Source organism: Falsigemmobacter intermedius (genome assembly GCF_004054105.1).
Lineage (GTDB): Bacteria > Pseudomonadota > Alphaproteobacteria > Rhodobacterales > Rhodobacteraceae > Wagnerdoeblera > Wagnerdoeblera intermedia.
The window spans coordinates 1-56,049 of sequence record NZ_SBLC01000015.1 but is presented as its reverse complement, the minus strand read 5'-3'; the positions used below and the strand labels follow the sequence as shown (position 1 = coordinate 56,049).

Annotated in this window: 50 protein-coding genes and 1 tRNA gene (1 of these 51 only partly in view); 27 read left to right on the top strand and 24 right to left on the bottom strand. The window is 63.3% G+C overall.

What is annotated here, in order from left to right; genetic code table 11:
- Both EP867_RS11870 and EP867_RS11865 read left to right on the top strand, forming a co-directional pair.
- On the top strand, nt 1-2,661 hold the 3' portion of the coding sequence (locus EP867_RS11870; RefSeq protein WP_128489471.1) for a DNA translocase FtsK. The gene continues 699 nt to the left of window position 1, outside the view; 2,661 of the gene's 3,360 nt are visible here — the last part of the coding sequence; the start codon falls outside the window, past its left edge; the stop codon is at nt 2,659-2,661.
- A 276-nt stretch (nt 2,662-2,937) separates the two neighbouring features.
- Nucleotides 2,938-3,168, top strand: a complete 231-nt coding sequence (locus EP867_RS11865) for a VPEID-CTERM sorting domain-containing protein (protein ID WP_128489469.1) — start codon at nt 2,938-2,940, stop codon at nt 3,166-3,168.
- A 53-nt stretch (nt 3,169-3,221) separates the two neighbouring features.
- Here the strand turns inward: EP867_RS11865 and xrtE are convergent, their stop codons facing one another.
- Together xrtE and EP867_RS11855 are read right to left on the bottom strand one after the other, a co-directional pair.
- Nucleotides 3,222-4,820: an exosortase E/protease, VPEID-CTERM system gene (gene xrtE / locus EP867_RS11860; protein WP_128489466.1), complete on the bottom strand. Its 1,599-nt coding sequence runs from the start codon at nt 4,818-4,820 to the stop codon at nt 3,222-3,224.
- 168 nt (nt 4,821-4,988) lie between these two features.
- Nucleotides 4,989-5,450, bottom strand: a complete 462-nt coding sequence (locus EP867_RS11855; protein ID WP_164888845.1) for a lytic transglycosylase domain-containing protein — start codon at nt 5,448-5,450, stop codon at nt 4,989-4,991.
- Nucleotides 5,451-5,614: 164 nt separating this feature from the next.
- Here EP867_RS11855 and EP867_RS11850 point away from each other — a divergent pair, with 164 nt between their 5' ends.
- Genes EP867_RS11850 through EP867_RS11835 form a run of 4 tightly spaced genes read left to right on the top strand, consistent with a single transcriptional unit; the run spans nt 5,615 to nt 10,401 of the window.
- Nucleotides 5,615-6,562, top strand: a complete 948-nt coding sequence (locus EP867_RS11850) for an ABC transporter permease (RefSeq protein WP_128489464.1) — start codon at nt 5,615-5,617, stop codon at nt 6,560-6,562.
- Nucleotides 6,559-7,380, top strand: a complete 822-nt coding sequence (locus tag EP867_RS11845; RefSeq protein ID WP_128489462.1) for an ABC transporter permease — start codon at nt 6,559-6,561, stop codon at nt 7,378-7,380. Before EP867_RS11850 ends, EP867_RS11845 begins: the two co-directional genes overlap by 4 nt.
- The gene (locus EP867_RS11840; protein ID WP_128489460.1) at nt 7,377-8,978 is read left to right on the top strand and encodes an ABC transporter ATP-binding protein; all 1,602 of its coding nucleotides are present in this window, start codon (nt 7,377-7,379) and stop codon (nt 8,976-8,978) included. The genes EP867_RS11845 and EP867_RS11840 overlap by 4 nt, the downstream gene beginning before the upstream one ends.
- A complete protein-coding gene (locus EP867_RS11835; protein ID WP_128489458.1) occupies nt 8,962-10,401 on the top strand; it encodes an aldehyde dehydrogenase family protein in 1,440 nt (479 codons plus the stop codon). The genes EP867_RS11840 and EP867_RS11835 overlap by 17 nt, the downstream gene beginning before the upstream one ends.
- 30 nt (nt 10,402-10,431) lie before the next feature.
- Here EP867_RS11835 and EP867_RS11830 read toward each other — a convergent pair whose 3' ends face one another.
- Together EP867_RS11830 and hspQ are read right to left on the bottom strand one after the other, a co-directional pair.
- Nucleotides 10,432-11,181 carry a DUF599 domain-containing protein gene (locus EP867_RS11830; protein ID WP_128489456.1) on the bottom strand — a complete coding sequence of 250 codons (750 nt, stop codon included), beginning with the start codon at nt 11,179-11,181 and terminating at the stop codon, nt 10,432-10,434.
- 51 nt (nt 11,182-11,232) lie between these two features.
- A complete protein-coding gene (hspQ, locus tag EP867_RS11825) occupies nt 11,233-11,559 on the bottom strand; it encodes a heat shock protein HspQ (RefSeq protein ID WP_128489454.1) in 327 nt (108 codons plus the stop codon).
- A 201-nt stretch (nt 11,560-11,760) separates the two neighbouring features.
- On the opposite strand from hspQ, the gene EP867_RS11820 reads away from it, so the two are divergent.
- Entirely contained in the window at nt 11,761-12,342 is a 582-nt protein-coding gene (locus EP867_RS11820) for a transglycosylase SLT domain-containing protein (protein ID WP_128489451.1), read from the top strand.
- Between the two features lie 129 nt (nt 12,343-12,471).
- Here EP867_RS11820 and EP867_RS11815 read toward each other — a convergent pair whose 3' ends face one another.
- Together EP867_RS11815 and EP867_RS11810 are read right to left on the bottom strand one after the other, a co-directional pair.
- Nucleotides 12,472-13,095 (bottom strand): LolA family protein, encoded by a 624-nt coding sequence (locus EP867_RS11815; RefSeq protein ID WP_380049749.1) that lies wholly within the window; start codon nt 13,093-13,095, stop codon nt 12,472-12,474.
- 76 nt (nt 13,096-13,171) lie between these two features.
- Nucleotides 13,172-13,624 carry a MerR family transcriptional regulator gene (locus EP867_RS11810; protein ID WP_128489446.1) on the bottom strand — a complete coding sequence of 151 codons (453 nt, stop codon included), beginning with the start codon at nt 13,622-13,624 and terminating at the stop codon, nt 13,172-13,174.
- Between the two features lie 82 nt (nt 13,625-13,706).
- Here EP867_RS11810 and EP867_RS11805 point away from each other — a divergent pair, with 82 nt between their 5' ends.
- The 4 genes from EP867_RS11805 (at nt 13,707) to EP867_RS11790 (ending at nt 19,593) form a co-directional block, all read left to right on the top strand.
- Nucleotides 13,707-14,723: a cation diffusion facilitator family transporter gene (locus EP867_RS11805; RefSeq protein WP_128489444.1), complete on the top strand. Its 1,017-nt coding sequence runs from the start codon at nt 13,707-13,709 to the stop codon at nt 14,721-14,723.
- 272 nt (nt 14,724-14,995) lie between these two features.
- Nucleotides 14,996-16,555, top strand: coding sequence for a TerC family protein (locus tag EP867_RS11800; protein WP_128489441.1), 1,560 nt, complete (start codon nt 14,996-14,998; stop codon nt 16,553-16,555).
- A 142-nt stretch (nt 16,556-16,697) separates the two neighbouring features.
- The gene (locus EP867_RS11795) at nt 16,698-17,216 is read left to right on the top strand and encodes a hypothetical protein (RefSeq protein WP_128489439.1); all 519 of its coding nucleotides are present in this window, start codon (nt 16,698-16,700) and stop codon (nt 17,214-17,216) included.
- 106 nt (nt 17,217-17,322) lie between these two features.
- On the top strand, nt 17,323-19,593 hold the full coding sequence (locus EP867_RS11790) for a xanthine dehydrogenase family protein molybdopterin-binding subunit (protein ID WP_128489437.1): 2,271 nt from the start codon (nt 17,323-17,325) through the stop codon (nt 19,591-19,593).
- A 60-nt stretch (nt 19,594-19,653) separates the two neighbouring features.
- On the opposite strand, the gene bfr is transcribed toward EP867_RS11790, so the two are convergent.
- The 3 genes from bfr to hemP form a co-directional block, all read right to left on the bottom strand.
- Complete coding sequence (gene bfr, locus EP867_RS11785; protein WP_128489435.1) at nt 19,654-20,139, bottom strand: bacterioferritin; 486 nt, start codon at nt 20,137-20,139, stop codon at nt 19,654-19,656.
- A 212-nt stretch (nt 20,140-20,351) separates the two neighbouring features.
- Entirely contained in the window at nt 20,352-20,609 is a 258-nt protein-coding gene (locus EP867_RS11780; protein WP_128489433.1) for a (2Fe-2S)-binding protein, read from the bottom strand.
- Between the two features lie 20 nt (nt 20,610-20,629).
- Nucleotides 20,630-20,824, bottom strand: coding sequence for a hemin uptake protein HemP (gene hemP, locus EP867_RS11775; RefSeq protein WP_128489431.1), 195 nt, complete (start codon nt 20,822-20,824; stop codon nt 20,630-20,632).
- 158 nt (nt 20,825-20,982) lie between these two features.
- Here hemP and glpK point away from each other — a divergent pair, with 158 nt between their 5' ends.
- From glpK to nrdF, 8 genes are all read left to right on the top strand, one after another.
- A complete protein-coding gene (gene glpK / locus EP867_RS11770) occupies nt 20,983-22,458 on the top strand; it encodes a glycerol kinase GlpK (RefSeq protein WP_128489429.1) in 1,476 nt (491 codons plus the stop codon).
- Nucleotides 22,459-22,684: 226 nt separating this feature from the next.
- Nucleotides 22,685-22,760 (top strand) — tRNA-Trp (locus tag EP867_RS11765).
- Nucleotides 22,761-22,896: 136 nt separating this feature from the next.
- Nucleotides 22,897-24,072: a DSD1 family PLP-dependent enzyme gene (locus tag EP867_RS11760; protein WP_128489427.1), complete on the top strand. Its 1,176-nt coding sequence runs from the start codon at nt 22,897-22,899 to the stop codon at nt 24,070-24,072.
- A 97-nt stretch (nt 24,073-24,169) separates the two neighbouring features.
- Nucleotides 24,170-25,150: a type I glyceraldehyde-3-phosphate dehydrogenase gene (locus EP867_RS11755; protein ID WP_128489425.1), complete on the top strand. Its 981-nt coding sequence runs from the start codon at nt 24,170-24,172 to the stop codon at nt 25,148-25,150.
- A gap of 417 nt (nt 25,151-25,567) precedes the next feature.
- Nucleotides 25,568-25,789 (top strand): glutaredoxin-like protein NrdH, encoded by a 222-nt coding sequence (gene nrdH / locus EP867_RS11750; protein WP_128489423.1) that lies wholly within the window; start codon nt 25,568-25,570, stop codon nt 25,787-25,789.
- Between the two features lie 16 nt (nt 25,790-25,805).
- Nucleotides 25,806-26,222, top strand: a complete 417-nt coding sequence (nrdI, locus tag EP867_RS11745; RefSeq protein WP_128489421.1) for a class Ib ribonucleoside-diphosphate reductase assembly flavoprotein NrdI — start codon at nt 25,806-25,808, stop codon at nt 26,220-26,222.
- The gene (nrdE, locus tag EP867_RS11740) at nt 26,204-28,330 is read left to right on the top strand and encodes a class 1b ribonucleoside-diphosphate reductase subunit alpha (RefSeq protein WP_128489419.1); all 2,127 of its coding nucleotides are present in this window, start codon (nt 26,204-26,206) and stop codon (nt 28,328-28,330) included. The genes nrdI and nrdE overlap by 19 nt, the downstream gene beginning before the upstream one ends.
- 123 nt (nt 28,331-28,453) lie before the next feature.
- On the top strand, nt 28,454-29,425 hold the full coding sequence (gene nrdF / locus EP867_RS11735; RefSeq protein ID WP_128489417.1) for a class 1b ribonucleoside-diphosphate reductase subunit beta: 972 nt from the start codon (nt 28,454-28,456) through the stop codon (nt 29,423-29,425).
- A 219-nt stretch (nt 29,426-29,644) separates the two neighbouring features.
- Here nrdF and EP867_RS11730 read toward each other — a convergent pair whose 3' ends face one another.
- The 4 genes from EP867_RS11730 to fnrL all read right to left on the bottom strand — a co-directional run bounded on the left by EP867_RS11730 (nt 29,645) and on the right by fnrL (nt 33,943).
- Nucleotides 29,645-30,385, bottom strand: a complete 741-nt coding sequence (locus EP867_RS11730; RefSeq protein WP_128489415.1) for a YebC/PmpR family DNA-binding transcriptional regulator — start codon at nt 30,383-30,385, stop codon at nt 29,645-29,647.
- A gap of 77 nt (nt 30,386-30,462) precedes the next feature.
- Nucleotides 30,463-32,241, bottom strand: a complete 1,779-nt coding sequence (locus tag EP867_RS11725) for an SLC13 family permease (protein ID WP_128489413.1) — start codon at nt 32,239-32,241, stop codon at nt 30,463-30,465.
- Between the two features lie 106 nt (nt 32,242-32,347).
- Nucleotides 32,348-33,166, bottom strand: coding sequence for a TIGR00282 family metallophosphoesterase (locus EP867_RS11720; RefSeq protein WP_128489411.1), 819 nt, complete (start codon nt 33,164-33,166; stop codon nt 32,348-32,350).
- 24 nt (nt 33,167-33,190) lie between these two features.
- On the bottom strand, nt 33,191-33,943 hold the full coding sequence (gene fnrL / locus EP867_RS11715; RefSeq protein WP_128489409.1) for a transcriptional regulator FnrL: 753 nt from the start codon (nt 33,941-33,943) through the stop codon (nt 33,191-33,193).
- 78 nt (nt 33,944-34,021) lie between these two features.
- Here fnrL and hemN point away from each other — a divergent pair, with 78 nt between their 5' ends.
- A complete protein-coding gene (gene hemN / locus EP867_RS11710; RefSeq protein ID WP_128489407.1) occupies nt 34,022-35,377 on the top strand; it encodes an oxygen-independent coproporphyrinogen III oxidase in 1,356 nt (451 codons plus the stop codon).
- Nucleotides 35,378-35,476: 99 nt separating this feature from the next.
- On the opposite strand, the gene EP867_RS11705 is transcribed toward hemN, so the two are convergent.
- A complete protein-coding gene (locus EP867_RS11705; protein WP_128489405.1) occupies nt 35,477-37,114 on the bottom strand; it encodes an AMP-binding protein in 1,638 nt (545 codons plus the stop codon).
- A 188-nt stretch (nt 37,115-37,302) separates the two neighbouring features.
- Here EP867_RS11705 and EP867_RS11700 point away from each other — a divergent pair, with 188 nt between their 5' ends.
- Nucleotides 37,303-37,920: a Hint domain-containing protein gene (locus tag EP867_RS11700; RefSeq protein ID WP_128489403.1), complete on the top strand. Its 618-nt coding sequence runs from the start codon at nt 37,303-37,305 to the stop codon at nt 37,918-37,920.
- On the opposite strand, the gene EP867_RS11695 is transcribed toward EP867_RS11700, so the two are convergent.
- The 8 genes from EP867_RS11695 to EP867_RS11660 all read right to left on the bottom strand — a co-directional run bounded on the left by EP867_RS11695 (nt 37,890) and on the right by EP867_RS11660 (nt 46,779).
- A complete protein-coding gene (locus tag EP867_RS11695; RefSeq protein WP_128489401.1) occupies nt 37,890-40,085 on the bottom strand; it encodes a 3-hydroxyacyl-CoA dehydrogenase NAD-binding domain-containing protein in 2,196 nt (731 codons plus the stop codon). The two genes, EP867_RS11700 and EP867_RS11695, sit on opposite strands and share 31 nt — an antisense overlap.
- Before the next feature lie 7 nt (nt 40,086-40,092).
- A complete protein-coding gene (locus tag EP867_RS11690; protein WP_128489399.1) occupies nt 40,093-41,304 on the bottom strand; it encodes an acetyl-CoA C-acetyltransferase in 1,212 nt (403 codons plus the stop codon).
- 415 nt (nt 41,305-41,719) lie between these two features.
- Entirely contained in the window at nt 41,720-42,874 is a 1,155-nt protein-coding gene (locus tag EP867_RS11685) for an acyl-CoA dehydrogenase family protein (protein WP_380049752.1), read from the bottom strand.
- A gap of 25 nt (nt 42,875-42,899) precedes the next feature.
- Complete coding sequence (locus EP867_RS11680) at nt 42,900-43,112, bottom strand: hypothetical protein (protein WP_128489397.1); 213 nt, start codon at nt 43,110-43,112, stop codon at nt 42,900-42,902.
- A gap of 50 nt (nt 43,113-43,162) precedes the next feature.
- Nucleotides 43,163-44,938: an acyl-CoA dehydrogenase C-terminal domain-containing protein gene (locus tag EP867_RS11675; RefSeq protein ID WP_128489395.1), complete on the bottom strand. Its 1,776-nt coding sequence runs from the start codon at nt 44,936-44,938 to the stop codon at nt 43,163-43,165.
- Nucleotides 44,939-44,972: 34 nt separating this feature from the next.
- Nucleotides 44,973-45,353 carry a MerR family transcriptional regulator gene (locus EP867_RS11670; RefSeq protein WP_164888846.1) on the bottom strand — a complete coding sequence of 127 codons (381 nt, stop codon included), beginning with the start codon at nt 45,351-45,353 and terminating at the stop codon, nt 44,973-44,975.
- Between the two features lie 212 nt (nt 45,354-45,565).
- Nucleotides 45,566-46,378 (bottom strand): alpha/beta fold hydrolase, encoded by an 813-nt coding sequence (locus EP867_RS11665; protein WP_164888844.1) that lies wholly within the window; start codon nt 46,376-46,378, stop codon nt 45,566-45,568.
- A gap of 113 nt (nt 46,379-46,491) precedes the next feature.
- Nucleotides 46,492-46,779 (bottom strand): SCP2 sterol-binding domain-containing protein, encoded by a 288-nt coding sequence (locus EP867_RS11660; protein WP_128489391.1) that lies wholly within the window; start codon nt 46,777-46,779, stop codon nt 46,492-46,494.
- Nucleotides 46,780-46,843: 64 nt separating this feature from the next.
- Between EP867_RS11660 and EP867_RS11655 the strand changes: the two genes are divergently transcribed.
- From EP867_RS11655 to EP867_RS11635, 5 genes are all read left to right on the top strand, one after another.
- Complete coding sequence (locus EP867_RS11655) at nt 46,844-47,395, top strand: tetratricopeptide repeat protein (protein ID WP_128489389.1); 552 nt, start codon at nt 46,844-46,846, stop codon at nt 47,393-47,395.
- Nucleotides 47,396-47,407: 12 nt separating this feature from the next.
- The gene (locus EP867_RS11650; protein ID WP_128489387.1) at nt 47,408-50,314 is read left to right on the top strand and encodes a helicase-related protein; all 2,907 of its coding nucleotides are present in this window, start codon (nt 47,408-47,410) and stop codon (nt 50,312-50,314) included.
- 7 nt (nt 50,315-50,321) lie between these two features.
- Nucleotides 50,322-50,630 carry an RNA-binding S4 domain-containing protein gene (locus tag EP867_RS11645; RefSeq protein WP_128489385.1) on the top strand — a complete coding sequence of 103 codons (309 nt, stop codon included), beginning with the start codon at nt 50,322-50,324 and terminating at the stop codon, nt 50,628-50,630.
- A 53-nt stretch (nt 50,631-50,683) separates the two neighbouring features.
- On the top strand, nt 50,684-51,022 hold the full coding sequence (gene fdxA, locus EP867_RS11640) for a ferredoxin FdxA (protein WP_128489383.1): 339 nt from the start codon (nt 50,684-50,686) through the stop codon (nt 51,020-51,022).
- Nucleotides 51,023-51,269: 247 nt separating this feature from the next.
- Nucleotides 51,270-51,779 carry a CarD family transcriptional regulator gene (locus tag EP867_RS11635; protein WP_128489381.1) on the top strand — a complete coding sequence of 170 codons (510 nt, stop codon included), beginning with the start codon at nt 51,270-51,272 and terminating at the stop codon, nt 51,777-51,779.
- A 67-nt stretch (nt 51,780-51,846) separates the two neighbouring features.
- Here the strand turns inward: EP867_RS11635 and EP867_RS11630 are convergent, their stop codons facing one another.
- Together EP867_RS11630 and pheT are read right to left on the bottom strand one after the other, a co-directional pair.
- The gene (locus EP867_RS11630) at nt 51,847-52,965 is read right to left on the bottom strand and encodes a polysaccharide biosynthesis/export family protein (RefSeq protein WP_194085562.1); all 1,119 of its coding nucleotides are present in this window, start codon (nt 52,963-52,965) and stop codon (nt 51,847-51,849) included.
- Nucleotides 52,966-53,125: 160 nt separating this feature from the next.
- Nucleotides 53,126-55,543 carry a phenylalanine--tRNA ligase subunit beta gene (gene pheT, locus EP867_RS11625; RefSeq protein ID WP_128489377.1) on the bottom strand — a complete coding sequence of 806 codons (2,418 nt, stop codon included), beginning with the start codon at nt 55,541-55,543 and terminating at the stop codon, nt 53,126-53,128.
- Between the two features lie 202 nt (nt 55,544-55,745).
- Between pheT and EP867_RS11620 the strand changes: the two genes are divergently transcribed.
- Entirely contained in the window at nt 55,746-56,009 is a 264-nt protein-coding gene (locus EP867_RS11620; RefSeq protein WP_128489375.1) for a baeRF12 domain-containing protein, read from the top strand.
- The last annotated feature ends 40 nt before the right edge of the window (nt 56,010-56,049 follow it).

Sequence of the window (56,049 nt, the reverse complement as noted above, 5' to 3'; positions counted from 1 at the left end):
AAATACGCCGCCCGCCGTGCGCAGCGTGATGCAGTGGTGGATGATGAGGATTTTGACATCCCCGTCGCCCCTGCGCCGCGTCTGCGTGGCGCGGCGCCACGTCTGACCGCTGAGCCGCGCATGGAAAGCCGTGCACCCGCGGGCTACGCCCCCCAACACGCGCCCCAGAGCGGGGCAGGGGAGGCCGTGCGCTCGCTGCGGGCCCGGGTTGAGGGCCTGATCCGTCGCGCGCCCGAGCCGGAGCTGGTAGAACCCGCCGCGCATGCCAGCGCGGTTGAGGCGCCGACACCAGACCGGATCCGTGAGCGCATCAATGACGCCATCCGCGCCAAATCCCGTGCGGCAGCAGCGCCCGCAGTCGCCCCCGGCGGCCGGATTGAGCCGCCGGTTCAGCGCGGACGGGGCGATGTGCCGGTTCATCCGGCGGTCTCGCGCGCGGTGGCTGCGGCCCAGGCGCGGCAGATCTCGGCCCGCGATGCGGTTGCCGGCGCGGCTGCGGCTGTCGCGGGCAGCGCGGCTGCGGCTCAGACGGCTGCGGCCATGGTGCCCGAAGCGCCGATGCGCCTTGCGGTCAGCCCTGGTCCCGCGCCTGCACCTTCTTATGCTGCCCAACCGGCTCAGCCCATGGCAGCGGCCCAGCGCGCCCCACAGTATGAAGACGCCTTTGAGCTGGAAGCCCCTGATGAGACCGGCAGCTATGATGCCGTGATTGAGGCGGGGGAAGATCTGTCCTGGACCGGCTATGACGGAGACGGCAGTGAATTTGAGGACGAAGATCTGCGCGCCCCGGTGATCGCGCGCAGCGAAGAGCCGCCGATGACGGCCGCTCCGGGCCGCCGCATTGATCTGCGCCGTGAGCCGGTTCTCAGCGCCGCCGGGCCGGCAGATGATTTTGACTATGACGAAGAGGCGGATGAAGACGCTGCCTGGGAAGCCGCTTCCGCCCCTGCGCTGCGCGCGCCCGCAGCCGTTCAGGCCGCGCCCATGGTCGCCCCCGACATCCGTCGCGGTGCCGCGCCTGCGGCCCCGGTTCTGCGCCGCCCGACCGCAGCGGCGCCCGCCGCCCCGGTCGCAGCCCCCCGCCCCGTCGCCGCAGCGCCTGCCGCTCCGCCGATGCGCGCGCCGGTCACCTTTGAGGATCGCGTGACGGCTGCCTATGAGGCCCCGCCGCTGTCGCTTCTGACCAATCCGGCCAGCATTGAGCGTCATCACCTCTCTGATGAGCAGTTGGAAGACAATGCCCGCATGCTGGAATCGGTGCTGGAGGACTATGGCGTCAAAGGCGAGATCGTCTCGGTCCGCCCCGGCCCCGTGGTCACCATGTATGAGCTGGAGCCCGCGCCGGGTCTGAAAGCCAGCCGCGTGATCGGCCTGTCGGATGACATCGCACGGTCCATGTCGGCGCTCTCGGCCCGTGTTTCGACGGTTCCGGGCCGCTCCGTGATCGGGATCGAACTGCCGAATGTGCACCGTGAAAAGGTCGTGCTGCGCGAGATCCTGACCGCGCGTGATTTTGGCGACAGCAATATGCGCCTGCCGCTGGCGCTCGGCAAAGACATCGGTGGTGAGCCGATCATCGCCAACCTTGCCAAGATGCCCCACCTGCTGATCGCAGGGACCACGGGCTCGGGTAAATCGGTGGCGATCAACACCATGATCCTGTCGCTGCTTTATAAGCTGACGCCGGAAGAATGCCGCCTCATCATGATCGACCCCAAGATGCTGGAACTGTCGGTCTATGACGGCATCCCGCATCTGCTCTCTCCCGTGGTGACCGACCCGAAAAAGGCGGTCGTCGCCCTGAAATGGGTCGTGGGCGAGATGGAAGAGCGCTACCGCAAAATGTCCAAAATGGGCGTGCGCAACATCGAAGGCTATAATGGCCGCGTCCGTGAGGCGCTGGCCAAGGGCGAGATGTTCAAGCGCACGATCCAGACCGGCTTTGATGATGAGACGGGCGATCCGGTCTTTGAGACCGATGAATTTGCCCCGCAGCCCTTCCCCTACATCGTCGTCATCGTGGATGAGATGGCCGACCTGATGATGGTGGCGGGCAAAGAGATCGAAGCCTGCATCCAGCGCCTGGCGCAGATGGCGCGGGCCTCGGGGATCCACCTCATCATGGCGACGCAGCGTCCTTCGGTGGACGTCATCACCGGGACGATCAAGGCGAACTTCCCGACCCGGATTTCCTTCCAGGTTACATCGAAGATCGACTCGCGGACCATCCTGGGTGAGATGGGCGCTGAGCAGCTTCTGGGCATGGGGGATATGCTTTACATGGCCGGTGGCGGCCGCATCAGCCGGATCCACGGTCCCTTCGTCTCGGATGAAGAGGTTGAAGAGATCGTCAACCATCTCAAGAGCTTCGGCCCGCCGACCTATATGTCGGGCGTGGTGGATGGCCCCGACGACGAGAAGGCCGATGACATCGACCAGATTCTTGGTCTGGGCGGTGGCGAGAACTCAGAGGATGCGCTTTACGATCAGGCCGTGGCCATCGTGGCCCGCGATCGCAAGTGCTCGACCTCTTACATTCAGCGCAAACTGGGCATCGGCTATCAGAAAGCCGCCCGCCTTGTGGAGCAGATGGAAGACAATGGCGTCGTCTCTTCTGCCAACCACGTGGGCAAGCGCGAGATCCTGCTGCCGGAACACTGAGCGGCCCCGATCACCAGCAAAACAAGGCGCAGCGAGTGATTCGCTGCGCTTTTTTAGTTGCGGAGAGGGGTGGTTAACGCAACCCAGGGCTGATCTGATTGTTTCTTATTTGGAAGGGATTAACCACGCATCCGCGTGATTACATCAGCCGCCGCATCAGAGGTCCGGTTGAGGGTGTGGTATTCCCCGGGGGGCAGTAAAATCTCTTGATTTTAAGCCCGGGCGGGCGCGTAGCGTTTACGGCGGATGTGATTACGCCTTTGTGGAGTATTTAAGATGCCTTTCGTGAAAAGTCTGACTGCGGCCGGCGTTTTGCTGGCCACCGCAGTTCCGGCGATGGCTCAAACCTGGAGCTGGAGCTGGAACTGGGGATGGATCTTCGGCAACGGGAACCATCCGCCGGCGACCACCGTGCCGGAAATTGATGTCACCAGCTCGGCACTGGCCGTTGCCGCGGTTCTCGCAGCGCTGGCTTTTGCCTGGGAACGCTCGCGCCGCCGCGCCTGAGCGGATTTTCCCTGAAGATCAGAACCGCAGCCCGCCGGGCTGCGGTTTTTTCGTCAGATCAGCCCGACATCGCGGGTGATCAGCGCGATCACGGCGATCAGCCCGTTCGCGGCGATATGCGCCCAGACCGGATCGGCAATCCGTCCGCGCCAGAGCATCAGCGCGCCGAAAACCAGGCCCGACAGAAAGCCCGCCAGAATCCTTCCGTGCAGCAGCCCGAAGAGAAGCGAGGTCGCCATCAGTCCGATGACTGCCCCCGCAGGCCCTGGCAGGCTCAGACGGCTTTGCAGATAGCCGCGGAAGAACAGCTCTTCGATCACCGGCACGAGCAGCGTGGTCCCGGCGGCGCGGCACAAAACCCAAAGCCCGAGGATCGGTGCCGGCAGCAGGGTCAGCTGCGCCAGAAGTGTCTCTCCGGCGGCCTCATCGCGGGTGTTGCCCAGCCACCAGCCGAGCCCCACCACCAGACCCGCAAAGATGGGCAGCAGCGCGGGGTGCCAGTCATGCCGGCGCAGCGCGGGCAGGAAGAAGAGCAAAGCCCCCGCCATGACCAGGGCTTTCAGCGGATATCCCAGTTCCGGATGCGGAAAGGCCGCCATGACCAGGGCTGAGATGACCATAAAGGCGATGAAGGGCAGCATCCGCGCGGCCAGCCAGTCGCTGCGCATCCCCTCGCCCCGCTCTCGCGGGAGGGGGTTTTTGCGCAGCCAGGGCAGCGATTGCGCGGCCCAGATCAGCAAAAGCGCCAGCAGGGTGAAAAACAGCCAGCCCGCATAGGAGTGAAACCCCTCCACCGCGAGATGCGGATTGCCGTTGATCCCGATCAGCACCAGACCCGCGATCCGCAGAATATTCAGCACAAAGCTGGCCAGAAGTGCCAGCGGCACCACGATCAGCCAATAGGGCAGCGGCCGGATCTGATGACGAAAGAGCGCGGCATAAAGCAGAAGAAAGCCCCCCACCAGGGCCAGCCCCTCAACCCCGGAGCATTCGGGCGCGATGCGGACGAAGAACTCTCCCGCGCCGATCACCAGAGACGAGGGATCGCTGAGCACCGTGCCGTTCACGATCTGCAAAAGCCCGCTGACCAGATAAAAGGTCACCAGCGTCAGCGTGGCATCCCCGGTCCAGAGCTTTTGAAAGACCTGGGTGATCTCAGGGGCAAAAAAGGCCGGAATGCTGATCAGCACCAGCGCGGGCAGGACCGGGCGCAGCGCCGCGCTCCAGGCCCGGGCGGGGGCAATCCAGCGCAGGCCACCCAGACTGGCCAGCAAAGCCCCCGTCAGCCAGACGGCCGCCAGGGCGCGGAACCAGGGCGAGAGATCCTGCCCCAGGCCGATGAAAAGAGGCAGCAGCAGCAGCGCTACCCCGGCGAAATGCATCCATTTGGCCCGGCGGTCGGGCGGATCTGAGGCAAATTCGAAATAGCGCGTCAGGATGCCGGGCCGGGCGAGCAGAATCACCCCCCAGACCGCCAGCAGCGCCAGCGCCCTTGCAGGCAGGCTGCGCAGGAAAAAGCAAAAGCCCTGAGCGCCGGTCAGCTGGCATTCAAAATTGGCAAGCCCCTGCCAGAGAACCGCCACAATGATGATTTCGAACAGAAAAAATGCAATGAGCTTTGCCATGCGGCGGAGGGCGGGGCGGCGGTTCATTACATCTCTCCGGCTTCACTGATCACAGGTCACAGGGCCACGAAGCGATCGGGCACTCGGGCTGCGCTCAGACTGCCACGGAGATTTGTTGCAGAGTAGAGTCAGATTAAGGCGAAAGTGTTTCCGAAACCGGAACGGCCGCAGCCCGGCTCTGCAAGGGCTGCCGGCTCAGCTCCGCAAACCGGTCTCGCGCAGCAGGCCCCGGCGTTTGGCCTCATAATAGTAGCCCCGTGCATACCAGGAGACCGCGCGGTCATGGCTGCCATCCGCGACCATCCAGGCCCCGCGCAGATATTTCACCGCATATTTCAGGTTGGTTTCCGCATCCAGAAGCCCCTCCGGGCTGCCGCGATAGCCCATGGTGCGGGCGGTCTGCGGCATGATCTGCATCAGCCCGTAATAGCTGCCATTGCGGGCGCGGGGGTTGTATTTGCTTTCGCGCTGAACCACGCGGTGCACCAGGGCGCGGGGCACCTCATAATGATCGGCATAGTGATGGATCAGCCGGTTCAGTTCGGGGTTCGGGCCGATGCCGTAATCGCGCCCCTCGTCTGCCTTACGCCCCGCGCAGGCGGTCAGGCCAGTGGTCAGCAGACCGGCAAGCAGCATACGGCGTGAAAGCGGGGGCATCGGGCATCTCCTGTTGATCCCCTTCGCAATAACGCCCCCGCAGCACAGAGCAAGACGGAATTTTCCGCGTTGTGCCAGCGGCGTTTTCATCGGCAAAGCCATGCGCATTCTGCTGGACCCGCAATCTCTGTCTCGCTAGCCTCAGCCGCAACGAAGGGGAATTCATGCTACGCTATGCGGCTTCGCGGCTTGTCTCACTGATCCTGAGCCTCGTTGTGGCGAGTCTCGTGATTTTTGCCGTGCTCGAGATCATTCCCGGCGATGCAGCCAGTTTCATGCTGGGGATGAATGCCGCCCCCGACACGCTTGAGGCGCTGCGCGAGCAGCTTGGGCTGAACGGCTCTCTGCTGTCGCGTTATCTCGGATGGGTCACCGGCATGCTGCAGGGCGATTTTGGCACCTCTTATACCTACCGCACCCCGGTTGCAGAGCTGATCTCCGCCCGGATGGAGGTCTCAGTACCGCTGACGCTTTATGCGCTGGTGCTCTCGACCGCCATCGCGCTGCCGGTGGGCCTGCTGGCCGCAGCGCGTCAGGGGAAGGCCACGGATCTGGCGGTGATGGGCACGACGCAGCTGGGCGTGGCGGTGCCGAATTTCTGGTTCGCGATGATCCTTGTGCTGATCTTCGCGGTCAATCTGCGCTGGCTGCCCTCGGGTGGTTTTCCGGGTTGGGAGAAGGGGATCTGGGTCAATGTCAAAGCCCTTACCCTTCCGGCGGTGGCGCTGGCGCTGCCTCAGGCGTCGATCCTTGCGCGGGTGATGCGCTCTTCGGTGCTGGAGACGCTGACCCAGGACTATGTGCGCACTGCGCGTGCCAAGGGGCTGAACCGCACCCAGGCCGTGCTGCGCCATGCCTTTCGCAATGCGCTGATCCCGGTGCTGACCATCCTGGGGCTGCAGTTCAGCTTTCTGCTGGCGGGTGCGATCATCATTGAGAATGTCTTTTTCCTGCCCGGACTGGGCCGGCTGATTTTCCAGGGTATCACGCAGCGTGATCTGATCGTGGTGAAATCGGTGGTGATGATCCTGGTGGGCGCGGTGATCCTGGTGAACTTTCTGGTCGATCTGGCCTATGCCCTGGTCGACCCCCGACTGCGGAGGCGCGCATGAAGGGCCGCTGGACCCTGATCCTTGGCGCGGTGCTGGCCGGGGTCTTCGCACTGGCGGCGCTGATCTCGCTGGTTTGGGTGCCGGTGCCGGTTGAGCAGCTGGCGATCGCCAATAAGATGAAGCCGGTGGGCACGCCGGGGTTTCCCTTAGGCACCGATCACTTTGGCCGCGATATCCTGTCGATGCTGATGGTGGGGGCACGCACCTCGATTGCGGTGGCGATCCTGGCGGTGGGCATCGGCATCGCCTTTGGCGTGCCGCTGGGCCTTCTGGCGGCAGCGCGGCGCGGCGGGCTGGTGGATGAGCTGGTTATGCGCGGCAATGATCTGGTCTTTGCCTTCCCCTCGCTGGTCATCGCCATTCTGATCACCGCCGTCTTTGGCCCCTCAGCCACCAATGCCATCATCGCCATCGGGATTTTCAACATTCCGGTCTTTGCGCGGGTGACGCGCGGGGGGGCCTTGTCGCTCTGGACGCTGGATTACATCCGTGCGGCAGAGGTGGCGGGGAAGGGCCAGGCCCGCATCTCGGCCGAGCATATCCTGCCCAATATCGCCAATCTGCTGATCGTGCAGGGCACCATTCAGTTTTCGCTGGGGATCCTCGCAGAGGCGGGCCTCTCTTATGTGGGTCTTGGTGCGCAGCCGCCGATCCCCTCCTGGGGGCGGATGCTGGCGGAAAGCCAGACGATGATTTCCATGGCCCCGCATCTGGCGGTGCTGCCGGGTCTGGCCATTGTGCTGACGGTGCTGGGGCTGAACCTGATGGGGGACGGGCTGCGTGATCTTCTCGACCCGCGGTTGAGGCGCGCAAGATGAGCCTTTTGTCGGTTGAAAATCTCTCGCTCTCGATCCACGGGACGCAGATCCTTGAGGATGTCTCCTTCACCATGAAGGCGGGTCAGGTCTTTGGCCTGGTGGGGGAAAGCGGCTCGGGCAAATCGCTGACGTCCTTTTCCGTCATGGGGCTTTTGCCGGAGGGGGCAAAGGTCTCAGGCGCGGCGAAGCTGCAGGGCCATGACCTTTTGTCCCTGACAGAAGCGCAGATGTGCCATGTGCGCGGGCGCGAGATCGGCATGATCTTCCAGGAGCCGATGACCGCGCTGAACCCGGTGCAAAGCATCGGCGATCAGGTGGCTGAGACCCTGGTGATCCATGGCGCGGCCAGCCGGGCGGATGCGCTGAAAGTAGCGCGGGAAAAGCTGAACCGTGTGGGGCTGACGGAAGATCGCTTTCCGCTGACCCGCTTTCCGCATGAACTCTCGGGCGGGCAGCGCCAGCGCGTCTGCATTGCCATGGCCATCGCGCTGCGCCCGAAACTGCTGATCGCAGATGAGCCGACCACGGCGCTGGATGTGACCACCCAGGCGCAGATCCTCGATCTTCTGAAAGAGCTCGTCGCCGAAGAGGGCATGGGGCTTTTGCTCATCACCCATGATCTCGCGGTGGTGGCGGGCGTGGCCGATGAAGTGGCCGTCATGCAGCAGGGCCGGATTGTTGAGCAGGGGCCGACCGAGGCGCTGTTTCGCACCCGCACCCATGAGTACACCCGCCGTCTTTTTGCGGCCTCAGCCCATCAGCCCGACCGCGCCGCCACCGCCGGAACAGAGCCTTTGCTGAGCGTTGAGGGTGTGCGGCGCAGCTATGCCCTGCCGCGGGCGTCGTTCTTCGGTCCGCCGCCGCGCCTTGAGGCGGTAAAGGGCGTCAGCTTCACCCTGCATCGGGGCGAAAGCCTGGGGCTGGTCGGGGAATCGGGTTGCGGGAAATCCACCCTCACCCGCGCCATTCTGGGGCTGGAGCCGATCCAGGGCGGCAGCATCACCCTTTGCGGCGAGAAAATTCACGCAGGGGCAGTCACCCCGGCGCAGCGCGCCCGGATGCAGGTGGTCTTCCAGGACCCCTATGGCAGCTTTAACCCGCGCCACAAGGTCGGTCGCCTGGTGGCAGAGCCTTTCCACCTCGCCCCGGCCCCGCAGGCCGAGCAGCGCGACCGTGTGGCAGCGGCGCTCACGGAAGTGGGTCTGAAACCCGGAGATGCTGAGAAATACATCCACGAATTCTCCGGCGGCCAGCGCCAGCGGATCGCCATTGCCCGCGCGCTGATCGTGCGGCCTGAGCTGATCATTCTCGATGAGGCGGTCTCTGCGCTTGATGTGCGGGTGCGGGCGCAGATCCTTGATCTGCTGGCCGATCTGCAGGGACGGCTGGGGCTGTCTTATCTCTTTATCAGCCACGATCTGCATGTGGTGCGTGCCATTACCGACCGGGTTATGGTGATGAAATCCGGTGAAATTGTCGAGCAGGGGCTGACGGGGGCGGTGTTTTCCGCGCCGCGCCACCCCTATACCTGCCAACTGATTGCCGCCACGCCGGTGATCCCGTCTGACTGGACTGTTTCAAATGACGCTTTGGTATGAGCCGCGCGAAATTCTGATCGGCGGCACCTGGCGCCGCACCGCTGAGGTGCTCGGCGTCGAAGACCCCTCCACCGGTGAGATCTGGTCTGAGATTGCCGCCGGGGGCGCGGCTGAGATCGATGAGGCCGTGGCGGCGGCTGAGGCAGCCTTGCAGGGCGACTGGGGCCGCATGCCCGCCTTTGAGCGCGGCCGCGTGCTGATGGCGATCAGCCGTAAAATTCTTGAGCACACCGAAGAACTGGCCTTCATCGAGGCCCGCGATGTCGGCAAGCCGCTGAAACAGGCCCGCGCCGATGCCATCGCCATGGCGCGTTATTTTGAGTTTTACGCCGGGGCCTGCGATAAATTCCACGGCGAGACGATCCCCTTTCTCGACGGCTATACCGTCTACACCCTGCGCGAGCCGCATGGCGTGACCGGCCATATCATCCCCTGGAATTACCCCATGCAGATCCTTGGCCGCTCGGTGGGGGCGGCGCTGGCCATGGGCAATGCAGCGGTGCTGAAACCCGCTGAGGAGGCCAGCCTCACGGCGCTGGCCTTTGGTCGTATCGCCATGGCGGCGGGTCTTCCTGCGGGGGCGCTGAACATCGTCACCGGGCTTGGCGAGGCGGCGGGGGCGGCGCTCTCGGGGCATCGCGGGATCCACCATATCTCCTTCACCGGCTCGGTCCCTGTGGGGCAGCTGATCCAGGCAGCGGCGGCGCGCAATGTGATCCCCGTCACGCTGGAGCTTGGCGGCAAGTCTCCGCAACTGGTCTTTGAAGACGCCGATCTGGAGAAGGCGCTGCCCTTCCTCGTAAATGCCGGGATCCAGAATGCGGGCCAGACCTGTTCGGCCTCCTCGCGCATTCTGGTGCACCGCGCGCGCTATGATGAGGTGGTGGAGAAAATGGCCGCCCGTTACGCTCAGCTTCGGGTCGGCGCGGCGCTTGCGGACCTTGATGTCGGTCCGGTGATTTCCGGCAAACAATGCAACATGATCAACGGCATGCTCGACCTGGGCAAAGACCTGACCCTGGCAGGCCAGGGGGTGATTGCCGATGATGCGCCGAAAGGCGGCCATTATGTCCGCCCGACCCTGCTGGCCCGGGTGAACCCCGATCACCGCCTGGCCCAGGAAGAGATTTTCGGCCCAGTGCAGGTTGTCATCCCCTTCAGCGATGAGGATGAGGCCGTGAAAATCGCCAATGGCACCGACTTCGGCCTTGTGGCCGGGGTCTGGTCAGAAAACGGCGGCCGTCAGATGCGGATGGCGAAACGGCTGCGCGCGGGTCAGGTGTTTCTGAACAACTATGGCGCGGCAGGCGGGGTGGAACTGCCCTTCGGCGGGATCGGCAAATCCGGCCATGGCCGCGAGAAGGGGTTTGAAGCGCTTTACGGCTTCTCGGTCCTGAAAACGGTTGCCGCGCACCACGGGTGAGACGGGATTTTTAAGGGGGCGGGAGCCCCCTTAAAGCCGGGGTGCGGGGGCGGCAGCCCCCGCTTCCTCTTTCTCGCGGGGCGCTTCGCGCACCGCCACCCAGATCGCGCGGCGCGAGGCTGAGGCAAATTCCCGCCGCCACATCATGGCCAGCGTCACCACCACCGCCAGAACCAGCGCCGCGGCCCCGGCGAGCCAGGCGAGGGCGGCAATGGCGAAATAGACCGACTGCAGGCCGCGGTTGAAAGACCGCGCCGCGGTGATATTGATCTCAGCCGCCTGCAGCGCGCGCCGGTAAGCCCCGGGGGTGTCCGGATCATTCGGCACCGAGGCGATCATGATCGAGCAATAGCCAAAGACCCGGTTCGCCCAGACGAATTTCAGGAAGGCATTGGCGACCAGCAGAATCACCAGCACCAGCTTGGCCTCAATCACCGAGCGGCTGGTCTCCAGGGTCAGATCATTGGCAAAGCCCGCCAGCCGCTCCGCATCCCCCAGAAGCGCCACGCCCCCGCCAATCGCAATCATTGAGGTTGAGGCAAAAAAAGAGGTCGACTGCCGCAGGCTGTCGATCACATTCGAATCCACAATGCGTGGCGAACGGGTGACCATGGCCTTCATCCAGTCGCGCCGGATCCGCGCCATCAGCACGGTCACTGACGGATTATGCTTCGGCGGATGCTCGATATAGCGCACCAGCGCCGTCCAGCCGATGAAAAGAAAGGCCAGTGCTGCTGCATCGGCCGGGGTGAACTGGCTGAGAAGGGAAGTCAGGGTCATGGGTCCAAGATGACCAAAGCGGCCAGGCGCGGCAAGAGCCCGCGCCGCAGGTCAGTTCATCTGAAACTGCAGATCGTAGCGACCGCCCTGAAATTCACCAAAAAGATCGCCGAGATCCGGGTGATCCACCGGCTCGCCGGTGTCATCGGGTATCAGGTTCTGCTCTGAGACATAGGCCACGTAATAGCTTTGCTCATTCTCTGCGAGCAGATGATAGAAGGGCTGATCGCGGCGGGGCCGGGCCTCTTCGGGGATGGCGGAATACCACTCCTCGGTATTGGCGAATTTGGGGTCCACGTCGAATACGACCCCGCGGAAGGGGTGCTTGCGATGGCGCACCACCTGACCAAGATGATATTTGGCCTGCGATTTCAGCATCGATAGACCCTCCGTTCCCTGCTTTTACGCCCGCTCCGAGCGCTTGTCCAGGACAGCGGCATCCCGGATGCGAAACGCAGTGTTGCGCAGGCTTCCGCCACCTGCCGCCTGCGGGGCCTCTGAAACACGCCATTCTTACCGGCAGAGGATTTTCAGGCCGTCCCCTTTGGGCTATGATGGGAAAAAAATGACAGGCAGATCATGAAGAGCAGAATTCCCGGACTGGCGGCGCTTTTGCTGGTGCTTGCTTCCTGTGGTGGCGGCAATTTCTCTGCGCCGAGAAATCTTGATAATGCCTGCGCGCTGATGCAGGAGCGGCCGAAATATGCCCGCGCCATGAAGGCGACGGAGCGTCGCTGGGGCGTGCCGCTGCATGTGCAGATGGCGGTGATCCACCAGGAATCGCGCTTTGTGGGCAATGCGAGGACTCCCTTCCGCTATACGCTTGGTGTGATTCCCATGGGGCGGCAAAGCTCTGCCTACGGCTACAGCCAGGCGCTCGATGACACCTGGAGCGAATATCAGCGCGAAGAAGGCGGCCGCGGTGCCAAGCGCGACCGTATCCATGATGCCACCGATTTCATGGGCTGGTATTTCCACAAGTCGCAGGAGCGGCTTGGCCTGTCCAAACATGACGCGCGCAACCAGTATCTCGCCTATCATGAGGGGCGCAGCGGCTATGCCCGTGGCAGCTATAACGCCAAGCCCTGGCTTCTCAGCGTCGCAGGCCGGGTTGAGGCGCGGGCGGAACGCTACCGCACTCAGTTGCAGAACTGCCGCTGAGCAGAGCAGAGATCCCGCACGCCGCCCCTGTCACAGCGGGCGGCGTTTTGCTGTCCTGCACCAAGTGGGCAAAAAGAAACCGCCCCCCCGGCGTAAGGGGGCGGTGTCATTTCGCACCGGCGGGCTGCCTCAGCGGTTGGCCGCGCCGCTGGGGTTGCCACGCCGCTCAGTCGCCTCATTGATGTCGAACTGGCGGGAGGAGAGGCGGACGCCCTTGTTCAGCTCGCCCAGGATCATCGTGGTCTGCGAGCCGCTGTCATCGGTGATCACCCACTGACGCAGCTCAGTCGGATTGGCGGTGAAGACCATTTCGATCTTCCCATATTCCGGGTGCTGCGGATCCTGCGCCGTAACTTTGGTCGTCGCGCCGTCTTCGCGATGCGCCACAACCATCCGCGCCTGGCCCAGGTTGACGTTCGGAGCCAGAATCACGCTCAGCGGTGTGCGGTTGAGCGGATAGACCTCAGGGGGCTGGTTGGATTTCGGATCAAAGATCGCAACCTGCTGACCATCGGCCAGAACCAGCGATTTATCCGGCGGCGCATATTCGAAGCGCACCTTGCCGGGGCGCGAGATCTTGATGGTGCCGGTGGCAATGGTGCCATCGGCATTCACCTGCGTGAACTCCGCCTGGGCGGTGGTCAGGCTGTTGAGATAGCGCGACAGCTCAGACAGAGGCAGCTTTTCGGCCTGGGCCGGCAGAGCCATCATCAGAGCGGCGATCGGGGCGAGAAGAGGGGCTATACGCATCATATCCTCAATATAAGGGGTGTTGCGGCGGCAACCATCCCCCTTCGCGAAGGCGTGACGGGCTGTAACAGAAGCCCGCTCAGATCGGGTGGCGAAGATCGGTGTCGGGGCGGCTTTCATGGCTTTCGCACAGCGCGTGATCAGAGAGAACCTCCAGCACGCGGCATTCCCCGGCGCTGCCGTGACGACCCTCCAACATAAGGGTTAATTCTGCCTCAAGCGCCTTCAGCCGCGCGATGCGGCTGCGGATGTCTGCCAGCTGCGCTCTCGCCAGGGCATCGGCCGGGCCGCAGTCGGTGGTCTTTTCCCCCGCGCGGTCTGACAGGGCGAGCAGCTGTCGGATGGCCTCGGGCGCGAAGCCCAGCTCCCGCGCATGGCGGATAAAGCGCAGCCGCGCGATGACCTGCGCGCCATAGCGGCGGCGTCCGTTTGCGCCCCGCTCAGGCTCGGGCAGAAGTCCGGTTTCTTCATACCAGCGGATCGTCGGGATCTTCACGCCGCTGGCTGCACTCAGATCGCCGATGCTGAGCATGATTTCCTCCTTGCTCCTCCAGTGACCCGAGACGTTACATCAGGTGCCGACAGAGACCAGATTGATTCGAAAGTGAGGACAGATGGCTGACACCGAGCAACGTCCCGGACGGCAGACCGCAGAGCACGCGGGGCAGCCGCATACCCACAGTCACCTCCATTCTGCGGCGGGGCATGATCATGGGGACGATCATCACGGTCACGCCCACAGCCACGCACCCAAGGTCAGCAGCAGCAATGAACGGCGGATCTTTGCCGTTCTGGTGCTGACGGCGGGATATGCGCTGATCCAGGCGGCGGGGGGCTGGTTCTCCGGCTCGCTCGCGCTGGTGGCGGATTCGGGGCACATGCTGTCGGATGCGGCGGCGCTGGCGCTGGCGCTGGTGGCCTATCGCGTGGCGCGCCGCGCGGCAGATCAGCGGGCAAGCTATGGCTATCACCGTGTGCGGGTTCTGGCGGCCCTGGCCAATGGCGCGGCGCTTTTGCTGTTGGTGGCCTGGATCACCTGGGAGGCCGTGTCGCGGTTGCGCGCCCCGGTTGAGGTGCTGGCCGGTCCCATGCTGGTGGTGGCGGTGATCGGGCTTCTGGTCAATCTGATCGGGGCATGGGTGCTCCTGCGCGGTGAAAAGGGCGATCAGAACCTCAGGGGCGCTCTTTTGCATGTGATCGGCGATCTTCTGGGCTCGGTCGGGGCGATCGGGGCCTCTGTTGGCATTATGCTCACGGGATGGACCGTGCTTGATCCGATTCTCTCGGTTCTGGTGGCCGTTCTGGTGCTGCGCTCTGCCTGGGGGCTTGTGAGGGCCTCTTTGCATGTGCTGCTGCAGGGCACCCCCGAGGGGCTGGCCCCTGAGGTGATCTGCGCGGACCTGGCCGGCCTGCCTGAGGTGGCTGAGGCGGGACATGCCCATGTCTGGACCCTGACGGATGAGCGCTATGTGGCCACCGTTCATGTCACCCCGGCTCCGGGCAGCGACCCGCTGGATCTGCCCGATCTTGTCCGGCACCGTCTGGCGCAGCGCTTTGGCATTGAACATGCCACGGTCGAGGTGAACCGGGCCGGAGAGATGCCGCGGGATCATGGCGCAGAGGGGCTGTAATTTCCGCTTTGCAGAGGGCGGGGATAGATCATAAACTGACCCGATGCAGAGTTCTGACAGCTCATCCGCGGCTCCGGCCGTCCCTGCGGGATCTTCCCCCGCCGCTGAAAGCCCCGACGGGGAGCGAAGCAGCGCGCCCCGATCGCGGGGCGCAATCGCGGTTTTCAGGATGAGCGGAACGCAGGCACGACTTCGTGTCTGGTGCAGCAAGCCGGCCTCTGATCCCTGCTTTGCAGGCAGCGGGCTGCATACCTCCTTCGGAGAAAACTTCCATGTTATTTGAGTGGATGTCGGATCCTGCCGCCTGGGCAGGACTGGCCACACTGATCATTCTTGAGATCGTGCTGGGCATCGACAACATTGTCTTTATAGCGGTTCTGGCAGAAAAACTGCCGCCGCATCAACGCGACAAAGCCCGGCTGCTTGGCCTTGGGCTTGCGCTCTGTATGCGCCTTATCCTGCTGGCCTCGATCGCCTGGATCGTGACGCTGCAGGCGGATCTGTTCTCAATTGCGGGCTTTGGCTTCTCAGGCCGCGATCTGATTTTGATCTTCGGCGGCGTCTTCCTGCTGTTCAAAGGCACGATGGAGCTGCACGAGCGGCTTGAGGGCCATGTTGAGCAGAAAGAGACCGGCGTTGTTCAGGTCGCCTTCTGGCAGGTTATTCTGCAGATCGTGGTGCTCGATGCGGTCTTCTCGCTCGACAGTGTGATCACGGCGGTCGGCATGGTTCAGCATCTGTCGATCATGTATATCGCGGTGATCGTCGCCATGGGTGTGATGCTCTTTATGGCGAAATCGCTGATGGCCTTTGTGCTGAAGCATCCGACGGTGGTGATCCTCTGCCTTGGCTTCCTGATGATGATCGGCTTCTCGCTGATTATTGAAGGCTTCGGCTATCACGTCCCCAAAGGCTATCTCTATGCTGCCATCGGCTTCTCGGTGGGCATTGAGGCGCTGAACCAGATCGGTCGTAAAAACCGCGAGCGCTATATCACTTCGGGCGATCTGCGTGACCGCACCGCCTCTGCCGTGCTGCGTCTGCTGGGCGGGAAGCGTTCGGATGTGGATCTGGGCTCGGGCGACGCCATCGCCGATCAGGCCGCCGAGCAGGAGCTTTTCGCGCCGGAAGAGAAAGAGATGATCGAGGGAGTTCTGGGCCTGGCCGAGCGCCGCGCCACCTCGATCATGACGCCTCGCGCTGAGGTTGACTGGATCGATCTCAACGCAGAGCAGGACGAGATCCGCAGCCAGATCCTCAGCCAGTCGCATTCGCGCTTCATCGTGGCGCGTGGCTCGTTGGATGATTTTGTGGGTGTGGCTCTGGCCCGCGATCTGATGCGCGATCTGCTGACCGAGGGGGCGATCAACATTGAGCGCTCGGTCCGTCAGCCGCTGGTGGTGCATGAGAGCGTCGATGTGCTGCGCCTGATGGAGCATCTGCGCAAATCGCCGGTGCAGCTTGCGGTGATCGTCGATGAATTCGGCTCGTTTGAAGGGATCGCAACGCCCACCGACGTGCTGGAAGCCATCGCCGGGGATTTCCCCGATGAGGATGAGGCCCCGCTGACCGCCGAACAGGCCGAAGACGGCTCCTGGCTGGTCGATGGCTGGATCGACATCCGTCATGCCTCGCGCCTTCTGGAGGCTGATCTTGCCGATGAGGCAGAGCGCTACTCCACGCTGGCAGGCTATGTGCTGTGGCAGCTTGGTCGCCTTCCGGTGCCAGGCGACCGTGTGAAGGCCGGACCGCTGGAGTTTGAGGTGATCGCGATGGACGGCCGCGCCATCGACAAAGTGCGCGTCCGCCGCGAGGCCCCGCAGGACTACTGATGCGTAAAGAGGCGCAGAAAAGCCCGGAGCAGCCGCTCCGGGCTTTTTTGTCTGACGACTATGGGAACGTGCCGGATTGCGGCTTGCCTATTTCCGACAAAAATACCAGGAGAAGGCAGATTTTCCCTGGAAGGACCCCGTTATGACCGCGCCGCGCCCGATCTCTGCCGATGCTGCTGCCTCTCAGGCCGTGCAGACCGTCACCGGTTTTGGCTGCGATCCGACCGAGCGCGGGGTGCTGTCGGTGCTGCGCCATTTCGCCATCGCCAATCTGCGCCCGGAAAGTCAGGCCTGGGCTAATGCTTTCACCATTGCGACCGAGCGCTGGGGGGATGTGACCGGGCTTGAGATCGCGGGCGCTGCGGCGGATCTGGTGCAGGCGCTGCTCTCGCTGCGGGGCGGGGAGCTTGCGGTGCATGATCCGCTGGATCTCCACGCCCGCCAGCGGCTGAGCGCGGATGAGGCGGCGCTGTTGCGGCTGCTGCGCGCCATGCGCCAGGATCTGACCCCTCTGGCCCGGGAGGAGATCTCCGCTCTCGGGCGCGGGCGGATGGATCCGGCGCTGATCGCCGCCGCTTTGCGCCTTGCGCGGATTTTACGGGTGCCGCGCGGTGCTGCGGTTTATCACGCCAGCCATCCGGGTCTGCGCTTTGTTCAGTAAGCTGCGCTGGCCCGCGACCGGCGATCGGTGACCGTCCACCCGCAGGCTTTGCTTGCCGCAGCGGCGGGGCTCTCCTAACCTTCCGGTGAAAAAGGGGGGGCGGGATATGCAGGATAAGTTCGGGCTGGCGCAGGGCGGGCGACGTGAGGATCTGCGCTTTTTGAAAGGCGAGGGACGCTATGTGGCCGATCTGGTCCCCTCAGGGGCGCTTTACGCGGCTTTCCTGCGTGCGCCGGTGGCCCATGCCCGCCTCACGGCCCTTGATCTGACAGCGGCCCGCGCCCTGCCCGGGGTGGAGCTGGTCTGGGCACTCCCCGATCTTGAGGCGGCGGGCGTGAAACCCGCGATGCGCGGATATCGGGTCAATGGTCCTGACGGGCAGCCGGGGGCGGGGCCGGAGCGCCCGGTCCTCGCCCGCGATGTGGTGCGTTTTGCCGGAGAGCTGATCGCCTGCGTGGTCGCCACAAGTGCCGCTGCCGCCCGCGACGGGGTCGAGGCGATTGTGGCGGATCTCGAGGATCTGCCGGTCAAAACCGATCTCGCGCCCGGTGGTCCGCTTCTGCACCCTGAGGCCCCTGAGAATATCGGTTACCGCTTTGCGCTGGGCGATGCAGAGGCTGTAGAGCAGGCTTTTGCCGTGGCCGCGCGCCATGTCTCGCTTGAAATTGCGGATCACCGGGTCGCTGCCGCCAGCATGGAGCCGCGCGGGGCATTTGCCGAATGGGACGGGGCGCGGCTCCATCTTTGCGTCAACGGCCAGGGCGTCTGGGGGCAAAAGGCCCAGCTTGCGGCGCAACTCGACCTGCCCCCGGAGGCGGTGCGGGTCACCAACCCCGATGTGGGCGGTGGCTTTGGCATGAAGGCGATGAATTATCCCGAATATATCGTCATTGCCGCTGCGGCCCGGGCGCTGGGCCGGCCGGTCTTCTGGATGTCCGACCGGTCCGAGGCCATGCTGAGTGACAATGCCGGGCGGGATCTGATTTCAAGGGCGGAGCTGGCTTTTGATGAGGATCACCGCATCCTGGGCTACCGCGTGCACAACCGCTCGGCGCTCGGGGCTTATAATTCGCAGTTCGGTCAGGGCGTGCAGTCCGAGATGTTCGCCCGCGTGCTGACCGGGGTTTATGACATCCCTGCAGCCCTGCTGACGGCAGAGGGGATCTATTCCAATACCTGTCAGACCGATGCCTATCGCGGCGCGGGGCGGCCCGAAGCGATCTATGTGCTGGAAACCCTGATGGATCATGCCGCGCGGGAGCTTGGCCTGTGCCGCTTTGAGCTGCGCCGCCGCAATTTCATCCGTCAGTTCCCCTATAAGACCGCCAGCGGAGAGCTTTATGACGTTGGCGATTTCCACGCCGCGCTGCGTCAGCTGGAGGCCGCCGCCGATACCGCAGGCTTTGAGGCCCGCCGCCGCGACGATGCTGGGCGCGGCCTTCTGCGGGGTATGGGGGTGGCAAGCTATATTGAGGCCATCATGGGCGCGCCCTCTGAGGCCTCGCAGATTGAGTTTCTGCCGGACGGGCGGGTGACGCTTCGGGTGGGCACCCAGTCCAATGGTCAGGGGCATGAGACGGTTTTTGCCGAGTTTCTGGCACATGAAACGGGAATCCCGGCGGCGGAGATCACCGTTATCCAGGGCGACAGCGATCTGATCGCCACCGGGGGCGGCACCGGCGGCTCGCGCTCGGTCACGGTGCAGACCCATGCGACCCGGGCCAATGTGGCGCAGATGACCGCCGCCTTTGCCGATTTTCTGACGCCGGAATTCGGGGCCTTGCCCGAGTTCGCAGAGGGCCGGTTTGGCCTGCCGGGCCAGAACCGCAGCTTCACCCTCCAGGAGGCCGCGGCCCTTGCGCGGGAGGCGGGTCGCGACGATCTGATGTCGCACCGCGCGGAGGCCACGCTTCCCGCCCGCTCTTTCCCCAATGGCGCGCATCTGTGCGAGGTGGTGATTGATCCCGAAACCGGAGCCACGACGGTTGATCGCTATCACATCGTTGATGATTTCGGCACGATCCTCGCCCCCTCGCTGGTTCTGGGGCAGGTGCATGGCGGGGTGGTGCAGGGCCTTGGTCAGGTGCTGGGCGAGGCCCTGGTCTATGACGGGACCGGCCAGCTTCTGACCGGCAGCTTCATGGATTACGCCATGCCACGCGCAGCCGATGTGCCGATGATTTCGGTCGGTTTCGCGCCGGTGCCTTCAACGGCCAACAGCCTCGGCATGAAAGGCTGCGGCGAAGCCGGGACGGTGGGGGCCATGGCGGCGGTGGCCAATGCGGTGCGCGATGCGCTTGCCTCTCAGGGGGTGGGTTATGCCGATATGCCCTTCCCGCCGGTGAAACTCTGGTCGCTGCTGCAGGGCAGGGCCTGAGATCTCTTATGAAAATGGCCGCCCCGGGGGCGGCCATCTGGCAGGGCTGTCGCGCTGCGTTTATTCCGCCTCATTGGCGGGTTTGGCGTTCAACAGGCCGTAACGCTCTTCGCCCAGCTTATCAAAGAGGCCGAGCTGGGTTTCGAGGAAGTCGATGTGCCCCTCTTCATCCGCGATCAGCGAATCAAACAGCTGACGGCTGACGTAATCGCCTGCCTCATCGCAATAGCGGCGCGCTTCGATATAGAGAGTGCGGGCCTCATGCTCGGCGGCCAGATCGGACTCAAGGGTTTCGCGCAGGGTCTGACCGATCCGCAGCGGGTCAAGCTTTTGCAGATTCGGGTGCCCCTCAAGGAAGATGATCCGCGCGATGAGGCGGTCAGCGTGACGCATCTCTTCGATGGATTCTTCGCGGCTTTTGTCGGCAAGGCGGCCATAGCCCCAGTCTTCCTGAAGCCGGTAATGCAGCCAGTACTGGCTGACGGCCGTCAGTTCCGACCGCAGCGCGGCATTCAGATATTCAATAACTTTGCTGTCGCCCTTCATGGCGCGCTCCTTTTGCTGGACCTGCCACAGGCAGTTGCGCTGTGCCGTCTGAGCGTAATCCCGCCCCAGCCGGTTTGTCTATGCTCGCGGCGATAAAATTTAGAATAATTCTAAAAATAGGGACCATTCCGTCCGACACGCCTCTGCGCTGCGCAAAGCACAACCCCCTGCGAGAGGGGAACGCGCAAATCCGCGAGTCGTTTCAGGAAATTTCAGCCGATGGCGCGCTTTGCGGGGGCCGGGCTGCGCAGCACCGGCGGGCGGTCCTGTGCGGTCTGCACGCCGAACTCCTCACAGCCGCGCATGGTCGACAGAAAGAGCGGCATGCAGCCGCCACAATCGGCGCGTTTACCGAGGGCATGGTAAATTTTGCCGGGGGTGATGATCGTATCGGGGTCCGCGGCGCGCATCCATTTGACGGCGGCGCGGATCTCATGGTCCGAAATCGACAGGCAGTGGCAGACGATCATCTTCAGGGTCCGTTTACTCGTTACTTCGTCAGAATCAGCCGGCCCTGGCGGGTGATCCGCAGGGCATAGACCTGTCCGTTCAGCTCAATCCCTGCGAGGGCGCCACCTTTTGTCAGATCCAGGGCCTGGTGACAGGGCACCTCCGGCGAAAGCTCCGCGCGGCTGGCGCGGGCATCAGAGAGATCAGAGGCGGCTCCGTTCAGCTGGCTGCTCATGGCGGTGTTCCGGGGCGTTCAGATGGGCCTTAAATCCGACGAAAACAGTCCGGATGCAAGTCCGAATGTTTTACTCGGATATCTCCGGGGCATCTCGCGGGCTTGCCGGGGCCGGATTTGAGCGACATCCTGCCGTGATCCGGACGGAGACCAGTGCCATGACCATTCTTGCCCTCGATCAGGGGACCAGCTCATCGCGGGCGATTCTTTTTGACGATCACCTGCGCCCGCTTCACAGCGCCGCGCGTCCGGTGACGCAAAGCTACCCCCGCCCGGGCGAGGTGGAGCATAATCCGCGCGAACTGCTCGATGGTATTCTGTCCTCTGCGCGCGAGGTCCTGGCCCGCGTGCCGCGCGGCTCTGTGGCGGCGATCGGGCTGACCAATCAGCGCGAAACCACCCTGTTGTGGGACCGCGCCACCGGAGAGGCGCTGCATCCGGCCATCGTCTGGCAGGACCGCCGCACCGCTGCCGCCTGTGAAGCGGTGCAGAAGGCGGGCCATGAAGATCTGATCCGCACCCGCAGTGGCCTGCTGCCGGATCCCTATTTCTCGGCCAGCAAACTCTCCTGGCTGTTGGATCATCTGCCCGGCGCCCGCGCGCGGGCAGAGGCGGGGGAGATTTGCTTTGGCACGGTTGACAGCTGGCTGATCTGGCATCTGACGGGCGGGCGGCTGCATGTGACCGATGCGACCAATGCCGCGCGGACGGCGCTGTTTAATATCCACACCCAGGAATGGGATGCAGAGCTTTGTGCGCTCTGGCGCATCCCGATGGGGCTTTTGCCGCAGGTTCGCGACAGCGCGGGAGATTTTGGTGTGACCGATCCGGGCGTGCTGGGCCAGGCTCTGCCGATCCGGGGTGTGGCGGGGGATCAGCAGGCGGCGGCCATGGGGCAGGGCTGCTTTGCGCCCGGGCAGGTCAAATCGACCTATGGCACCGGCTGCTTTGTGCTTCTGAATACCGGATCTCAGGCCGTGCAGTCGCGCCACCGCCTGCTGACCACCGTGGCTTCCCGTCTGAAGGGAGAGGTCAGCTATGCGCTGGAGGGGGCGATTTTCGTGGCCGGAGCGGCGGTGCAATGGCTGCGCGACGGCCCCGGTCTGATCGCCCGCCCCGATGAGCTGGAGGCCCTGGCCGCCCTGGCCGATCCCGCAGATGGCACGCTGCTGGTTCCGGCGTTTTCGGGTCTGGGCGCGCCCTGGTGGTCGCCCGACAGTCGAGGCGCGCTGCTGGGGCTGAGTGCACGCAGCGGCCGGGCTGAGATTGCCCGAGCCGTGCTGCAATCGGCGGGCTATCAGACCCGCGATCTGATCGGCGCGATGCAGGCAGACTGGCAGGGCAGCGCCGGGATGGTGCTGCGGGTCGATGGCGGCATGGCCAATTCGGATGCGGTGGTGCAGTTCATTGCCGATATTCTCGGCGCACCGGTGGATCGCCCCGATGTCACCGAGGCCACGGCCCGCGGCGCTGCCTGGCTGGCGGCCTGGGCCTCTGATCTGGCCCCCGGCCCGCAGGAGTTTGCCCGTACGTGGGCTGCCGAGCGGCGCTTCACTCCGCAGATGTCGCAGGAGACCCGCGAGGCGCATTGTGCACGCTGGCAAAGGGCCGTGGCGGCGACCCTCGCGTTCTGAGAGCCGTTTTAAAGACGCGGCCGGGAAGAGCGTCTTTATAAAATGCGGTGTGGTATGGTCGCAGGGCCCGGACGTCGGAAAAGGGGGGGCAGCCGGACAAAACCTGTGTGGGGTTCACGCAGTGCCCTCCGGTCTGGCGCGTGCGGAAAAAAGTGTCCTGGCGCGAAGTTTAGCGCGGATATCTGCTTGACGGCCTTTCGCAAAATACCTAATCAGGCCGCACGACAGGGGTATAGCTCAGCTGGTAGAGCGACGGTCTCCAAAACCGTAGGTCGCGGGTTCGAACCCTGCTGCCCCTGCCAATCTCTCCAGACATCGCCGGAAATTAAAACGCCTCAGGCGCCCTTTGGCTTGACCTGCGCGGATTTGCGCGTCACCCCTCGTGCCGGAGTTTCGCGCAGCGGGCTGCTTCTGCTGCGCGCGTTTGAACGAGGCATCATGGCGCAGCAGTCTTCCCTTCCTGAGCATCTGTCGGGGCTTGAACCGGGGTTTGATGTGCCTGCCTTGCCCGGCATGTCGCTGGCAGAGGTTTTCACCCCGGCACTGATCCTTGATCTTGATGCGCTGGAGCGCAATCTGCGCCGGATGAGTGCCTTTGTGCAGACTCATGGCATGAAGCTGCGGGTGCATGGCAAGATGCACCGCTCGGTCGATGTTTATCGTCTGCAGGAGCAGATCGGCAGTGCCACCGGGATCTGCTGCCAGAAGGTGTCAGAGGCAGAGGTTTTCGCCCGGGCGGGCGTGAAGGATATTCTGATCAGCAATGAGGTGCGCGATCCGCGCATGATCGACCGGCTGGCGCAACTGCCGCGTTTCGGCGGCAGGATCGGGGTCTGTGTGGATGCGCCTGAGGCGGTGGCCGATCTGGCGGTGGCGGTGGCGCGGCACGGCTTCTCGCTTGATGTGCTGGTGGAATATGACTGCGGGGCAGGGCGCTGCGGGGTCCAGAGCGCGGCAGAGGCCGTGGCGCTGGCGCGGGCCATCGATGAGGCACCGGGGCTGCGCTATGCGGGGCTGCAAAGCTATCAGGGCTCGGTTCAGCATCTGAGCGAGTTTAACACCCGCCGCGCTGCCGCCGCAGAGGCGATTTTGCGCACGACGGAAGTGATCGGGGCGCTGCGCGAGGCAGGGCTTCCGCCTGAGACGGTCACAGGTGCGGGGACCGGCAGCTATACCTTTGAGACTTCTTCGGGGGTTTTCACTGAGCTGCAATGCGGAAGCTATGCCTTTATGGATGCCGATTACGGCCAGGTCCTGGATATCGAGGGGCGTCGCTTTGATGAGGGGCCGTGGCAGAACGCGCTTTTCGTGCTGGCTCAGGTGATCAGCACCGCCAGGCCCGGCCAGGCGGTTCTGGACGCCGGGCTGAAGAGCCTGACGATGGAATCAGGACTGCCACTGGTGTTCGGACACCCCGATTTGACCTGCACCGCTGTCTCGGATGAGCACAGCCAGATCCGCGACCCGGAGGGGCGGTTGCAGATCGGCAACCGGCTGAAGCTTGTGCCCGGGCATTGCGATCCGACCTGCAATCTGCACGATTATTACGTCGCGCTGCGCGGCGATCGGGTTGAGGCGGTCTGGCCGGTCTCGGCCCGGGGGCGGTCCTGCTGAAAACGCGGGGCGGCTATGCGCCACGCCCTCTGGAAGTTCCCTCCGGTGAGGCGCAGTCTGCCGCGCGACGAATCACGGATGCGCGGGAGTTCAGGCTATGCGGGTCGCCCTTAACGGAATGGGCCGGATTGGCCGCACGGTGCTGCGCGCCTGGATTTCGGGCCGCTGGCCGGGGATTGAGATTGTTGCCCTGAACGATATTGCCAGCGCCGAAGATGTCGCCTATCTGACCGAATTTGACAGCGTTTTCGGGGGCTTCCCCGGAGAGATCCGGCTGGAGCCGGGCTGTCTGGTGGTGGCCGGACGCCCCCTGCGCCTGACCCGTGAGGCGGATCTTTCAAAGCTGGATCTGAGCGATATTGATCTGGTGATGGAATGCACCGGACGCGCCGATACGCCGGAGGTGGCCTCGCGGGGTCTGCGGGCCGGTGCGGGGCGGGTACTGATCTCCGGCCCTTCTGAGGCGGCGGAATTTACCGTGGTGCTCGGGGCGAACGAACAGGGTCTGCGGGCCGATCAGAAAATCATCTCCAATGCCTCCTGCACCACCAATGCGCTCGCCCCGCTGCTGCGGGTGCTGGAGGAGACGGTGGGGGTCGACTCGGGCTGGATGACCACCATCCACTGCTACACCGGCAGCCAGCCGACGGTGGATTCGCCGCGCGGGGCTCCGGCGCGCTCACGGGCTGCGGCGCTGTCGATGGTGCCCACGACGACCAGCGCGGGGCGTCTGGTCGATGTGGTCTTGCCGCAGATTGCCGGGCGCGTGTCCTGTGCGGCGGTGCGGGTGCCGGTGGCCAGCGTCTCGGCCATCGATCTGAGCTTCCATCCGCGTCATCATGGCACGGCCGAAGAGGTCAACGCGATTCTGCAATCAGCGGGCGGTGTTATCGGCTGGACGAACAAGCCATTGGTGTCATCGGACCTGCGGGCGCGCCCTGAAAGCGTGGTGATGGCGCTCCCCGAGACGGTGGTCACCGGGGGTGGGATCGTGCGGGTTTTCGGCTGGTATGACAATGAATGGGGCTTTTCCTGCCGGATGCTCGATGTTGCGGCGCTGTGGGAAAAGGCGCTCTGAGCAGGTTTCGGGCACAGAAAGTTGTTCACAGGGTGCTGTGGATAAAACGCAACAGATATACGCAGTTGCCACGTCAACCCCAATATATGGGGTCCCGAGCAGTTTTCCCTGATTGACTTCCAAGCCTCCCCGATGCGAAATGAAGGGGTCACGAGGACGGGTCAACCGGATACGGGACGGGACGCCGGCGCAGCCATTGGCCGCATCGGCAGACCTCTGGAAAGCTCTGTAGAGATACGAATGGACAGGCTGCCGGCACATGCCGGGGGGGTGTGCAGTCGTGTCTGTGCATATGCGGCCCGGAGGGTCGTGAGAGGCCTGCCGCTGTGCCCGGCCTCCGGCACGCTGCGGATCCTCCGTCACGTCGCCGGGGCATCGGTCGGAGCGGCACTTAACAGTTCGGACAGGAGTCAGGAAATGACCATCACCGTCTACAGCAAACCCGCCTGCGTTCAGTGCACGGCGACGACCCGCGCGCTTGATGCCAAGGGTCTGTCCTATGACGTGATCGACCTCACGCAGGATGCGGCTGCGATGGAGATGGTCCAGTCGCTCGGCTACCGTCAGGCGCCTGTTGTGATCGCCGGCGAAGACCACTGGGCGGGCTTCCGTCCCGACATGATCGGCCGTCTGGCCTGATCGGCGGGCGGGCGCTTTGGCGGGTCTGGTTTATTTCTCTTCCGGCTCGGGCAATACGGCCCGCTTTGTGGCGCGCCTGGGCCTTGCGGCCCTGCGCATCCCGACCTCTCCCAAAGAGGAGATGCCGGTGCCTGATGAGCCCTTCGTGCTGATCTGTCCGACCTATGCGGATGGGGACGGGCGGGGCGCGGTGCCCAAGCAGGTGATCCGCTTTCTGAACGATCCCGCGCGGCGCGCGCTGCTGCGCGGTGTGATCGGAGCGGGCAACCGCAACTTCGGCGTCACCTATGCCCTTGCGGGGCGGGTGATTGCGGCTAAATGCAATGTTCCGGTTCTCTACAGCTTTGAGCTGTCGGGAACCGATACTGATATTGACCGCGTGACAGCGGGTCTTGAAAAATTCCGGGGGATGGAATGCTCGACAACAGTGTAAAACCTGCCATGGACTACCATGCCCTGAACGCGATGCTGAACCTCTATGACAATGAGGGGAAGATCCGCTTTGATGCCGACCGTATGGCGGCGCGGCAGTACTTCCTGCAGCATGTGAACCAGAACACCGTTTTCTTCCACTCGCTGGATGAAAAACTCGATTACCTCGTCGAGGAAGGCTATTATGAGGCCGAAGTCCTCGCGCAATATCCGCGTGAGTTTCTGCATGCGATCTGGAATGCGGCTTTCAAAAAGAAGTTCCGCTTCCCGACCTTCCTGGGCGCGTTCAAATATTACACCAGCTACACGCTGAAGACCCGCGACGGTCAGCGCTTCCTTGAGCGCTATGAGGATCGCGTCGTGATGGTTGCTCTGGCGCTGGCACGCGGCGATCAGAAGCTGGCGATGCAGTTCATGGATGAGATCCTCTCGGGCCGCTTCCAGCCTGCGACGCCGACCTTCCTGAACGCCGGTAAAAAATCGCGCGGCGAGCTGATCTCCTGCTTCCTGCTGCGCCTTGAAGACAACATGGAATCGATCGGCCGTTCGATCAACTCGGCGCTGCAGCTTTCAAAGCGCGGCGGCGGTGTGGCCCTTATGCTCACCAACCTGCGTGAGATGGGCGCCCCGATCAAAGGCATCGAGAACCAGTCCTCGGGCGTCATCCCGGTGATGAAACTGCTGGAAGACAGCTTCTCCTATGCCAACCAGCTCGGCGCACGTCAGGGCGCGGGGGCCGTTTATCTGAACGCGCACCACCCCGATATCATGCGCTTCCTGGATACCAAGCGCGAAAACGCGGACGAGAAAATCCGCATCAAAACGCTGTCGCTGGGCGTGGTCATTCCCGATGTGACCTTTGAACTCGCGAAGAAGAATGAGGATATGTACCTCTTCTCGCCGCATGATGTGGAAAAGGTCTATGGCGTGCCCTTCTCGGAGATCTCGGTTACCGAGAAATACGACGAGATGGTCGACGACAAGCGCATCAAGAAAAAGAAGATCAAGGCCCGCGCCTTCTTCCAGACCATCGCTGAGATCCAGTTTGAATCGGGCTATCCCTATGTGATGTTCGAGGACACGGTGAACAAAGCCAACCCGATCCACGGGCGCATCACCATGTCGAACCTCTGCTCTGAGATCCTGCAGGTCAATGAGGCTTCGGAATATAACGACGATCTGTCCTATAAGCACCTCGGCACGGATATTTCCTGCAACCTCGGCTCGCTGAACATCGCGGCCACCATGGACGGCCCCGATTTCGGCGCCACCGTTGAGGCGGCGATCCGTGCGCTGACGGCTGTGTCGGAAATGTCGGCCATCGACTCGGTGCCTTCGATCCGTCGCGGCAATGATGAAGCCCATGCGGTGGGCCTGGGTCAGATGAACCTGCACGGCTTCCTCGCGCGTGAGCGTATTCACTACGGCAGCCCGGAATCGGTCGAATTCACCAGCGTCTATTTCGCGGCCATCGCCTATCACGCGATCCGCACCTCCTGCCTGCTGGCGCAGGAGCATGGCTCGACCTTCAAAGATTTCGAAAAGTCGAAATATGCGAGCGGCGAGTTCTTCGACAAATACACCACCCGTGACTGGCTGCCGGTCTCGGAAGAGGTGACGCGTCTCTTTGAAGGCAAAGCTCTGCCGACCCGCGAAGACTGGGAGCAGCTGAAGGCCGAGGTGATGAAACACGGCCTCTACAACCGCAACCTTCAGGCGGTGCCGCCGACCGGTTCGATCAGCTATATCAACAACTCGACCTCCTCGATCCACCCGATCGTGGCAAAAATCGAGATCCGCAAAGAGGGCAAGATCGGCCGCGTTTATTACCCGGCCGCCTTCATGAACAACGAGAACCTGGAATATTACCGCGACGCCTATGAGATCGGCCCCGATGCCATCATCGACGTCTATGCGGCGGCGACCGAACACGTCGACCAGGGCCTCTCGCTGACGCTGTTCTTCCCGGCGGAAGCCACCACCCGCGATATCAACCGCGCTCAGATCTACGCCTGGAAGAAAGGCATTAAGACGATCTACTACATCCGCCTGCGCCAGACCGCGCTCGAGGGCACGGAAGTCGAAGGCTGCGTCAGCTGCACGCTGTGAAACCGCGGTGAGGCCGGGGGCGCTGCCCCCGGACCCCCGGAGTATTTATAAAAAGCCAAGGCACGGCGATGTCGCTTCACAGGACGGGCCGCCCGCCTTGGGGCGCTTGTTTCAGGGACGAAGATGAAAGACACCGCGACCCGCACTCCGCTTAAAGCCATCAACTGGAACCGGCTGCAGGACGATAAAGACCTTGAAGTCTGGAACCGCCTGACGGTTAACTTCTGGCTGCCGGAAAAGGTGCCGCTGTCGAACGACGTTCCCTCCTGGGCCACTTTGCGCCCGGAAGAGCGTGAGCTCACCATCCGCGTCTTTACCGGCCTGACGCTTTTGGACACCATCCAGAACACCGTCGGTGCCCCCTCGCTGATGCCCGACGCCGTCACCCCGCATGAAGAAGCGGTGCTGTCGAACATCTCCTTCATGGAGGCGGTCCACGCGCGGTCTTACTCGTCGATCTTCTCGACGCTCTGCTCGACCCCGGAAGTGGACGCCGCTTTCCGCTGGGCCGAAGAAAACCCGCATCTGCAGCAAAAAGCCTATGCGATCCTTGATAAATACAAGGCCGCCAACGATCCGCTGAAAAAGAAGATCGCTTCGGTTTTCCTTGAGAGCTTCCTCTTCTACTCGGGCTTCTATCTGCCGATGTACTGGTCCAGCCGCGCCAAGCTGACCAATACCGCCGATCTCATCCGCCTCATCATCCGCGATGAGGCCGTTCACGGCTACTACATCGGCTACAAATACCAGCGAGCGCTGGAGACCCAGTCCGAAGAGCGCAAGGCTGAATTGAAGGATTTCGCCTTCTCGCTGATGTTTGATCTCTATGAGATTGAACAGCGCTATACTGAGGAGCTTTATGACGGCATCGGCCTGACCGAAGACGTCAAAGCCTTCCTGCACTACAACGCCAACAAGGCGCTGCAGAACCTTGGCTATGAAGCCCTCTTCCCGCCGCAGGTCTGTGAAGTGAACCCGGCGATCCTCGCAGCCCTTTCGCCCGATAGCGAAAACCATGACTTCTTCTCGGGGTCGGGTTCCAGCTATGTCATCGGCAAAGCCGTAGCGACCGAGGATGAAGACTGGGATTTCTGATCCTGGCCGTTCCAGGTCCCCAAAGGGAAACAGGCCCGGGCGCATCCATCGCGCCCGGGTCTTCTCATTTGAGGCTTTGGGTTTTCAAAAATACTCCGGGGGGCCAGGGCGCAGCCCTGGCGGGGCAGAGCCCCTCTTCCGCTGCCGCAGGAAAAAAGCCCCCGGTCCGCTGCGGGGCCGGGGGCTTCAAAATGTGTAGCGCGAAAGCCGTCTGACGGATCAGAGCTGTGCTGCGACATCCTCCGGGACGTCGAAGTTATGGGTGACGGTCTGAACGTCGTCATCCTCTTCCAGCAGATCCACCAGCTTCATCAGCTTCTGAGCGGTTTCCAGATCCACCTCGGTCAGCGACTGGGGCTTCCAGATCAGCTTCGACTCGGTCGATTCTCCAAGTGTTGCTTCCAGCGCTTCGGAGACCGCCGAAAGATCTTCCACCGCACAGTAGATGAAATGGCCGTCTTCATCGGTCTGAACATCATCGGCACCGGCTTCGATCGCCGCTTCCATGACCTTATCGGCATCACCCACGCTCAAAGGATAGGTGATCTCGCCCAGACGGTCGAAGCCATGGCTCACCGAGCCGGTCTGGCCCATATTGCCGCCCGCTTTAGTGAAATAGCTGCGCACGTTTGAGGCGGTGCGGTTCAGGTTGTCGGTCATCGCTTCAACGATGATCGCAATGCCGCCTGCGCCATAGCCTTCGTAACGGATCTCGGTGTAATCCGCCGCATCGCCGCCCTGCGATTTCTTGATGGCGCGGTCGATGACGTCTTTCGGCATCGACTGGGCTTTCGCAGCTTTCACGGCCAGACGCAGACGCGGGTTTTTATCGGGATCAGGGTCGCCCATCTTGGCGGCGACGGTGATTTCCTTCGCCAGCTTCGAGAACATCTTGGAGCGGATGCCATCCTGCTTGCCCTTGCGGTGCTGGATGTTCGCCCATTTCGAATGGCCTGCCATGTGACCTTCTCCCGGGAGACTGTGTCTGTTGATGGGCCTCTATAAAGCGCGGAAAGCCTCTCCCGCAACCCCGCCCCTTACAGAGGCCACAGGATCGGGATCAGAATCGTCGCAATCACGCAGGTGATCAGGTTCAACGGGACGCCCACCCGCACATAATCGCTGAATTTATAGCCACCGGGGCCATAGACCATCAGATTGGTCTGATAGCCGATGGGTGTGGCAAAGGCCAAAGTGGCTGAGAACATCACCGCCACCACAAAGGGTCTCGGGTCATGGCCGAGTTCATTGGCCAGACTGATGGCCACCGGCGTGTACAGCACAGCCACCGCGTTGTTTGACAGAAACTCCGTCAGGATCAGCCCGAGAAGATAGACGCAGAAAATCAGCGCCATGGGCGGCAGATCCCGCAGCCAGGGCTCAACACCCCCCACGATCAGCCCCACCGCGCCCGAATGATCGAGACCGGCGCCCACGGCCACCATGGCAAAGATCATCGCCAGCAGGCGCCCGTCGACAAAGGACAAAGCCTCATCCGGGTCCACGCAGCGCGTCACAAGGATCAGCGCCACCCCCACCAGCGCCAGCGCCAGGATCGGCGCCAGATCGAATGCTGAAAGCACCACCACCAGCGCCAGGGCCGCAATTGCAATCGGAGCTTTCCCACGCCGATAGGCACGGTCGGAGGGGCGGTTCACCTCCACCAGGTCCATATCGGCGGCCAGGCGCTGGATATCAGCAATCGCCCCCTCCAGCAGCAGGGTATCGCCGACCTGGACCACCAGATCCTCGAGCTGCCGCCCGATGTTCTGATTGCGCCGGTGCGCGGCGATCACATAGACGCCGTAGCGCCGCCGCAGCCGCATCTCCCCCAGTTGTCGCCCCAGCATCCGGCAGCCCGGGGTGATCAGAACCTCCACGGTCTCGGTCTCTACCGAGGAGACCCGCGCCGCAAGCGTCAGCTCAGGCCGGTCCTTCAGCCCCAGCAGTTCCGCCATATCTGAGCGCAGCACCACCCGGTCTCCGGCTTGCAAAATCACCTCTGCGAGGTTGCGGCGCAGCGAGAGATCGCCGCGCAGCACATCGATCACCCGCACCCCGTCGGGGCGGAAGAGATCCGCGTCCAGGGCCTTTGTGCCGATCAGCGCCGAGCCTTCGGGCACGACCATCTCCGTAAAATACTTCCGCCGCGTGCGGTCCGTGAGCAGGGTGCCCATAGACTGCCGGTCGGGCAGCAGGCTCTTCGCAGCCAGCGCCAGAAAGGCCGCGCCCACCAGGGTGATCACCAGACCGAGCGGCGCGATCTCAAAGATCGAAAAGGGCTCCAGCCCCGCCCGCCGTGCGACCCCGTCCACCAGAATATTGGTCGAGGTGCCGATCAGGGTGATCATGCCGCCCATGACGGTCAGATAACTCAGCGGGATCAGCATCTTGGAGGGCGAGGTGCCGATACGGACGGCCAGCCGGATCACCACCGGGATCATCACCGCCACCAGGGGCGTGTTGTTCATAAAGGGCGAGGCCAGCGCCACAAAAGCAAAAAGCCCCACCACCGTCAGCTTCGGGTGATCATCCACATGGCGGCTGACGGTTGAGACCATCATTTCCACCGCGCCGGTGCGCACCAGCCCCCCCATGATCATGAACATGAAGGCAATGGTCCAGGGCGCCGAGTTCGAGAGGCTGTCCACGGCATCGGACATCGGCAGAATGCCAAGCACCAGCATCAGCGCCGCCCCGGCGATCGCCACCACCTCAACCGGCCAGGTTTCGCGCAGGAACAGCACAAACATCCCGCCCAGGATCAGCAGGGCGAGAGTGGCCATGACGGGCTGAGAAAATTCAAAACCGAGCATCCGTTACTCTTCCTCCACGCAACTGCTGCATCTGAGCAGGAGTGCGCGGCAGCGGCAAGCGGCCTGCGTCGCTGCAGGCGGTGCAGCGGCTCAGGAAAGCGGCGTCTCAGGAAAGCGGCGTCGACTGCGCCAGGCGCCCGCCCACACGGATGGCTTTCACCACCAGAGCCTTTCCGGTCTTATCATCCGTCTCAACATAGACGCCCGACAGGGTCGCCTCGCCACCCGCAGGCTCAAAACGCCCGCCCGGCATGCCGGTGATGAAGCGGCGCATCGGCTCATCCTTCTGCATGCCGATGACCGAGTTGTAATCGCCGCACATCCCTGCATCCGACTGAAAGGCGGTGCCGCCCGGCAGGATCATGGTATCGGCGGTGGGCACATGGGTATGGGTGCCGACCACAAGGCTCATATGGCCGTCGCACCAGTGACCCATGGCCATCTTCTCAGAAGTGGCCTCGCAATGGATGTCCAGAATCGCCGCCTGGACCTGGCCGCCCAGGGGATGGGCGCGCATCACCTGCAACACGGCCGAGAAGGGGTCGTCAAAGGGGCGTTTCATAAAGACCTGGCCCAGAACCTGGGTCACCAGCACCTTACGTCCCCGGTGGTCCTGATAGACCCGCGCGCCTTTCCCCGGCGCGGTTTTAGAGAAGTTCAGCGGCCGCAGAATGCGCGGCTCTTTATCGATGAAGCTGAGCATGTCTTTCTGGTCAAAGGCATGATCGCCCAGCGTCACCACATCGGCACCCGCTTCCAGCAGTGCTTTGGAATGCGCCATGGTCAGCCCGGCGCCGCTTGATGCGTTCTCGCCATTGACCACCACAAAATCGAGCCCCCAGTCCGCGCGCAGCTTTGCAAGCTGACCCGAAATGGCATTGCGCCCGGCACGACCCATGACATCGCCCAGAAACAACAGCTTCATCGGCAGACCTTTCCTGATTGCGGCTCAGTCAACCAGACCGCCGTCACTGTCATCGCCTGCCTCACTCAGCAGACGGTTCATATCCGGCACGGTGATGTGCCGCTTGCCCTCGAGGTGGATCACCCCATCGCGCCTGAGCGCTGAAATCTGCCGGCTCACCGTCTCAAGGGTCAGGCCAAGGTAATCCGACATCGCCTCGCGCGTCAGCGGCAGATCAAAAGTGATGGTCCCGCCCGACCCGGCCCGGGCCTGAAGCGTTGCATTGCGCCGCGCCAGAATGGCCAGCAGGCTTGCGATCTTTTCCCGCGCGGTTTTGCGGCCCAGCAGAAGCATCCATTCCCGCGCCGCATCCAGCTCATCCAGCGTCATTTCCAGCAGGCGCTGCGCCAGATGCGGTGTCTCGCGGATCATGGCCTCAAAGGGCTCCCGGCGAAAACAGCACAGCATGACATCCGTGGTGGCCGTCACATCATAGGGCGCCCGTGCCCGACCGGGGCGGCCCACGAAATCAGAGGGCAGCAAAAGCCCCACCATCTGCCGCCGCCCGTCCTCCATGGTCTGGGTCAGCGTGGCAATGCCATTGACGACTGAGGCCACGAAATCCATCCGGTCGCCGGACCACACGAGGGTCTGACCGGCCTCAAAGCGGCGGTAATATTTGATCTCTTCCAGCGCCCTGAGTTCATCCCCGTCGCAGCGGGCACAGACCGCGCGATGGCGGATCTGACAGTCCCCGCAGGCAATCTGCGGCGCCAGCGGCCTGGGCTTAACGCTCATCTGAATGCAATCCGGCAAAGGAGGTGGAATTTGATACAGGTCAAGGACGGACAGCCGTCTGTTGCGTAGCTAACACGCATGGACACAGACCCGCAACTCACCCGCCTTGGACTTTTCGACGCGAAGGTCCCCCGTTACACCAGCTATCCCACGGCGCCGCATTTCAGCGCGGCCACCGGCCCGCAGGATTTCGCGGGTTTTCTGGCCGCCGTTCCCGCCGGAGAGCAGATCTCGCTCTATCTGCATGTGCCCTTCTGCCGGCGTCTGTGCTGGTTTTGTGCCTGCCGCACCCAGGGCACCACTTCTGACAGCCCCGTCACCGCCTATCTGCAGACCCTGAAGGCGGAACTGCAGCTGCTCGCGCAGCATCTGCCAGACGGCGTCACCCTCAGCCGGCTGCACTGGGGCGGCGGCACGCCCACCCTGCTGCCCGCCGACGCCATGGCTGAGCTGGCAGAGGCTGTCTTCGCCCTCGCCCCCCTGGCACCGGGCGGTGAATTCTCGGTGGAGATCGACCCCAATGAGATCGACGACGCCCGCCTCGATGCGCTGGCACGCGCGGGCATGAACCGCGCCTCCATCGGCGTGCAGGATTTCGACCCTGAGATCCAGAAAGCCATCGGCCGCGCCCAAAGCTATGACATCACCAAAGCGGCGGCTGAGGGGCTGCGCGCCCGCGGCATCAACAGCCTGAACGCGGACATCCTTTTCGGCCTGCCACATCAGACCCCTGAGAAAATCACCGCCTCCGTCACCCGCCTGCTCACCCTGCGCCCGGACCGGGTGGCGCTTTACGGCTATGCCCATGTCCCCTGGATGAGCCGCCGTCAGCAACTCATCCCCTCAGAGGCCCTGCCCACCCCCGAGGCGCGGCTCGACCTCTTCGACACCGCCCGCGCCCTCTTTGAGGCCGAAGGCTACCGTCAGATTGGCATCGATCATTTCGCGCTGCCTTCAGACGGTCTCGCCCGCGCCGCTGAAAAGGGCAGTCTGCGCCGCAACTTCCAGGGCTATACCGATGATCCGGCACAGGTGCTGATCGGCCTTGGCGCCTCCTCGATCTCGCGCTTCCCTCAGGGCTATGCCCAAAATGCCGCCGCGACGGGCGATTATACCAGCCGGATCCGCGCGGGAGAGTTCGCCACCGCCCGTGGTCACCGCTTCCGGTCTGAAGATCTGCTGCGCGCCCGCATTATTGAGGCTCTGATGTGCGACTTCCGCATTGATAAAACCGATCTCGAAACGCGCTTCCCGGAGGTGGCCGCCCTCGCCGGGCCGCTCTTTGCAAAAGCCGAAGCGCAGTTCGGCACCATGGTCGAAAATACCCCAGCAGCCTTCACCATCACGCGACAGGGCCGCCCGCTCACCCGCCTGATTGCCCGCGCCTTCGATGCTTTTGACCTGTCGCGCAGCGCACATTCGGCCGCGATCTGACGTCCCGCCCCGGCTTTGGCTTTTTAAAAATACTCCGGGGGCCAGGGCGCAGCCCTGGCGGGGCAGAGCCCCCCTTGGCCCTTCCGGCTCAGAACTTCGCTACGCCGATCCGGCCAGACCCTTTGCCCGGCCCCGTAACTCGAATTTCTGGATCTTGCCCGTTGAGGTCTTGGGCAGATCACCAAAGACCACCTTCTTCGGCGTCTTAAAACCCGCAAGACGGGCGCGGCAATGGGCGATCAGCTCTGCCTCATCCGCCGCGGCCCCCTCTTTCAACTCGACAAAGGCGCAGGGCACCTCGCCCCATTTCTCATCCGGCAGCGCCACAACAGCACAAAGCGAGACCGCGGGATGGGCCATCAGCACGCCTTCGACCTCCACCGAGCTGACATTCTCGCCGCCCGAGATGATGATATCCTTCGCCCGGTCCGCGATTTTGATATAGCCGTCCTCATGACGGTAAGCGATATCGCCTGAACGGAACCAGCCGCCCTGAAAGGCCTCTGCCGTGGCCTCCGGGTTCTTATAATAGCCCTTCATCACCCCATTGCCGCGATGGGCAATCTCGCCGAGGCTCACCCCGTCGAAAGGCACCGGTTGATCGCCTTCCCCCAGCACGGTGACCTCTTCCATAAAGGGCATCGCCACCCCGGTGCGGGCCTTTACGGCAAAGCGCTCCTCCTCCGGCAGGCTGTCGAACTGCGCCTGCCAGGTGCATTCGGTGGCCGGACCATAGGTCTCAGTCAGCCCGTAAACCTGGGTTACGTTGAACCCCAGGGGCTCAATCGCCGCAAGAGTGGCAGCCGCCGGCGGTGCCCCGGCGGTGAAAACCTCCACCGTCTGCGGAAAGCTGCGCCGCTCCTCCTCTTTGGCGTTGATCAGGCTGTTGAGCACGATGGGCGCCCCGCCGAAATGGGTCACCCCTTCATCGGCGATGGCGGCATAGATGGCGCGCGCGGTGATATCGCGGCAACAGATAATCGTGCCGCCCACCAGCGGCATCATCCAGGGATGACACCAGGCATTGCAGTGAAAAAGCGGCACAATCGTCAGATAGTGCGGATGCAGCACCATCCGCCAGGAGATCACCTGCCCCTGAGCTGCCAGCGCCGCGCCGCGGTGGTGATAAACCACCCCCTTGGGCCGTCCGGTGGTGCCTGAGGTATAGTTCAGCGCAAGGCTCTCCCATTCATCTTCCGGCAGGATCCAGGCAAAAGCCGGATAGCCCTCCGCCAGCAGCGCCTCATAGTCCGGATGCCGCCCCGTGACGGGGAAGCCCGCCTGCGGATCGCCCGCTTCAATGATCTGCGGCGGGCGGGTGGTCATGGCCGCGCAGGCCGCCTCCGCCAGCGGCAGAAAGGCGGTGTCAACGATCACGACCTTTGCGCCGCCATGCTCAAAGATATAGGCCACCGTCTCCACATCGAGGCGCGTGTTGATGGCATTGAGAACCGCCCCGCAGGCGGGCACGCCGAAATGCGCCTCAACCTGGGCCGGCAGATTGGGGATCAGCGTCGCCACCACATCCCCCGGCTGCACCCCGCGCTTTGCAAGAGCAGAAGCCAGTCGGCTGACCCTGTCGTAAAATGCGCGGTAGCTGCGCCGGGTGGTGCCATAGACCAGCGCCTCATGCTGCGGCCAGATCGCCACCGCGCGGCGCAGATAAGACAAAGGCGTCAGCGGCACGTGGTTGGCGCGTGTCTTCTCAAGTCCCCGTTCATCTGCCAGCCAGCCCATGGATCCCCCCTCCTGTCAGCCTCTTTGCAGGGAACTATTCCGGGGGCTTTGGCTTTTGTAAATCACACCAAAAGGCGGGTCGGCGGGAAAGCCGCAGATCTTTCCTGAAATGCGGCTCCGGGGGAATTTTATCCCCCCATCGCCGTTTTGAGGCTATCTGTCGCAAAAGCGCAGCCAGAGGATGGCCCATGTCCGTATCATCCGAGGACGACACACCTGCCAGTTTCGTCACCGAAGGGCTGCTCAGCGGCACACGCCTCGTCACTGCGCGCGGCTTTCGCGAGGTAACGGCGCTGCGCCCCGGCGATCTTTTGCTGACCGCAGAGGCAGGCTTTGCAGAGATCCGCGCCGTGCAGCGTGCTTTCTGCCTGGCCGGGCCCGACACCTGGCCCGAGGCGCTCTGGCCGCTCGAGATCCCGGCAGGGGCGCTGGGCAATCGGGTCGCTTTGCGGCTCTTGCCCGAACAGCCGGTTCTGCTTCCGGCAGGCAGCGACGCCCTGGCCCTGCCTGCGGCCGTGCTGGAGGGGCGGGGCGGTATCTGCCGCACGCCACCGGAGAGCGTTGAAGAGGTGGTGATCCTGCAACTCAGCAAAGGGGCGCTGGTCTGCGCAGAGGGCGATCTGCAGCTTTATTGCCCGCCGGACAATCAGGGCATGCCGCCGGGATTTGCGCCGCCTGACCTGTCTGATCTGCCGCTGGCGGGGCTGGCAGAAGCGCGCGCATTGATCCGGGCGCTGGATGAGGCGCCCCCCGAAGGGGACGCCCTGATGCTTACTCAGGCGGCTTTGCGGGCCGTCCCGCCGTAGAAGGTCTCACCCTTCGCGGCCATATCGCGCAGGAGTTTCGGGGCCTCAAAGCGGGGGCCGTGCTTTGCGCTCAGCCGGTCGCAGATTTCCACCACTTTCGCCGCCCCCATGATGTCGAGCCAGCCGAAGGGGCCACCCGACCAGGGCATGAAACCCCAGCCAAGGATCGCGCCGACGTCGCCTTCGCGGATGTCTTCCAGAACCCCGGCCTCCAGGGCGCGGACCGCCTCAAGGACCTGAGCCAGGATCAGACGGTGCTGCACCTCGGTCAGTTCGGGCTGTGTCTCAGCCGGCGGGAACCGATCTGAGAGACCCTCCCACAGACCCTGGCGTTTGCCATTCGCGTCATAGGCGTAAAAGCCCGCATTGGCCTTTTTGCCCAGACGCCCCTCATCAACCATCCCAAAGATGATCTCATCCACCGCCCCGTCGGGATAGGCATTGCCCATGGCCGCGCGGGTGGCCACGGCGATCTTCTTGCCCAGATCGAGCGAAGTCTCATCCACCAGTTGCAGCGGCCCCAGCGGCATGCCCAAAAGGCGGGCGGCGTTTTCCACCAGTGCGGGCTCGGTGCCTTCGCCGACCATCCGCATGCCTTCGTTGATATAGGGGATGATGCAGCGGTTGGCGTAGAAGAAGCGCTCGTCATTGACGACAATCGGCGTCTTGCGGATCTGGCGCACATAATCGAGCGCCTTGGCCACCGCGCGATCGCCCGTCGCTTTGCCCTTGATGATCTCAACCAGCAGCATCTTATCGACCGGCGAGAAGAAGTGGATGCCGATGAACTGCTCCGGCCGCTTTGAGGCTTTGGCAAGCTCTGAGATCGGCAGGGTTGAGGTATTGGTGGCAAAGATCGCCGTCTCGGGGATCACGGCTTCGGCCTGGGCGGTGACGCCCGCCTTGACCTTCGGGTCCTCAAAGACCGCCTCCACGATCAGATCGCAGCCTTCAAGGGCCGCATAATCGGTGGTGGGGGTGATGCGGCCCAGGACTTCGGCCATCTTCTCAGCGGTGGATTTGCCGCGTTTGACGGCCCTTTCCAGCAACCCCTGGCTGTAGCCTTTGCCCCGCTCAGCAGCCTCCTGAGCGGCGTCGATCAGCACCACCTCAATCCCGGCCATGGCCGAGACATAGGCAATGCCCGCCCCCATCATGCCCGCGCCCAGGATACCGACCTTTTTCACCGTCTCATCCGGGACTTTGGGCCGGTTCGCGCCTTTTTCCAGCGCCTCTTTGTTGATGAAGAGCGAGCGGATCATTGCCCCCGAAGAGGGGTTCATCAGCACATGGGTGAACCAGCGTGCCTCAATCTTCAGCGCTGTGTCAAAGGGCACCAGCGCGCCTTCATAGACGGCTGAGAGCAGTGCCTTGGCCGCCGGGAAAGCGCCCCAGGTTTTGCCATGCACCATGGCAGAGGCGCCAAGGAACATCTGGAAGCCCTGAGGCGTATAGGGCGCGCCGCCCGGCAGCTTATAGCCCTTCTGGTCCCAGGGCTTCGGCAACTCCGCGGGCTTTGCGCTCAGCACCCATTCTTTTGCGCGCGCCAGAAGCTGATCGGGGGCCACGACCTCATCAATCAGCCCGATGCTCTGGGCCGTTTTCGGGTCATTGAGTTTGCCCTCCAGGATCACCGGGGCCGCCATCATCACGCCCAGCTTGCGCACCACCCGGGTGGTGCCGCCCGCGCCCGGGAAGATGCCGACCATAATTTCCGGCAGGCCGATTTTGGCTTTTGGATTATCGGCTGCGATGATGCGGTGGCAGGCCAGCGGCAGTTCAAGTCCGATGCCAAGCGCGGTGCCGGGCAGGGCGGCGACGATCGGCTTGCCGCCCTTCAGGGTTTTCGGATCCATGCCCGCGCGCTCGATTTTGCGCAGCACGCCATGCATGGCCATCACGCCCTCAAAGACGCCCTTGGCCGGGTTGTCCCCTGCCTCTTCTTTCATGCGGGCGATGATGTTGAGATCCATCCCCCCGGCGAAGTCTTTCTTGCCGGAAGTGATGATGACGCCTTTGACGGAGGCATCGGCGAGCGCGGTGTCGATATGATCGCTCAGCTCCTGCAGCCCCGCGAGGCTGAGGACGTTCATCGATTTGTTCGGGATATCCCAGGTGATGGTGGCAACACCATCACCGTCCACGGCATAGTGAAAATCGCTCATCTGTCCCTCACACCCGTTCAATGATGGTCGCGGCGCCCATGCCGGAGGCGACGCAAAGCGTGGCAAGGCCCACGCCCTTACCGCTGCGCTCGAGTTCATCGAGCAGCGCACCGATGATCATGGCCCCCGTGGCTCCCAGGGGGTGCCCCATGGCGATGGAGCCGCCGTTGACATTGACGATCGCAGGGTCGACCCCGAAGGCCTGCTGGAAGCGCAGCACCACCGAGGCGAAGGCTTCATTCACCTCAAAAAGATCAATGTCGCGGATCGACATGCCGCTCTCGCGCAGGATCTTCTCGGTCACCGGAACCGGGCCGGTCAGCATGATGGTGGGATCGGTGCCGATCTTGGCGGTGGCGCGGATCCGCGCGCGGGGTTTCAGCCCGTATTTTTCGCCAAAGGCTTTGTTGCCGATCAGCACGGCTGCCGCCCCGTCCACGATGCCAGAGGAGTTCCCGGCGTGGTGGATGTGGCTGATCCGCTCGAGGTGCGGGTATTTCATCAGGGCGATCTTATCAAAGCCGGGCATGACCTCGCCCCACTCCTGGAAGGCAGGTTTCAACGCGGCCAGATTTTCCATCGTGGTGCCGGGACGCATATATTCGTCATGATCAAGGATTGTCAGCCCGTTGATATCTTTCACCGGAACGATGCTTTTTGCGAAGCGGTCCTCTGCCCAGGCCTGGGCCGCGCGGCGTTGGCTCTCAACGGAAAGCGCATCCGCCTGCTCCCGGCTGAAGCCATATTCCGTGGCAATCACATCGGCCGAGATACCCTGCGGTACGAAGTAATTGCCCACGGCCACCTGCGGATCGACCGCGATCGCCCCGCCGTCTGAGGCCATGGGCACGCGGCTCATGCTCTCAACGCCGCCCGCGACATAGGCCATGCCCGCGCCGCCGCGCACCTGGTTGGCGGCCAGGTTCACGGCCTCCATACCCGAGGCACAAAAGCGGTTGATCGACAGGCCCGGCACGCTTTCGGCAAAATCCGAGGCCAGAACGGCTGTGCGCGCAAGGCAGGCCCCCTGCTCTCCCACCTGGGTGACATTGCCCCAGATCACATCCTCAATAGCCGCGGTGTCGAGATCGTTGCGCGCCTTTATGGCATTCAGGATGCCTGCCGAGAGACGGGTAGGGGTCACCTCATGCAGGCTGCCGTCCGGCCGCCCCTTGCCGCGCGGTGTGCGGGCGGCATCATAGATATAAGCCTCTTCCATGGGTCCTCCTTGGATCGTCAGATCCCTGCTCCGGCGGTGTTGCCCTCGGGGACAGGGGAATGGGGATATCTTCGCTGCGGCGCTGAACAGAACCACTGACCGGGCAGCGCGGCAGAGAGCTGAGAAGATGAGTATTTAAGAAAAGCCAAAATCAGGCGCGTTTTCGGGGGATGCGCGGTTTTTGCGACATCTTTTAAAAGTTTGGTAACCAAACCCTGCGCAATCTGGCCCTGCGGTACAGGCTGGAGAGCCGATGACCGCAAAAGCCAAAGTCGCCCTGTCAGCAGCCTGCAGGCCGCGGGCAGGGCGCGCTTTTGGGTTTTTCCAAATACTCCCGCCGGAGGCCGGCCGTGCTGGCGCGGCCATGACGGGCTGCGGCTGAGCGCCGGGCCGCGGATATGGGCGGGCACCTGGGTCACAGCGTGCGGCCGATCAGTTCTTTCATAATTTCATTGGTGCCGCCGTAGATCCGCTGAACACGGGCGTCCGACCACATTTCGCCGACGGCATATTCCTGCATATACCCGTAGCCCCCGTGCAGCTGGACGCATTCATCGAGCACCTGGAACTGCAGGTCGGTCAGCCAGTATTTGCACATAGCCGCCTGTTCGACCGTCAGCTCTCCCTTCAGATGGGCCGTGATGCAGGCGTCAAGGAAACTGCGGGCGACGAAGGTATTGGTTTTGCACTCGGCCAGTTTGAAGCGGGTGTTCTGGAAATTGATGATCGGCTGGCCGAAGGCTTCGCGCTCTTTGCAGTATTGGATGGTGCGCTCGACCGCGCCTTCCATGGCGCCGACGGCGGTGCAGCCGATTGAGAGCCGCTCCTGGGGGAGTTGCTTCATCATCTGGTAAAAGCCCTGCCCCACTTCGCCGCCGAGGATGTTATCCGGCGGCACCGGGACATCGTCGAAGAAGAGCTCCGAGGTATCGGCGGATTTCATGCCAAGCTTTTCCAGCTTGCGGCCGCGGCGGAAGCCGGGGGCGTCCCAGGTCTCCACCATGATCAGCGAGGTGCCGCGGGCGCGCTGGGTGGGATCGGTTTTCGCCGCCACGAGGATCAGATCGGCGTGTCTGCCGTTGGTGATGAAGGTCTTTGACCCGTTCAGCCGATAGATATTGCCATCCCACACGGCGCGGGTTTTGAGGTTCTGCACATCCGAACCACCAGAGGGTTCGGTCATGGCGAGGGCTGCAACCAGTTCACCCTTCGCCATTTTGGGCAGCCAGCGCTGCTTTTGCTCTTCGGTGCCGTAGCTCAGGATGTAATGACCGACAATGCAGCTGTGGATGCCGTGGCCCCAGGAGGAGAGGTTCGCCCGCGCCCCCTCCATCAGGATCACGGCTTCATGGCCGAAATCGCCGCCCGCGCCGCCATATTCCTCGGGAGCCGAGGGCAGCAGGAGCCCCAGATCGCCGCATTGCGTCCAGGTCTCGCGGTCCATCTCTCCCTGGTGGCGCCAGCGTTCATACTGCGGCACCCATTCGCGGTTGATGAAATCGCGGGTCATCTCAGCGAGCATTTTGTGCTCATCGGTCATCCAGGCGGATGCGATCATCGGAAATGTCATATCCTCTCCTCCTCCCAGAGGTCATTCAGCCTTTGCGGGCCTCAAGCTCAGAGTTGAAGAGCCGCAGGCGGTGCTGCAGCGCTTCGCGGTCTGTCACGCTGTCGAAATGCTCAAAGAGAAACGACAAAGCTTCGCCCTCATCCAGACCGGCCTCTGCCGCAAAGCGCTTCAGGCGACGGTAGCCGTCTTCGGTCATGGCTGCAGGAAAACGTCGCGTCAGGCGGAAGCGCTTGGGCATGGGGTCCTCGGGCAGAGCCGGGGGCGCGAGGGGCGCGCCCCCCAAAGGGGTCAGAACTGATCCGCAGAGAGCGCCATGACGGTCCCGGCGCCGCTTTCGATACGGGCGAGATGCATCGCGCAGGCGGGCAGGTGTCGGGCCATATAATAGCGCCCCGTCGCGATTTTGGCTTCTGCGAAAGCAGGATCCACGGTCCCCGCCTCCAGTGCCTCTGTCGCGGCCTTTGCCATGCGGGTCCACATCAGGCCCAGGCAGACATGGCCGGTCAGATGCATGAAATCATAAGAGCCCGAGAGCGCGGCATCGGGATTTTTCATGCCATTTTGCATGAAATACATCCCCGCCGCCTGAAGCTGCTTTGAGGCCGCTTTCAGCGCCTCGGTAAAGGGCTTCATACGGTCGTCGCCCTCATGGGCTTTGCACTCGGCCTTCACCAGATCGAAGAAGGCCATGACGTTTTTGCCGCCGTCAGAGGCCAGCTTGCGGCCCACCAGATCCAGCGCCTGAATGCCATTGGCGCCTTCATAGATCATGGCGATCCGGGCATCGCGGACGAACTGCGACATGCCCTGTTCTTCGATATAGCCGTGGCCGCCATAGATCTGCTGCGCCTGAACGGCGGACTCAAAGCCCTTATCGGTCTGGAAGCCCTTGATGACCGGGGTGAGCAGCGAAACCAGCCCTTCGGCGTCTTTGTCGCCGAGACGATGGGTGCGATCGAGAAGCGTCGCGGCCCAGAGGGTGAAGGCCCGGGCCCCTTCGACAAAGCTCTTCTGATCCATCAGCGCGCGGCGGATATCGGGATGCACGATCAGCGGATCTGCCGGGCCTTCCGGGTTGGCTTTGCCGGTGACGGCGCGGCCCTGCAGACGCTCGGTCGCATAGACGACGGCGTTCTGATAGGCGGCGGCGGCCTGGGCATAGCCCTGAAGGCCCACGCCCACGCGGGCCTCGTTCATCATGACGAACATATGCTTCATGCCTTTATGAAGCTCGCCCAGCAGCCAGCCGGTCGCGCCGTCATAATTCATCACGCAGGTGGCATTGCCGTGAATGCCCATCTTCTCTTCGATATTGCCCACCGTCACGCCATTGCGCGCCCCGAGCGAGCCATCGGCATTCACCAGGAACTTGGGCACGATGAACAGCGAGATGCCTTTGGTGCCTTCGCCGCCACCGGGCGCTTTGGCCAGCACGAGGTGGATGATGTTTTCGGCCATGTCATGTTCACCGGCCGAGATGAAGATCTTGGTGCCGGTGATTTTATAGCTGCCATCCGCCTGCGGCTCGGCTTTGGTGCGGATCATGCCCAGATCGGTGCCCGCATGAGGCTCCGTCAGGTTCATGGTGCCGGTCCATTCCAGCGAAGTCATCTTCGGCAGATAGGTGGTCTTCTGCTCTTCGGTCCCGGCGGCGAGGATCGCTGAGATCGCGCCATGGGTCAGGCCCTGATACATGTTAAAGGCCATATTGGCCGAGACCATGATCTCGCCCACGGCGGTGGCCAGAAGATAGGGCAGGTTCTGGCCGCCATATTCTTCGGGCAGATCGAGGCCGTTCCATCCGCCCTCTTTCAGGGCCTCAAAGGCCTCTTTGAAGCCTTTCGGGGTGAAAACCTCAGTCCCCTCAATCCGGCAACCCTCGCGGTCGCCGGAGAAGTTCAGGGGGGCCAGCACGCCGGAGGCCAGTTTGCCTGCCTCATCCAGCACCGCGCCGGTGAAATCGCGCTCCAGATCGGCATAGCCGGGGATGTCGCTTTGGGTGACCTTGAAAACATCCTGAAGCAGAAACTGCAGGTCACTCACGGGGGCATTATAGATCGGCATGGTCTTCTCCCTGACGCCCGGGGGCGCTCTCAATTCATTCGGCGGCCGGACGGCGGAAGGAGGCGAGCAGTTCGGCCCCCCATTCGAGCTGGCTTTTCAGCTCGGCGATGGCCACGTTCAGCTCATCACGCTGCCGCTCCATATCGGCGAGGCGCTCATGAGCGATTTTATAGGTGCGGGTAAGCTGTTCTTCCTGCTGATCGCCGCGATCATAAAGATCGAGCAGCTGGCGGATTTCCTCGAGGGCAAAACCGAAGCGTTTGCCGCGCAGGATCAGCTTCAGCCGCCCGCGATCGCGCCGGGTGAAGAGGCGCTTTTGTCCGTCACGGATCGGGAACAGCAGTTCCTTCGCCTCATAAAAGCGCAAGGTCCGCGGGGTGACGTCGAAGGCGTCGCACATTTCGCGGATGGTCATGACTTCGGGGTGGATCTGATCGTCTTTCAAACCGGGTCCTCCGTTCCCGGTCTGCTCACACCGGGGCTCAGGCTGAAGATAGTCGCTGCATGACGTTGACGTAAACGTAACGTTGCGTCAAGCTGACGCAGGCAGGGCAGTCACGCAGCGTCACATCTGCCGGTTGCGGCACGGCCAGGCGGGTTCTGCCTGTGGCCTGTGTTGCGGGTGGCTCAGAGGGCGGCGCGAAAGAAGCGTGCCACCCTTGCAAGCGTCGAATCACGGATCTCCTGACACTCCATCAGCAGCTCATGGGCGGCCTCGGGCTCCTCGTGGCAGAAGGCTTCGGGCCAGGCAGCCAGGCGGTGGCGGATGGCGGTCCGGCTGACGATGCGCTCCTGCCCGCCGGTGAGGATCAACGCGGGAAGCGAGGGAGAGGGCAGGCTGCGCAGCGCGCGGCATTCGGCCAGGGCTTCGGCCAGCCAGCCGATGGTCGGCCCGGCAATATCGCGGTCGGGGCAGGCGCACAGATAGTCTGCCATCTCGCGCCAGCGCCGGGGATCACTGGTCAGCGGATTGCCTGCGAAATCCGCGATCCGGAACGACGGGGCGGCGCCGCCCGCCGGGGGCGGGGCATAATGCGCTGCCAGAGGTGTGCGGGCCGCTGCCGCAAGGCTTTGCAGCGCAAGTCCGCCGATCGGAGCGGGCATCCGGATCCCCCACATCGGCGCCAGAAAGGCGGCCGCCCGGACCGAAAGCCCCTCCGCCAGAGCCCGCAGCGCGATGGCACCCCCCATGGAATGGGCGAGCAGAAAAAAGGGCCCCGGAAACTCCGGAGCCCGCAATTCTGCGGTCAGGGCCGCAAGATCCAGCTGATAATCGGTAAAACGGCTCACATGGCCTTTGCGCGGGTCCGGCAGAAGGCGCTGGGACAGGCCCTGGCCGCGCCAGTCGATGGTGGCGGCGCTGAAACCTGCGGCCTGCAGCGCCAGGGCCGCCTCGCCATATTTCTCGGCATATTCGGTGCGCCCGCTGAGGATCAGCACGCTGCCGCAGGCGTCGGGCCGCGGCCAGAGGACTGCGCGCAGCCCGATGCCATCCGCCGCAGTGAGCCGAAGCTCACGCCCGGGCGGGCAGATCGGCCACGCGGGCCCTCCCGTCACGAAAGAACGGAGGCCAGCGCCATGGCGCGGCCCATCGAGCCGTCGATCTTCAGTTTGCCGGTCATAAAGGCCATGGTCGGGTTCACATCGCCCTCAAAAAGGCCGCGGAAGGTCTCAAGGCTGGCTTTCAGGGTCACATCGGCGTCCTCATCGCTGATGCGCACGCCATCAGCATCAAGATAGACCGAACCTTCGCCCTCAATCTCAAATTTGGCGCTGCCGTTATAGCCCGAGGTGTCCTTCTGCGACAGCTCAGCGACCACGGCTTCCAGAATGGCGCTCATTTTTCTCTCCCGATTGTGATTGCGCGGGCTTTGTATCCGGCGCGGGCGGTATTACTCTTCTATCATGAAGCGCGCCTTTGCCATACTCAACCTTGCCGTGGCGGCAGCCCTGACCCTTCCGGCCGGGGGTGTTTTTGCGCAGTCCCGGGCAGAGGTGCTGCTGGGCGATCTGGCACGGCCCGATAATGAGGGCTGGCGGCGGACTGAGCGCCAACTCATTGAGGAATGGTCGAAATCCGGATCCGCAGCGCTGGATCTTCTGCTCAAACGCGGGCGCGACGCGCTGGCAGAGGGGGAGTATGACAAGGCCATCGGCCATCTGACCGCGCTGACGGATCACGCGCCTGACTTTGCCGAAGGCTTCAATCTGCGGGCCTCGGCTTATTTCCGGTCGGGCCGCTATGGCCCGGCGGTGGCGGATCTGCAGCGTGCCCTGGAGCTGAACCCGCAGAATTTCGTGGCCCTTGCCGGTATCGGTGCCATCCTTGAAGAGACCGGGCTGAAGGCTGAGGCGCTGAAAGCTTACCGCGCGGCGCTTGCTATACATCCCCGCCAGGAAGACGTAAAAAAGGCCGCTCAGCGGCTCGATGACGCGCTGAGCGGGCAAAAAATCTGAAGAGAGGCGTGAATGCGCGAGAACGCAAGGGTGACGGCGGTCCTGGGGCCGACGAACACCGGCAAAACGCATTACGCGATCGAGCGGATGCTGGCCCACAGGACCGGGGTGATCGGCCTGCCGCTGCGCCTGCTGGCGCGCGAGGTCTATGACCGCATCGTTAAGGCGCGCGGGCCATCGGTGGTGGCACTGGTCACCGGCGAAGAGCGGATCGTGCCGGAGCGCGCGGCCTATTGGGTCTGCACCACCGAGGCCATGCCGGTTGATATCGGCGCCGATATCGTGGTGATCGATGAAATCCAGCTTTGTGCGGACCCGGACCGGGGACATGTCTTCACCGACCGGCTGCTGAATGCGCGCGGGCTGAAAGACACGCTCTTTCTGGGTTCTGACACCATGCGCCCGGCGATTGCGGCCCTGGTGCCGGGCTGTCAGTTCGTCTCGCGCCCGCGGCTGTCGGAACTGTCCTGGGCCGGCTCAAAGAAGATCAGCCGGATGCCGACGCGCTCGGCCATTGTCGGCTTCTCGGTCGACAACGTCTATGGGATCGCGGAACTGATTCGCCGCACCAAGGGCGGCTGCGCGGTGGTCATGGGCGCTTTGTCGCCGAGAACCCGCAACGCCCAGGTTGAAATGTATCAGAACGGCGATGTGGATTACCTCGTCGCCACCGATGCCATCGGCATGGGGCTGAACCTCGATATCTCCCATGTCGCCTTCTCGGCCACGGCGAAATATGACGGCCACCGGATGCGCGCGCTTTACCCCTGGGAGCTGGCGCAGATCGCCGGACGGGCCGGGCGGCACACCTCTCCCGGCACCTTTGGTGTGACCGGAGAGGCACGCCCGCTGCCTGAGGAGGTCATCGAGGCGATTGAAGAGCATCAGTTCCTGCCGGTGCGAAAACTCTCATGGCGCAACACGCGGCTGGAGTTCGGCACCGTGCCGCGCCTTCTGCAAAGCCTTGAGAAACATACCGATAACGAATGGCTCAGCCGCGCACGCGATGCTGATGACATCACCGCGCTGAAGATCCTGTCGACCACGCCTGAGGTGATGCGCGCCGTGACCAGCCCGGCGATGGTCCGGCTTTTGTGGGATATTTGCCGCATTCCCGATTTTCGTGGCATTTCCTCCACAGAGCATGCGGGGCTGCTGGGGCGGATTTTCGATTTCATCAAAGGCGGCGGGACGATCCCTTCGGACTGGATGAAGACCAATCTGGCGCGCATTGACCGCACCGAGGGCGATATTGATACAATTTCGCGCCGTCTCGCCTTCGTGCGGACCTGGACCTATGTTTCTCAGCGCAAAGGCTGGGTTGCTGACGAAAGCCATTGGCGTGACGAGACTCGCGCTGTAGAAGACCGCCTGTCAGATGCGTTGCACGCAAGGCTGACTCAGCGATTTGTAGACCGGCGCACAAGTGTATTGATGCGGCGGTTGAAACAGAAGGAGAGCCTCGTGGCCGAGGTGAACGACAAGGGTGAAGTGACGGTCGAAGGCGAATTCGTCGGCCGTCTCGAAGGGTTCCGCTTCCAGCAGGACAGCACCGGCAGCCAGGACGAAGCGAAAACGCTGCGTCAGGCCGCCTATGAGGCGCTGAAGCCTGAGTTCAGCCTGCGCTCAGACCGCTTCTACAATGCCCCCGACACTGAATTTGACTACACCGAACAGGGTGGTCTGATGTGGGGCACGACCGCGGTCGGCAAGCTGGTCAAGGGCCCCGATGCCCTGCGCCCGCAGGTCGAGGCTTTCGTTGATGAAGAAGCCGGTCAGGATGTGGCAGACAAAGTCCGCCGCCGCCTGCAGCATTTCATCGACCGCAAAGTCACCGCGCTCTTTGAGCCGCTGAACACGCTGAAGAACGACGAAACTCTGACGGGTCTGGCCCGCGGTTTCGCGTTCCGTCTGGTCGAAGGCATGGGCATTCTGCCGCGAGAAGGCGTGGCCGAAGAGGTCAAGCAGCTGGACCAGGAGGCCCGCTCGGTGCTGCGCAAGCACGGTGTGCGCTTTGGTCAGTACACGATCTTCCTGCCCGCCCTGCTGAAACCGGCGCCGACCCGTCTGCGTCTGGTGCTCTGGTCGCTCTGGGAAGGTCTGTCGGAATTCCCCGAAAGCCCGCCCCCGGGCCTCGTGACCATTCCCTCGGTCGAAGGCATCCCGTCGCTGCATTACACCCTGGCCGGTTACCGCACCGCTGGTGCCCGCGCGATCCGCATCGACATGCTGGAGCGTCTGGCAGACCTGCTGCGCGCCAAAGACAGCCGCGCCGGCTTTGAAGCGACCGCAGATATGCTGTCGATCACCGGTCTGACGCTGGAGCAGTTCGCCGATCTCATGGGTGGCCTGGGCTACCGTGGTGAGAAGGGTGAGCGCGCCAAGGTTCGCGCCGAAGCGGCTGCCCCGGTGGCAGCGGCGGAAGGTGAAGCGGTTGCGGAAGCCACCGCTGAAGCGCCAGCGGAAGAGGCTCCGGCAGCGGTTGAAACCGCAACTGAGGGTGAAGCCGCTCCGACTGAGACGGAAGTCTTCTACACCTTCGTCTGGGCTCCGCGTCCGCGTGGTGATCGTGCGCCCCGTGGTGATCGTGGTCCGCGCCGTGACGGCGGTGAGCGCCGCGAAGGCGGCAACGGCCCGCGCGGTCCGCGTCGTGACGGTCAGGCCCCGGCTGGCGATAAGCCCGCAGGTGAGCGTGGTCCGCGCCGCGAGGGTGAGCGTTCGGAGCGTCGTGACGGTGAAGGCCGTGGCGATCGCAAAGGCGGCAAGCCGAACTTCAAAGGCGGCGACCGTAAGGGCGGCAAGTTTGACGGCAAGCGTGACGAGGGGGCTCGTAAGTTTGAATCGCGCCCGCCGCGTGAAGCCAAGGCCGATCCCGACAGCCCGTTTGCGATCCTTGCCGCGCTGAAGAACAAGTCCTGAGGCGGCCATGGTCCCCGGCGCAATCCGGATGGACAAATGGCTCTGGCAGGCGCGGTTTTTTAAAAGTCGCAGCCTGTCAGCCACTCAGATTGAGAAAGGGGCTGTCCGTCTGAACGGGCAGCCTGTGACCCGCCCGGCACAGAGCGTGAAGCCGGGTGACGTGCTGACCTTCGCCCAAGGGTCCCGGATCCGTCTGATCCGCGTCCTTGCGCCCGGAGAGCGGCGCGGTCCTGCCCCTGAGGCACAGGGCCTTTACGAAGATCTGGATGCCGTTGAACGTGACGCAGCCCACTGCGTTGCGGATGCCATTGAATGATCCGCGTGACTGGCCTACCTGTGCCTCGCGAAAACTGACGCCGGAGGCTTCTGATGACCTATGTCGTGACCGACAACTGCATCGCCTGCAAATATACCGACTGCGTGGAAGTCTGCCCGGTCGACTGTTTCTACGAGGGCGAGAACATGCTGGTCATCCATCCGGATGAATGCATCGACTGCGGCGTCTGCGAGCCGGAATGCCCCGCCGATGCGATCCGCCCGGACACTGAGCCGGCGATGGAGAGCTGGGTTGAACTGAACCGCAAATATGCCGAACTCTGGCCGGTGCTGACGGTTCGCAAAGACCCGCTGCCCGAGGCTGAGGCCCGTGACGGTGAAACCGGTAAGCTGGAGAAGTACTTCTCCGAAGCCGCCGGCCCCGGTAACTGAGACGGGTCAGAGCCAGGATTCTCTTAACGGATAAGGCGAAAGCACAGCTCTGCCGGCTGCGTCAAAACCACCGCAGTTGGAATCGTGCCTGATTCGTGTTATAAGTTCGTTACTGGGAATCTGGAAGCCTGCCATCCGCCCCTCAAATCAGGGGCGGCTTTCCGATGAAAAGCGATCTGTCGTCCGAAGTACCCCTTCGGCGTGGGTCTTTTTTGTCGAAACGGGTCCTGTGCGAGGAAGAAGCTGAATGACCAAGACGAAGAAGCCCGAGTTCCGCCCCAATGATTTCGTGGTCTATCCGGCCCACGGCGTTGGCAAGATCCTGTCGATCGAAGAGCAGGTTATTGCCGGGATGTCGCTGGAACTGTTCGTGATCTCGTTCGAAAAGGACAAGATGACGCTGCGGGTTCCGACCAACCGCGCCACCGAAATCGGCATGCGCTCGCTCTCGAGCCCGGATGTTGTGAATAAGGCGCTTGAGACCCTTAAGGGTAAGGCCCGCGTGAAGCGCGCCATGTGGTCGCGTCGTGCGCAGGAATATGAACAGAAGATCAACTCCGGGGATCTGATGGCCATTGCAGAGGTCGTGCGCGACCTGCACCGCGCCGATGATCAGCGTGAGCAGAGCTATTCTGAGCGCCAGCTCTATGAAGCTGCGCTTGAACGTCTGACCCGCGAAGTCGCTGCTGTTTCGGGCGTCGATGAAGCCGGTGCGCAGAAGAAAGTTGACGAAGTTCTGCTCGGCCGCGCTGCCTGAGACGGACCCTCGTCATGACAAAGGCCGCAGCTCTGCTGCGGCCTTTTGCGTTTCCGGGGCAGGGGGCTTACTCGCCGATGCTGCCCGCACTGGTGAAGACGCCAAAGACCTGGCCCACCAGAGAGAAGATGGTGCGGGTGTTGCTGATCGGTGATTCGGTCGCCAGCACCACATCGCCATCCGCGATGTAGAAGTTCCGTGCCGAGAACAGCCCGTCAGAGGTGGTGAGATCCACCGCAAAGATGACGCGCTGCCGGTCGGGCCCGCGGCCATCGCTGCGGACCTGGTTTGCGCCGTAATCGCGCAGCACCAGCACGCCTTTGGGATCTGCGCGCGAGGGGGCAATGCCGCCCATCAGCGTCACGGCATCAAGCGCGCTGACCTTATCGCGCGGGAAGGGGATGGCGTTCTGAACACCGCTGGCGCCGAGAGCCAGGAACTGACGGTGATCTTCCTCAATGATCAGCCTGTCACCACCGCGCAGCGAGAGATCGCGCCGGGGCTGGTCATAGAGGCTGCGCAGCGGGATGCCGTAGCCCACGCCGCCGCGCATCAGCCGCATCACCGGGTTGCGCATCTCTGCCGAGGCACCGCCCGCCACGCTCAGGAGCGAGAGGGCCGAAAATCCGCGGTCAGGCAGCGGGTAGCTGCCGGGGGCACCGACAGAGCCCAGAATTTCAACGGTATTCCGCCGACCCGGACGATGCTGCAGCAGAACCTGTGCCGAAGGAAGCGAGGGGGTCAGCGCATCCTGAACCCGCTCACGCGCGGCCTCGGCCGACAGTCCGGAGACTTTGATGCGCCCTGAATAGGGCAGGAAGATGCTGCCGTCGGCATTGACGACCAGCTGTTGCAGGTTGCTCACCCGCTCTCCCGCGCCGGTCAGCAGCGAGTTTTCTTCGGTGTCAAAGACGGTGACATCGATCTGATCCCCGGCCGCGATGCCGATGGGATCTGCGCTGCGCAGCCCGCCCGTGGGCCAGGCCCGCCAGGGACGTCCGGCACCGGGCGGTGCGGGCCAGCCGCGGACGGCGGCCACATTGTTGCGGGTGATCGGCACAAGTTGAAAATCACGGGTTTCTTCCGCCGAGCCGCGAAGGATCTCGCTTTGCATCGCTGCCCCCCTGGGAAGGTTGCAGGCGGCGGGGAGAGTGGCAAGCATCACGAAAACGAGAAAACGATACATCCTGCCCCGAACTCCCAGGGAAATACTGTGGTATAATCCGTTCAGCATACAAGCAGTTGTGAACAGGTCAACAGATCTGCACATTGGATTGTGGATTTGGTTAAGCCATGAAAAAGGGCGGCTCTGAAGAGCCGCCCTTTCATTCCGTGCATTCAGGGCCTCAGCCGCGCAGGGCGCCGCCGGATGCCTTGCTGACTTTTTCGACGATTTTGGCCGAGACGGCCTCAATATCTTTGTCGGTCAGAGTCTTGTCACCCGGCTGCAGGCGAACGCTCAGCGCGATCGACTTTTTGCCCGGACCCATCTGGGCTTCAGCCTTCTCACCGGTGAACTGGTCAAAGACCCGGACGCTTTCGATCAGCGCCTTATCGGCGCCCAGGGCGGCGTTCACCAGGGTGAGGGCTTCCACCTGAGAATCGACCACGAAAGCGAAGTCACGCTCAACCGCCTGGAGATCCGAGATCGCCAGAGCGGCACGCGACGCCGACTTTGCCTTGGGCTGAGGGATCGCAGGCAGGATCACGGTGAAGGCCACGGCATTGCCCTTGATCCCCGCGTCGCGCAGCACCCGGGGGTGCAGCTCGCCAAAGGTCGCAAGGGTGTTCGGACCAAGTGCGATATTGCCCGAGCGGCCAGGATGCCACCAGGCGGCAACCTTGCGGGTCACCTGAACACGGGCCGGAGCGCCGATGGCGGCCAGAACCGCTTCAACATCCGCCTTGGCATCAAAAATATCGACCGGACGACGGCTGCCCCAGGGATCGCGCGGGGCGGAATGTCCGACCAGAAGGCCGGTCGCAATCACCTGCTGCTCACCGGGCTCGCCGCCCGAGAAGACCGGACCCACTTCAAAGAGCGCCAGATCCATGAAACCGCGTGCCTGGTTGCGGGCAGCGGCTGCCAGCAGGCCCGGCAGCAGATCGGGGCGCATATGGGTCATTTCCGACGAGATCGGATTGTCGATCTTCACCGCATCCTGACCGCCGCCAAAAGCTTCGGCCGATTTCTGGTCGATGAAGCTGTAGGTGACGCATTCATTATAGCCAAGCGAGGCCAGGGTGCGACGGGTGGTCCGCTCGCGGGTCTGCGCCGGCGTCAGCACCGGGGCAGGGACGCCGGGCTTCTGGCGCGGCATCGGCTTGCCTTCCAGACCGGAGAGCGATTTGACGCGGGCGACTTCTTCCACCAGATCGGCCTCGCCCAGAACATCGGGGCGCCAGCCGGGCGGCGTGACCATATCGCCGTTGAAGGTGAAGCCAAGCGCGGTCAGCATATCGCGCTGTTCCTGCTCAGAGATCTCAAGGCCCACGAGTTTGCCGACGCGGCCCGCATCAAAGCGGTATTCGCGCTTAACATCCGGGATCGCGCCGTCGATGACCAGATCCGAGGGCTCACCGCCGCACAGTTCCAGCACCATGCGGGTCGCCGCATCCAGACCTTCCAGGGTGAAGGTCGGGTCAATCCCGCGCTCAAAGCGGTAGCGGGCGTCCGAGTTGATCTTCAGCGCACGACCGGTGGCGGCGATGGTGATCGGGTCCCAATAGGCCGATTCGAGGAAGACATTGACCGTCGCATCCGTGCAGCCCGAATGCTCGCCGCCCATCACACCGGCCAGCGATTCCGGGCCGTTGTCATCGGCGATGACCATCATATTGGGTTTCAGCGCATAGGTCTTACCGTCAAGCGCCAGCAGCTCTTCACCCTCACGGGCGTAGCGGATGGTCAGATCGCCTTTCACCACATCGGCGTCAAAGACGTGCAGCGGGCGGTTCAGGTCGAAGGTGAAGAAGTTGGTGATATCGACCAGCGCCGAGATCGGGCGCAGGCCAATCGCCTTCAGGCGCTGTTGCAGCCACTCCGGCGAGGGGCCGTTCTTCACGCCGCGGATCACGCGACCGGCGAAAACCGGGGCCTGTTTGGCCTTCAGCTCATCCGCGATGGCGACTTTAATGCCAGCCGGGGCTTTGCCCTCGACCTTTTCGATCACCAGCGGCTTCAGTTTGCCAAGGCCGCGGGCCGCGAGGTCACGCGCAATTCCGCGCACGCCAAGCGCATCGGGGCGGTTCGGCGTGACTTTGATATAAATCATCGGGTCATTGAGACCCTTATAGTCGATGAAGCGGACACCCACGGGGGCATCTTCGGGCAGATCGATGATGCCGTTGTGATCGTCCGACAGCTCAAGCTCACGTTCCGAGCAGAGCATACCGTTCGACTCAACGCCGCGGATCGAGCCCGCTTTCAGCAGCAGATCGGTGCCGGGCACGTAAGCGCCGACCGGAGCGAAAACGCCCACAAGGCCGGTGCGGGCATTGGGTGCGCCGCAGACAACCTGGACTTCCTCCATCGCGCCTTCCGGGCCATTGGGCCAGGTGGCGACGCGGCAGACGCGCAGGCGGTCGGCATCGGGGTGCTGTTTGGCTTCAAGAACCCGGCAGATGCGGAAGGCACCCAGTTTTTTCGCCGGATCTTCGACCTCTTCCACCTCATGGCCAAGGTCCGTCAGCGCATCGAGCAGCGTCTCGAGCGGGGCCTCGGTCTCCAGGTGGTCTCTGAGCCAGGACAGGGTGAACTTCATCGTGGCGCCTCTCGGACATCGCATTCATCGGGAATCCTGCCGCGATTAGCGCAAAGGCGGGCAAAGGGGAAGGGCCAGGCCGCCGCAGCAGGGGCCGGAGCGATGATTCCCGGTGTGTTTCCCCGCAGTTTCGCAGGTTTCCGCGGGGAACCCCCGCGCAGCGCCGGGGGTTGGCGAGGGGTAACAGTGACAGGTGAGGCTGATGGACGTTCCGCGTAATACCGTTGTTGCCGTCGTCGATGGCGAGAATTTCAACCTTTACAAAGTCGGCGGCGACGCGGGCGATCTGCGCCTCTCGCCGATGCGCCAGCATGAGAGTGAAGACCGCAATTCTGCCTCGGGCCGTTCCAGCAGCGCCGCCAATCCGGCGGCAAAGCAGATGGAAGAGGATGCTTTCGGCAAGGGCGTTGTCGATAAGCTGAATGCCATGGTGCTGGACGGCGGAGCTATGCTTGGAAATGGGTGACGGGGTCTGAAAGGGCGGCGTATCGTGGCGGGTGTCGAAG

What these genes read in the sequence shown, in the direction of transcription:
- EP867_RS11865 (WP_128489469.1), top strand. Translation starts at nt 2,938, where the DNA reads ATGCCTTTCGTGAAAAGTCTGACTGCGGCCGGCGTTTTGCTGGCCACC.
- xrtE (WP_128489466.1), bottom strand. Translation starts at nt 4,820, where the DNA reads ATGAACCGCCGCCCCGCCCTCCGCCGCATGGCAAAGCTCATTGCATTT.
- EP867_RS11855 (WP_164888845.1), bottom strand. Translation starts at nt 5,450, where the DNA reads ATGCCCCCGCTTTCACGCCGTATGCTGCTTGCCGGTCTGCTGACCACT.
- EP867_RS11850 (WP_128489464.1), top strand. Translation starts at nt 5,615, where the DNA reads ATGCTACGCTATGCGGCTTCGCGGCTTGTCTCACTGATCCTGAGCCTC.
- EP867_RS11845 (WP_128489462.1), top strand. Translation starts at nt 6,559, where the DNA reads ATGAAGGGCCGCTGGACCCTGATCCTTGGCGCGGTGCTGGCCGGGGTC.
- EP867_RS11840 (WP_128489460.1), top strand. Translation starts at nt 7,377, where the DNA reads ATGAGCCTTTTGTCGGTTGAAAATCTCTCGCTCTCGATCCACGGGACG.
- EP867_RS11835 (WP_128489458.1), top strand. Translation starts at nt 8,962, where the DNA reads ATGACGCTTTGGTATGAGCCGCGCGAAATTCTGATCGGCGGCACCTGG.
- EP867_RS11830 (WP_128489456.1), bottom strand. Translation starts at nt 11,181, where the DNA reads ATGACCCTGACTTCCCTTCTCAGCCAGTTCACCCCGGCCGATGCAGCA.
- hspQ (WP_128489454.1), bottom strand. Translation starts at nt 11,559, where the DNA reads ATGCTGAAATCGCAGGCCAAATATCATCTTGGTCAGGTGGTGCGCCAT.
- EP867_RS11820 (WP_128489451.1), top strand. Translation starts at nt 11,761, where the DNA reads ATGAAGAGCAGAATTCCCGGACTGGCGGCGCTTTTGCTGGTGCTTGCT.
- EP867_RS11815 (WP_380049749.1), bottom strand. Translation starts at nt 13,095, where the DNA reads ATGATGCGTATAGCCCCTCTTCTCGCCCCGATCGCCGCTCTGATGATG.
- EP867_RS11810 (WP_128489446.1), bottom strand. Translation starts at nt 13,624, where the DNA reads ATGCTCAGCATCGGCGATCTGAGTGCAGCCAGCGGCGTGAAGATCCCG.
- EP867_RS11805 (WP_128489444.1), top strand. Translation starts at nt 13,707, where the DNA reads ATGGCTGACACCGAGCAACGTCCCGGACGGCAGACCGCAGAGCACGCG.
- EP867_RS11800 (WP_128489441.1), top strand. Translation starts at nt 14,996, where the DNA reads ATGTTATTTGAGTGGATGTCGGATCCTGCCGCCTGGGCAGGACTGGCC.
- EP867_RS11795 (WP_128489439.1), top strand. Translation starts at nt 16,698, where the DNA reads ATGACCGCGCCGCGCCCGATCTCTGCCGATGCTGCTGCCTCTCAGGCC.
- EP867_RS11790 (WP_128489437.1), top strand. Translation starts at nt 17,323, where the DNA reads ATGCAGGATAAGTTCGGGCTGGCGCAGGGCGGGCGACGTGAGGATCTG.
- bfr (WP_128489435.1), bottom strand. Translation starts at nt 20,139, where the DNA reads ATGAAGGGCGACAGCAAAGTTATTGAATATCTGAATGCCGCGCTGCGG.
- EP867_RS11780 (WP_128489433.1), bottom strand. Translation starts at nt 20,609, where the DNA reads ATGATCGTCTGCCACTGCCTGTCGATTTCGGACCATGAGATCCGCGCC.
- hemP (WP_128489431.1), bottom strand. Translation starts at nt 20,824, where the DNA reads ATGAGCAGCCAGCTGAACGGAGCCGCCTCTGATCTCTCTGATGCCCGC.
- glpK (WP_128489429.1), top strand. Translation starts at nt 20,983, where the DNA reads ATGACCATTCTTGCCCTCGATCAGGGGACCAGCTCATCGCGGGCGATT.
- EP867_RS11760 (WP_128489427.1), top strand. Translation starts at nt 22,897, where the DNA reads ATGGCGCAGCAGTCTTCCCTTCCTGAGCATCTGTCGGGGCTTGAACCG.
- EP867_RS11755 (WP_128489425.1), top strand. Translation starts at nt 24,170, where the DNA reads ATGCGGGTCGCCCTTAACGGAATGGGCCGGATTGGCCGCACGGTGCTG.
- nrdH (WP_128489423.1), top strand. Translation starts at nt 25,568, where the DNA reads ATGACCATCACCGTCTACAGCAAACCCGCCTGCGTTCAGTGCACGGCG.
- nrdE (WP_128489419.1), top strand. Translation starts at nt 26,204, where the DNA reads ATGCTCGACAACAGTGTAAAACCTGCCATGGACTACCATGCCCTGAAC.
- nrdF (WP_128489417.1), top strand. Translation starts at nt 28,454, where the DNA reads ATGAAAGACACCGCGACCCGCACTCCGCTTAAAGCCATCAACTGGAAC.
- EP867_RS11730 (WP_128489415.1), bottom strand. Translation starts at nt 30,385, where the DNA reads ATGGCAGGCCATTCGAAATGGGCGAACATCCAGCACCGCAAGGGCAAG.
- EP867_RS11725 (WP_128489413.1), bottom strand. Translation starts at nt 32,241, where the DNA reads ATGCTCGGTTTTGAATTTTCTCAGCCCGTCATGGCCACTCTCGCCCTG.
- EP867_RS11720 (WP_128489411.1), bottom strand. Translation starts at nt 33,166, where the DNA reads ATGAAGCTGTTGTTTCTGGGCGATGTCATGGGTCGTGCCGGGCGCAAT.
- fnrL (WP_128489409.1), bottom strand. Translation starts at nt 33,943, where the DNA reads ATGAGCGTTAAGCCCAGGCCGCTGGCGCCGCAGATTGCCTGCGGGGAC.
- hemN (WP_128489407.1), top strand. Translation starts at nt 34,022, where the DNA reads ATGGACACAGACCCGCAACTCACCCGCCTTGGACTTTTCGACGCGAAG.
- EP867_RS11705 (WP_128489405.1), bottom strand. Translation starts at nt 37,114, where the DNA reads ATGGGCTGGCTGGCAGATGAACGGGGACTTGAGAAGACACGCGCCAAC.
- EP867_RS11700 (WP_128489403.1), top strand. Translation starts at nt 37,303, where the DNA reads ATGTCCGTATCATCCGAGGACGACACACCTGCCAGTTTCGTCACCGAA.
- EP867_RS11695 (WP_128489401.1), bottom strand. Translation starts at nt 40,085, where the DNA reads ATGAGCGATTTTCACTATGCCGTGGACGGTGATGGTGTTGCCACCATC.
- EP867_RS11690 (WP_128489399.1), bottom strand. Translation starts at nt 41,304, where the DNA reads ATGGAAGAGGCTTATATCTATGATGCCGCCCGCACACCGCGCGGCAAG.
- EP867_RS11685 (WP_380049752.1), bottom strand. Translation starts at nt 42,874, where the DNA reads ATGACATTTCCGATGATCGCATCCGCCTGGATGACCGATGAGCACAAA.
- EP867_RS11680 (WP_128489397.1), bottom strand. Translation starts at nt 43,112, where the DNA reads ATGCCCAAGCGCTTCCGCCTGACGCGACGTTTTCCTGCAGCCATGACC.
- EP867_RS11675 (WP_128489395.1), bottom strand. Translation starts at nt 44,938, where the DNA reads ATGCCGATCTATAATGCCCCCGTGAGTGACCTGCAGTTTCTGCTTCAG.
- EP867_RS11670 (WP_164888846.1), bottom strand. Translation starts at nt 45,353, where the DNA reads ATGACCATCCGCGAAATGTGCGACGCCTTCGACGTCACCCCGCGGACC.
- EP867_RS11660 (WP_128489391.1), bottom strand. Translation starts at nt 46,779, where the DNA reads ATGAGCGCCATTCTGGAAGCCGTGGTCGCTGAGCTGTCGCAGAAGGAC.
- EP867_RS11655 (WP_128489389.1), top strand. Translation starts at nt 46,844, where the DNA reads ATGAAGCGCGCCTTTGCCATACTCAACCTTGCCGTGGCGGCAGCCCTG.
- EP867_RS11650 (WP_128489387.1), top strand. Translation starts at nt 47,408, where the DNA reads ATGCGCGAGAACGCAAGGGTGACGGCGGTCCTGGGGCCGACGAACACC.
- EP867_RS11645 (WP_128489385.1), top strand. Translation starts at nt 50,322, where the DNA reads ATGGTCCCCGGCGCAATCCGGATGGACAAATGGCTCTGGCAGGCGCGG.
- fdxA (WP_128489383.1), top strand. Translation starts at nt 50,684, where the DNA reads ATGACCTATGTCGTGACCGACAACTGCATCGCCTGCAAATATACCGAC.
- EP867_RS11635 (WP_128489381.1), top strand. Translation starts at nt 51,270, where the DNA reads ATGACCAAGACGAAGAAGCCCGAGTTCCGCCCCAATGATTTCGTGGTC.
- EP867_RS11630 (WP_194085562.1), bottom strand. Translation starts at nt 52,965, where the DNA reads ATGTATCGTTTTCTCGTTTTCGTGATGCTTGCCACTCTCCCCGCCGCC.
- pheT (WP_128489377.1), bottom strand. Translation starts at nt 55,543, where the DNA reads ATGAAGTTCACCCTGTCCTGGCTCAGAGACCACCTGGAGACCGAGGCC.
- EP867_RS11620 (WP_128489375.1), top strand. Translation starts at nt 55,746, where the DNA reads ATGGACGTTCCGCGTAATACCGTTGTTGCCGTCGTCGATGGCGAGAAT.